The organism is Pseudocolwellia agarivorans (assembly GCF_002000085.1).
Classification (GTDB): Bacteria; Pseudomonadota; Gammaproteobacteria; order Enterobacterales; family Alteromonadaceae; genus Pseudocolwellia; species Pseudocolwellia agarivorans.
The window spans coordinates 115,344-173,014 of sequence record NZ_MUZU01000009.1 but is presented as its reverse complement, the minus strand read 5'-3'; the positions used below and the strand labels follow the sequence as shown (position 1 = coordinate 173,014).

At 35.6% G+C, this 57,671-nt stretch carries 58 protein-coding genes and 1 tRNA gene (1 of these 59 only partly in view); 41 read left to right on the top strand and 18 right to left on the bottom strand.

Annotated features, from left to right (window positions below; all coding sequences use genetic code 11):
• From B0X80_RS14625 to parC, 3 genes are all read left to right on the top strand, one after another.
• Positions 1-160 carry the 3' portion of a tetratricopeptide repeat-containing diguanylate cyclase gene (locus tag B0X80_RS14625; protein ID WP_077341476.1) on the top strand. The gene continues 1,685 nt to the left of window position 1, outside the view, so only the last 160 of its 1,845 coding nucleotides appear in the window; its start codon lies off the left edge, out of view; its stop codon occupies positions 158-160.
• Entirely contained in the window at positions 151-1,338 is a 1,188-nt protein-coding gene (locus B0X80_RS14620; RefSeq protein ID WP_077341474.1) for a GGDEF domain-containing protein, read from the top strand. The genes B0X80_RS14625 and B0X80_RS14620 overlap by 10 nt, the downstream gene beginning before the upstream one ends.
• A gap of 187 nt (positions 1,339-1,525) precedes the next feature.
• Positions 1,526-3,829 carry a DNA topoisomerase IV subunit A gene (gene parC / locus B0X80_RS14615; RefSeq protein ID WP_077341472.1) on the top strand — a complete coding sequence of 768 codons (2,304 nt, stop codon included), beginning with the start codon at positions 1,526-1,528 and terminating at the stop codon, positions 3,827-3,829.
• A gap of 29 nt (positions 3,830-3,858) precedes the next feature.
• Here the strand turns inward: parC and B0X80_RS14610 are convergent, their stop codons facing one another.
• Together B0X80_RS14610 and B0X80_RS14605 are read right to left on the bottom strand one after the other, a co-directional pair.
• Positions 3,859-4,416, bottom strand: a complete 558-nt coding sequence (locus B0X80_RS14610; protein ID WP_077341470.1) for a DUF6942 family protein — start codon at positions 4,414-4,416, stop codon at positions 3,859-3,861.
• 83 nt (positions 4,417-4,499) lie between these two features.
• Entirely contained in the window at positions 4,500-4,670 is a 171-nt protein-coding gene (locus B0X80_RS14605; RefSeq protein WP_077341468.1) for a DUF3545 family protein, read from the bottom strand.
• Positions 4,671-4,940: 270 nt separating this feature from the next.
• On the opposite strand from B0X80_RS14605, the gene yaaA reads away from it, so the two are divergent.
• Positions 4,941-5,717, top strand: coding sequence for a peroxide stress protein YaaA (gene yaaA, locus B0X80_RS14600; protein WP_077341466.1), 777 nt, complete (start codon positions 4,941-4,943; stop codon positions 5,715-5,717).
• Positions 5,718-5,807: 90 nt separating this feature from the next.
• Here the strand turns inward: yaaA and srmB are convergent, their stop codons facing one another.
• Together srmB and fldB are read right to left on the bottom strand one after the other, a co-directional pair.
• Positions 5,808-7,058, bottom strand: a complete 1,251-nt coding sequence (gene srmB, locus B0X80_RS14595; protein WP_077341464.1) for an ATP-dependent RNA helicase SrmB — start codon at positions 7,056-7,058, stop codon at positions 5,808-5,810.
• Positions 7,059-7,117: 59 nt separating this feature from the next.
• Positions 7,118-7,645 (bottom strand): flavodoxin FldB, encoded by a 528-nt coding sequence (gene fldB, locus B0X80_RS14590; protein ID WP_077341462.1) that lies wholly within the window; start codon positions 7,643-7,645, stop codon positions 7,118-7,120.
• Between the two features lie 244 nt (positions 7,646-7,889).
• On the opposite strand from fldB, the gene dsbC reads away from it, so the two are divergent.
• The 4 genes from dsbC to lysS all read left to right on the top strand — a co-directional run bounded on the left by dsbC (position 7,890) and on the right by lysS (position 13,435).
• A complete protein-coding gene (gene dsbC, locus B0X80_RS14585; protein ID WP_077341460.1) occupies positions 7,890-8,663 on the top strand; it encodes a bifunctional protein-disulfide isomerase/oxidoreductase DsbC in 774 nt (257 codons plus the stop codon).
• 215 nt (positions 8,664-8,878) lie between these two features.
• Positions 8,879-10,615, top strand: coding sequence for a single-stranded-DNA-specific exonuclease RecJ (recJ, locus tag B0X80_RS14580; RefSeq protein WP_077341458.1), 1,737 nt, complete (start codon positions 8,879-8,881; stop codon positions 10,613-10,615).
• Between the two features lie 101 nt (positions 10,616-10,716).
• Positions 10,717-11,815 (top strand): peptide chain release factor 2 gene (gene prfB, locus B0X80_RS14575; protein WP_175623953.1). Its coding sequence is split into 2 segments (ribosomal slippage): positions 10,717-10,791 and positions 10,793-11,815, totalling 1,098 coding nucleotides; the frame shifts between segments, so codons are not numbered across the junction.
• Between the two features lie 45 nt (positions 11,816-11,860).
• Positions 11,861-13,435: a lysine--tRNA ligase gene (gene lysS / locus B0X80_RS14570; protein WP_077341456.1), complete on the top strand. Its 1,575-nt coding sequence runs from the start codon at positions 11,861-11,863 to the stop codon at positions 13,433-13,435.
• An 82-nt stretch (positions 13,436-13,517) separates the two neighbouring features.
• Here the strand turns inward: lysS and flgE are convergent, their stop codons facing one another.
• From flgE to B0X80_RS14540, 6 genes are all read right to left on the bottom strand, one after another.
• Positions 13,518-14,888, bottom strand: coding sequence for a flagellar hook protein FlgE (gene flgE / locus B0X80_RS14565; protein ID WP_077341455.1), 1,371 nt, complete (start codon positions 14,886-14,888; stop codon positions 13,518-13,520).
• Positions 14,889-14,915: 27 nt separating this feature from the next.
• Positions 14,916-15,614: a flagellar hook assembly protein FlgD gene (locus B0X80_RS14560; RefSeq protein WP_077341453.1), complete on the bottom strand. Its 699-nt coding sequence runs from the start codon at positions 15,612-15,614 to the stop codon at positions 14,916-14,918.
• A 10-nt stretch (positions 15,615-15,624) separates the two neighbouring features.
• The gene (gene flgC / locus B0X80_RS14555; protein ID WP_077341452.1) at positions 15,625-16,044 is read right to left on the bottom strand and encodes a flagellar basal body rod protein FlgC; all 420 of its coding nucleotides are present in this window, start codon (positions 16,042-16,044) and stop codon (positions 15,625-15,627) included.
• Between the two features lie 2 nt (positions 16,045-16,046).
• Positions 16,047-16,445 (bottom strand): flagellar basal body rod protein FlgB, encoded by a 399-nt coding sequence (gene flgB / locus B0X80_RS14550; protein WP_076419599.1) that lies wholly within the window; start codon positions 16,443-16,445, stop codon positions 16,047-16,049.
• A 112-nt stretch (positions 16,446-16,557) separates the two neighbouring features.
• Positions 16,558-17,388, bottom strand: a complete 831-nt coding sequence (locus B0X80_RS14545; RefSeq protein ID WP_077341450.1) for a CheR family methyltransferase — start codon at positions 17,386-17,388, stop codon at positions 16,558-16,560.
• Between the two features lie 32 nt (positions 17,389-17,420).
• On the bottom strand, positions 17,421-18,350 hold the full coding sequence (locus tag B0X80_RS14540) for a chemotaxis protein (protein ID WP_077341448.1): 930 nt from the start codon (positions 18,348-18,350) through the stop codon (positions 17,421-17,423).
• A 161-nt stretch (positions 18,351-18,511) separates the two neighbouring features.
• Between B0X80_RS14540 and flgA the strand changes: the two genes are divergently transcribed.
• From flgA to flgN, 3 genes are all read left to right on the top strand, one after another.
• Positions 18,512-19,204 (top strand): flagellar basal body P-ring formation chaperone FlgA, encoded by a 693-nt coding sequence (gene flgA, locus B0X80_RS14535; protein WP_077341446.1) that lies wholly within the window; start codon positions 18,512-18,514, stop codon positions 19,202-19,204.
• A 74-nt stretch (positions 19,205-19,278) separates the two neighbouring features.
• The gene (gene flgM, locus B0X80_RS14530; RefSeq protein ID WP_077341444.1) at positions 19,279-19,590 is read left to right on the top strand and encodes a flagellar biosynthesis anti-sigma factor FlgM; all 312 of its coding nucleotides are present in this window, start codon (positions 19,279-19,281) and stop codon (positions 19,588-19,590) included.
• Positions 19,591-19,667: 77 nt separating this feature from the next.
• Complete coding sequence (gene flgN / locus B0X80_RS14525; protein ID WP_175623952.1) at positions 19,668-20,099, top strand: flagellar export chaperone FlgN; 432 nt, start codon at positions 19,668-19,670, stop codon at positions 20,097-20,099.
• A 273-nt stretch (positions 20,100-20,372) separates the two neighbouring features.
• Here flgN and B0X80_RS14520 read toward each other — a convergent pair whose 3' ends face one another.
• Positions 20,373-20,837, bottom strand: a complete 465-nt coding sequence (locus tag B0X80_RS14520) for an LPP20 family lipoprotein (protein WP_077341440.1) — start codon at positions 20,835-20,837, stop codon at positions 20,373-20,375.
• A 12-nt stretch (positions 20,838-20,849) separates the two neighbouring features.
• Complete coding sequence (locus B0X80_RS14515) at positions 20,850-21,494, bottom strand: FlgO family outer membrane protein (protein WP_077341438.1); 645 nt, start codon at positions 21,492-21,494, stop codon at positions 20,850-20,852.
• A gap of 189 nt (positions 21,495-21,683) precedes the next feature.
• On the opposite strand from B0X80_RS14515, the gene B0X80_RS14510 reads away from it, so the two are divergent.
• The 26 genes from B0X80_RS14510 to B0X80_RS14385 all read left to right on the top strand — a co-directional run bounded on the left by B0X80_RS14510 (position 21,684) and on the right by B0X80_RS14385 (position 49,179).
• Complete coding sequence (locus B0X80_RS14510; RefSeq protein WP_077341436.1) at positions 21,684-22,847, top strand: flagella assembly protein FlgT; 1,164 nt, start codon at positions 21,684-21,686, stop codon at positions 22,845-22,847.
• A gap of 47 nt (positions 22,848-22,894) precedes the next feature.
• Positions 22,895-22,971: transfer RNA gene (locus B0X80_RS14505), tRNA-Arg, on the top strand.
• Between the two features lie 170 nt (positions 22,972-23,141).
• Positions 23,142-24,188, top strand: a complete 1,047-nt coding sequence (locus tag B0X80_RS14500; protein WP_077341434.1) for an efflux RND transporter periplasmic adaptor subunit — start codon at positions 23,142-23,144, stop codon at positions 24,186-24,188.
• Entirely contained in the window at positions 24,188-27,343 is a 3,156-nt protein-coding gene (locus B0X80_RS14495) for an efflux RND transporter permease subunit (protein ID WP_077341432.1), read from the top strand. The genes B0X80_RS14500 and B0X80_RS14495 overlap by 1 nt, the downstream gene beginning before the upstream one ends.
• Positions 27,344-27,470: 127 nt before the next feature.
• On the top strand, positions 27,471-28,214 hold the full coding sequence (flgF, locus tag B0X80_RS14490; protein ID WP_076419610.1) for a flagellar basal-body rod protein FlgF: 744 nt from the start codon (positions 27,471-27,473) through the stop codon (positions 28,212-28,214).
• 19 nt (positions 28,215-28,233) lie between these two features.
• A complete protein-coding gene (flgG, locus tag B0X80_RS14485) occupies positions 28,234-29,022 on the top strand; it encodes a flagellar basal-body rod protein FlgG (protein WP_077341430.1) in 789 nt (262 codons plus the stop codon).
• A gap of 54 nt (positions 29,023-29,076) precedes the next feature.
• Entirely contained in the window at positions 29,077-29,760 is a 684-nt protein-coding gene (gene flgH, locus B0X80_RS14480) for a flagellar basal body L-ring protein FlgH (protein ID WP_077341428.1), read from the top strand.
• Positions 29,761-29,821: 61 nt separating this feature from the next.
• A complete protein-coding gene (locus tag B0X80_RS14475) occupies positions 29,822-30,904 on the top strand; it encodes a flagellar basal body P-ring protein FlgI (protein WP_425439716.1) in 1,083 nt (360 codons plus the stop codon).
• An 18-nt stretch (positions 30,905-30,922) separates the two neighbouring features.
• On the top strand, positions 30,923-31,927 hold the full coding sequence (flgJ, locus tag B0X80_RS14470; RefSeq protein WP_077341424.1) for a flagellar assembly peptidoglycan hydrolase FlgJ: 1,005 nt from the start codon (positions 30,923-30,925) through the stop codon (positions 31,925-31,927).
• Between the two features lie 57 nt (positions 31,928-31,984).
• Positions 31,985-33,982 (top strand): flagellar hook-associated protein FlgK, encoded by a 1,998-nt coding sequence (flgK, locus tag B0X80_RS14465; protein ID WP_077341422.1) that lies wholly within the window; start codon positions 31,985-31,987, stop codon positions 33,980-33,982.
• A 9-nt stretch (positions 33,983-33,991) separates the two neighbouring features.
• Positions 33,992-35,197, top strand: coding sequence for a flagellar hook-associated protein FlgL (flgL, locus tag B0X80_RS14460; RefSeq protein ID WP_077341420.1), 1,206 nt, complete (start codon positions 33,992-33,994; stop codon positions 35,195-35,197).
• A gap of 123 nt (positions 35,198-35,320) precedes the next feature.
• Complete coding sequence (locus tag B0X80_RS14455; RefSeq protein WP_077341418.1) at positions 35,321-36,139, top strand: flagellin N-terminal helical domain-containing protein; 819 nt, start codon at positions 35,321-35,323, stop codon at positions 36,137-36,139.
• 244 nt (positions 36,140-36,383) lie between these two features.
• On the top strand, positions 36,384-37,202 hold the full coding sequence (locus B0X80_RS14450) for a flagellin N-terminal helical domain-containing protein (RefSeq protein ID WP_076419618.1): 819 nt from the start codon (positions 36,384-36,386) through the stop codon (positions 37,200-37,202).
• A gap of 244 nt (positions 37,203-37,446) precedes the next feature.
• Positions 37,447-38,268, top strand: coding sequence for a flagellin N-terminal helical domain-containing protein (locus B0X80_RS14445; RefSeq protein ID WP_077341416.1), 822 nt, complete (start codon positions 37,447-37,449; stop codon positions 38,266-38,268).
• Positions 38,269-38,454: 186 nt separating this feature from the next.
• The gene (locus B0X80_RS14440; RefSeq protein WP_077341414.1) at positions 38,455-39,276 is read left to right on the top strand and encodes a flagellin N-terminal helical domain-containing protein; all 822 of its coding nucleotides are present in this window, start codon (positions 38,455-38,457) and stop codon (positions 39,274-39,276) included.
• A gap of 85 nt (positions 39,277-39,361) precedes the next feature.
• Positions 39,362-39,838, top strand: coding sequence for a flagellar protein FlaG (locus B0X80_RS14435; protein ID WP_077341412.1), 477 nt, complete (start codon positions 39,362-39,364; stop codon positions 39,836-39,838).
• A 42-nt stretch (positions 39,839-39,880) separates the two neighbouring features.
• On the top strand, positions 39,881-41,245 hold the full coding sequence (gene fliD, locus B0X80_RS14430; protein WP_077341410.1) for a flagellar filament capping protein FliD: 1,365 nt from the start codon (positions 39,881-39,883) through the stop codon (positions 41,243-41,245).
• Positions 41,246-41,367: 122 nt separating this feature from the next.
• Positions 41,368-41,802, top strand: a complete 435-nt coding sequence (gene fliS, locus B0X80_RS14425; protein WP_077341408.1) for a flagellar export chaperone FliS — start codon at positions 41,368-41,370, stop codon at positions 41,800-41,802.
• A gap of 1 nt (position 41,803) precedes the next feature.
• Positions 41,804-42,145 carry a hypothetical protein gene (locus B0X80_RS14420; protein WP_077341406.1) on the top strand — a complete coding sequence of 114 codons (342 nt, stop codon included), beginning with the start codon at positions 41,804-41,806 and terminating at the stop codon, positions 42,143-42,145.
• 44 nt (positions 42,146-42,189) lie between these two features.
• Positions 42,190-43,176 (top strand): NAD-dependent 4,6-dehydratase LegB, encoded by a 987-nt coding sequence (locus B0X80_RS14415; RefSeq protein ID WP_077341404.1) that lies wholly within the window; start codon positions 42,190-42,192, stop codon positions 43,174-43,176.
• 38 nt (positions 43,177-43,214) lie between these two features.
• Positions 43,215-44,378 (top strand): UDP-N-acetylglucosamine 2-epimerase, encoded by a 1,164-nt coding sequence (gene neuC / locus B0X80_RS14410; protein WP_077341402.1) that lies wholly within the window; start codon positions 43,215-43,217, stop codon positions 44,376-44,378.
• The gene (locus B0X80_RS14405) at positions 44,365-45,279 is read left to right on the top strand and encodes a methionyl-tRNA formyltransferase (protein WP_077341400.1); all 915 of its coding nucleotides are present in this window, start codon (positions 44,365-44,367) and stop codon (positions 45,277-45,279) included. Before neuC ends, B0X80_RS14405 begins: the two co-directional genes overlap by 14 nt.
• The gene (locus B0X80_RS14400) at positions 45,276-45,947 is read left to right on the top strand and encodes a PIG-L deacetylase family protein (protein WP_077341398.1); all 672 of its coding nucleotides are present in this window, start codon (positions 45,276-45,278) and stop codon (positions 45,945-45,947) included. Before B0X80_RS14405 ends, B0X80_RS14400 begins: the two co-directional genes overlap by 4 nt.
• Positions 45,947-47,041 (top strand): N-acetylneuraminate synthase, encoded by a 1,095-nt coding sequence (gene neuB, locus B0X80_RS14395; protein WP_077341396.1) that lies wholly within the window; start codon positions 45,947-45,949, stop codon positions 47,039-47,041. Before B0X80_RS14400 ends, neuB begins: the two co-directional genes overlap by 1 nt.
• 390 nt (positions 47,042-47,431) lie before the next feature.
• Positions 47,432-48,481: a nucleotidyltransferase family protein gene (locus tag B0X80_RS14390; RefSeq protein ID WP_077341394.1), complete on the top strand. Its 1,050-nt coding sequence runs from the start codon at positions 47,432-47,434 to the stop codon at positions 48,479-48,481.
• On the top strand, positions 48,481-49,179 hold the full coding sequence (locus B0X80_RS14385) for an acylneuraminate cytidylyltransferase family protein (protein ID WP_077341392.1): 699 nt from the start codon (positions 48,481-48,483) through the stop codon (positions 49,177-49,179). The genes B0X80_RS14390 and B0X80_RS14385 overlap by 1 nt, the downstream gene beginning before the upstream one ends.
• A gap of 46 nt (positions 49,180-49,225) precedes the next feature.
• Here the strand turns inward: B0X80_RS14385 and B0X80_RS14380 are convergent, their stop codons facing one another.
• Positions 49,226-50,170 carry a hypothetical protein gene (locus tag B0X80_RS14380; protein WP_245825468.1) on the bottom strand — a complete coding sequence of 315 codons (945 nt, stop codon included), beginning with the start codon at positions 50,168-50,170 and terminating at the stop codon, positions 49,226-49,228.
• 193 nt (positions 50,171-50,363) lie between these two features.
• Between B0X80_RS14380 and B0X80_RS14375 the strand changes: the two genes are divergently transcribed.
• The 4 genes from B0X80_RS14375 to B0X80_RS14360 all read left to right on the top strand — a co-directional run bounded on the left by B0X80_RS14375 (position 50,364) and on the right by B0X80_RS14360 (position 54,512).
• Entirely contained in the window at positions 50,364-52,145 is a 1,782-nt protein-coding gene (locus B0X80_RS14375; RefSeq protein WP_077341620.1) for an acyl-CoA dehydrogenase C-terminal domain-containing protein, read from the top strand.
• A gap of 322 nt (positions 52,146-52,467) precedes the next feature.
• A complete protein-coding gene (locus tag B0X80_RS14370) occupies positions 52,468-53,127 on the top strand; it encodes a 1-acylglycerol-3-phosphate O-acyltransferase (RefSeq protein WP_245825467.1) in 660 nt (219 codons plus the stop codon).
• On the top strand, positions 53,127-53,477 hold the full coding sequence (gene rraB, locus B0X80_RS14365) for a ribonuclease E inhibitor RraB (protein WP_076419631.1): 351 nt from the start codon (positions 53,127-53,129) through the stop codon (positions 53,475-53,477). The genes B0X80_RS14370 and rraB overlap by 1 nt, the downstream gene beginning before the upstream one ends.
• 813 nt (positions 53,478-54,290) lie before the next feature.
• Positions 54,291-54,512: a TIGR02922 family protein gene (locus B0X80_RS14360; protein ID WP_077341388.1), complete on the top strand. Its 222-nt coding sequence runs from the start codon at positions 54,291-54,293 to the stop codon at positions 54,510-54,512.
• Between the two features lie 67 nt (positions 54,513-54,579).
• On the opposite strand, the gene ccmE is transcribed toward B0X80_RS14360, so the two are convergent.
• From ccmE to ccmA, 5 genes are read right to left on the bottom strand one after another with little or no spacing between them, the layout of a single operon-like run.
• On the bottom strand, positions 54,580-55,071 hold the full coding sequence (ccmE, locus tag B0X80_RS14355; protein WP_077341386.1) for a cytochrome c maturation protein CcmE: 492 nt from the start codon (positions 55,069-55,071) through the stop codon (positions 54,580-54,582).
• Positions 55,055-55,339, bottom strand: a complete 285-nt coding sequence (gene ccmD / locus B0X80_RS14350) for a heme exporter protein CcmD (RefSeq protein ID WP_077341384.1) — start codon at positions 55,337-55,339, stop codon at positions 55,055-55,057. The genes ccmE and ccmD overlap by 17 nt, the downstream gene beginning before the upstream one ends.
• Entirely contained in the window at positions 55,339-56,085 is a 747-nt protein-coding gene (locus tag B0X80_RS14345; protein WP_077341382.1) for a heme ABC transporter permease, read from the bottom strand. Before B0X80_RS14345 ends, ccmD begins: the two co-directional genes overlap by 1 nt.
• Before the next feature lies 1 nt (position 56,086).
• Entirely contained in the window at positions 56,087-56,791 is a 705-nt protein-coding gene (gene ccmB, locus B0X80_RS14340; RefSeq protein ID WP_077341586.1) for a heme exporter protein CcmB, read from the bottom strand.
• Positions 56,792-56,849: 58 nt separating this feature from the next.
• A complete protein-coding gene (ccmA, locus tag B0X80_RS14335; RefSeq protein ID WP_281253020.1) occupies positions 56,850-57,503 on the bottom strand; it encodes a cytochrome c biogenesis heme-transporting ATPase CcmA in 654 nt (217 codons plus the stop codon).
• Between the last annotated feature and the right edge of the window lie 168 nt (positions 57,504-57,671).

The window sequence follows — 57,671 nt, the reverse complement described above, 5'->3', positions numbered from 1 at the left end:
GAAATCTTGGGAAAAATACGGCTTAAAAGTTATCTCAGTTAGTATTGGTATGAGTAACAATAATTCCTATTTAATTCAATCATATGAATCTTTAGTTAAGCAAGCAGGTGTTTTAAAACAAAAAGCCGTTGTTTCAGGAGGGAACATGGTATGCGTTTAATGAGTGTTGTATTACTCTTTATTTTAGCTTTTTTTTATTCCACAAATGTTTTTGCATATGATGAAAGTAAACCATCGTATACACCTATTGTTTCAATTAATGAAAAAGTTAATCAATTACTTATTCAAAGTGAATCTACCCCATTACATACTGAGCTTATGTTAAAAGAAAGTCATATTGATTTTCTAAAGCTTAACCCCGCAGAACAATATTTATACTTAATGATTCTCGCTAATATCGCAAAAATAAAAAATCAACACAATGAGGTTATTACTTATTTACTGCAAGCTCAGGAGTTAGAGCCAATAATCAATGAAGATCAGTTGAGCCAATTATCTTTTTTGAATTTATACAAAAAATTAGCTCGTAGTTATGCAAAAGTAGGACAATTTAAAAAGGCTTACGATGCTAATCACACTTACATTACTAAATATGATGTATTTATGAAAAGCGAACGAGACAAATATATTTTTGAATTAGAAGATAAATACGAGACTAAAAGAAAAAAAGACATTAACGCCTTACTTAATAATCAAACTGAATTAAAAGCGCTCGAAATTGATGAGTCATTACATAATGAAATTCTTCAACGGCGTAATATTTATATCATTAGCTTTTTGGTGTTTATATTTTTATTGCTTTTATTACGTTTGCTTTCGATGAATAAACGCATCCACGAACTATCTAAAGAAGATATGTTAACAGGAGCTAGAAATAGAAAAACATTATTTCGTTATGGGAAAAGTGCTATTAAACGTTGCATCGAAAACAAAGTTGGTTTGTGTTTATTAGCTGTAAATATTGATGGTTTTAAGGGATTAAACGAAATTCATGGCGACTATATTGGTGATGAGGTTTTAAAGCGTTTTGTGTTATTGGGTACAGAATCAATGAGAACCCGCGATATATTTGCACGCTTGGAAGATGCGACGTTTATTATTGTACTTCCAGAAGCTTCTGAAGGAGAAGCTAAAGCGATTGCCCAACATTTAAAAGAAAAAGTAGCGGCTTTCAATTTTGATTATGTAGGTATACATCAACAACTTGATATTAGTGTGAGTATTGTTGAGTTGAGTGAATCGTTAAATAATTTTGAATTACTCTTAAATACGGCAATGAACGTTTTGTATGAAATGAGGGATGGTGATAGCAACCAAATCAAAATTTATCAGCAATAAGCTTATTATCTTCATAAAATAGCAGTTAATTCACTAAAAATTCAATCAAGTATTTTCCCTCTGGCAATAATCAGATAAGCTATCAGGTAGATGTTTATATCTATTTTTTTTATTCGCAAAAGCAATTATTCAAGTTAACTATTAACTCGCACTAGTGAGCTTTAGAAACTTTTTAGGAAACTTATTCATGTCCGATATGCTCGATTATAGTCTTGACGGTGTAGAACAAAAACCACTAAGAGAATTTACCGAAGAAGCTTATTTAAATTATTCAATGTACGTCATTATGGATCGTGCATTACCGCATATCGGAGATGGTTTAAAACCTGTACAAAGGCGTATTATTTATGCCATGTCTGAATTAGGTTTGTCGGCGCTTGCTAAATATAAAAAATCAGCACGTACTGTAGGTGATGTTTTAGGTAAGTTTCATCCCCATGGCGATTCAGCCTGTTACGAAGCGATGGTATTAATGGCTCAGCCATTTTCTTATCGATACCCACTTGTAGACGGGCAAGGTAACTGGGGTGCTCCCGATGATCCTAAGTCGTTTGCTGCCATGCGTTATACCGAAGCGCGTTTATCTAAATTTAGTGAAGTTTTACTCAGTGAATTAGGGCAAGGCACCGTCAATTGGGTACCGAATTTTGATGGTACAATGAAAGAGCCTAAAACACTCCCTGCGCGATTACCGCATATCATGCTTAATGGTATTACAGGTATTGCCGTTGGTATGGCAACCGATATACCTCCCCATAACGTAAGGGAAATTGCTTCAGCTTGTATTCATTTAATTGATAACCCTAAAGCTGAAACTATTGATTTACTTGATTACGTTCAAGGGCCTGATTATCCAACTGACGCAGAAATCATTACCCCTAAAGCGGATATTGCTAAAATTTATGAAACCGGTCGCGGTAGTATAAAAATGCGTGCAGTTTATGATATTGAGCATGGCGAAATTGTTATCACGTCTCTTCCTCATCAAGCTTCAGGTGGTAAAATACTTGAGCAAATAGCTAATCAAATGCAAGCTAAAAAGCTGCCAATGGTAGTTGATTTACGTGACGAAGCCGACCATGAAAACCCTACACGATTGGTGATTGTTCCACGCTCAAACCGAGTAGATGTAGAACAATTGATGCAACATTTATTTGCAACAACAGACTTAGAAAAAAATTACCGCGTTAACCTAAATATGATCGGGTTAGATAATAGTCCAGCGGTTAAAAATTTAGGCACCATACTTAAAGAGTGGATTGAATATCGTCGTGAAACCATTAGACGAAAATTGCAATTTAGATTAGACAAAGTATTAGCTCGTTTACATATTTTAGATGGTTTACTGGTTGCCTACTTAAATATTGATGAAGTCATTGAGATCATTCGTACTTTTGATGATCCAAAAGCTGAATTAATGTCTCGTTTTGATTTATCAGAACGACAGGCTGAAGCCATTCTTGAAATTAAATTACGTCAGTTAGCTAAGCTTGAAGAAATTAAAATAAGAGCAGAGCAAGACGAACTTAATATTGAACGTGAATATTTAGAAAAAACCTTAAACTCTAAAGCACGTATGAATACGTTAATGAAAAAAGAAATTCTTGAAGCGGCAGAAAAATATGGTGACGAACGTCGCTCTGTTCTTATTGAACGTGAAGAATCTAAAGCATTAACAGAAAAAGACTTAGTACCGAGTGAGCCCGTTACGGTTGTTGTGTCTGAAAAAGGCTGGGCTCGATGCGGTAAAGGTCATGATATTGATCCATTAACCCTTAGTTATAAATCGGGCGACGAATATCTCTGTTCAGCTAAAGGTCGAAGTAATCGTCCTGTGGTATTTATCGACTCGTCAGGCAGAGCTTACGCCACAGAAGCGCATAGTTTACCTACAGCAAGAAGCCAAGGTGAGCCATTAACAGGACGCTTTAATTTATCTACTGGTGATACTTTCGAGCATACTTTAATGGCTGAGGATGACTGTAAATATTTATTAAGTAGTGATGCAGGTTATGGTTTTGTTGGCTCGTTTGAGGATATGGTTAGCCGAAATAAAAATGGTAAGGCGCTATTAAGCTTGCCTGCCTCAGCTAAAGTCATGCTACCTAAAGTCATCAATAATATTGATACAGCGCTTGTACTTGCTATAACAAGTGAAGGACGAATGTTAATTTTCCCTGTAAAAGATTTACCCGTATTAAGTAAAGGTAAGGGAAATAAAGTCATAAACATTCCTTCTGCTCGCGCTAAAGCAAGAGAAGAATATTTAACTATTTTAGATGTTATATTGCCAACAAGTTCAATTACTTTGCATGCAGGTAAGCGTAAATTAACCCTTAAACCTAGCGATGTGGAACATTATAGAGGTGAGCGTGGTCGTCGTGGTAGTAAGCTCCCTAGAGGCTTACAACGTGTGGATCGCATTGAGATAGAAAATCCTATTATTGAAGCAGAGCCAGTCGAGCCCCAAACGCCACAAGAAGGCGAATAAACAGTGTAAGTTTAGAGTCTAGCTGATTTCTAGTTAGCCTCTAACTGTTTAATAAGCTGAACTAATTGGGTTACTTTGATATTTGATAACTGCCTGTAATCGAAATACGGGCAGATAATAATATTTTTAACGGTATTAATCGCAAAACTTTCAGACAACCAATAACAGTGCTTATCTATTCCTAGCTTATTCGCGTAAGTTTTTCCCATTATTATTGTGATCATTTTACTTTTATTAGCGTTAGTGTCTCCAATCTTAATCTCTTCAAAAGTAACACCTGAAAACAATAAACACGTATTACTTTGTTTTTGTAATAAAGACTCATCTCTTAAGTTTTGCCAAGTTACAAAGTTTTGGGGGTTATATTCAAATAACAATTTAGCAAAAACATTAAAAATTTTACGCCAATGGTTTCCTGTTAATTGTCCTATTTGTTGAATATCCCCATTTTGCATAGGATTAACTAAGGTTAAATTTTGGTATTGGGGTAACGGGGGAATATTTTCAATATAAACACGTAAATTAGCATTAATGTTTCCTAAACCAATAACAGGCTCTGATGCGTTTTTAGTTTGTGGGAGAGGCATGATAAACCTTAAATTATCGGCAATAAAAAACTCGGTATAACCGAGTTTTTAGTTAGACTATATTATTTATTTTTATTTAGGAGTTAATAATCGTCAAACATATATTCAAATGAATCGTCGAACGCTTTAAGTTCTTTTTCTAGCTGGTGTTGATCTTTTAATAATTCTATTTCACGCCATTTTCTTTTTTTATTGCTTTTATTGGACTTAGCTTGTGTATCTAACGAGCCCAATGTTTCTTGAAATGTGTTCATGGAATGCCCCTTTGTAATTACAACAGCCCCTTTTTAATATCATATGTAATATCTAATTAAAATATTTTTATTTAAATATATATTTAACCATTTGAATTTTAATTATATTTTATTGAGTTAGCTGAGCGAAAATATCTGTGTAATTCTAATGCTATTATAGAGAAAAAATATTCTGGTCAATTTTAGTTAAAGTTAATAAAAATCACTGATTAGCTATGATATAGTGGCGCATATCGATTATTTTAAACGCTTTAAAACCAAGGTCTTAACATGTTAATTGTTGTTTCTCCTGCAAAAAAATTAGATTTTGAAACGCCATCGCCTACGAGTAAATTTACTCAATCAAATTTATTAGAGCATAGTCAAGAACTTATCAACCGTTGTGTACAGTTAACGCCTGCTGATCTGTCTTCTTTAATGGGCATTAGCGATCAACTTGCAGGTTTAAATGCTGCTCGTTTTGGTGAGTGGTCATTACCTTTTACGACTGATAACGCTAAGCAAGCGGTATTAGCTTTTAGTGGCGACGTATATACAGGCTTACAGGCCTATGATTTTGATGATAAGTCGTTTGATTTTGCACAACAGCATTTAAGGATCTTGTCTGGTTTATATGGTTTGTTAAAACCTTTAGATTTAGTGCAAGCTTATCGGTTAGAAATGGGGACTAAGTTAGACAATGACAGAGGTGCTAACTTGTATCAGTTTTGGGGCGATATTATTACTCATAATCTTAATACTGCACTTGAAGAGCAGGGTGACGATGTACTCATTAACTTAGCGTCTAACGAATACTTTAAGTCAGTTAAGAAGAAGTCATTAAAGGCGACTATTGTTACACCTGCTTTTAAAGATTGGAAAAATGGTCAATATAAAATGATCAGCTTTTATGCGAAAAAGGCGAGAGGTTTAATGGCTAATTACATTATTGAAAATAAAATTAGCCAATTAGATGATTTGAAAAACTTTAATAGCGCGGGTTATGAATATAGCGAAGACTTATCGAAAGGTAATGACTGGGTATTTACTCGTAAAGAAATGGATTAGGTAATACCAAGTTGATTGAAACAAAAAAGCACCATAAAATTATGGTGCTTTTTTGTATAAGTTTTTCGGTAAAGTGTTTTTGTTAAATGACTAAGATTTTTTCGACTTTTTAGCTGATCTTTTCGCTACTTTTTTCGCTTTAGCTTTTTTCTGAGCCGTAGTTCTTTTTACTTTTGGTTTTTTAATCGCTACTTTTGCTTCTTTATGTTTTGGGCGTAACTCGTCAATTACACGACGTTGAAGCCTTTCATCAGCGTATCGTTCAATTTTACCTATAACGGCCATATCATGAGCTTCAACTAAAGATATTGCGGTACCTTTATTGCCAGCTCGGCCTGTGCGTCCAATTCTATGAATATAAATATCGGCTTTTCTTGGCATATCAAAATTAATAACATGCGTTATATCGTCTATATCTAAACCACGAGCAGCAACATCCGTTGCGACTAAAATATTAACTTTGCCAGAACGTAAGCGATCAACTGAGCTGTTACGTTTATCTTGAGGCATTTTTCCTTCAAGCCATGCGCAAGGAAGTTCGTCAGCATATAATTTACCTGATAGGTATTGAACGGTTTCGCGTTTATTAGCAAATACTACAGCACGTTTAACATCTTCTTGTTTAAGAATATTTTCTAAAAGCTGATATTTGTGTTGAGCATTATCAGCAAGATGGATCCATTGATGGATTTTAGCTTTTTCTTTACGTGAAGGGTTAGACTCTAAAAATACAGGTTCAGTTAATACTTCTTTTGCGCAGCGAATAACACCAGCACCTTCTAAAGTTGCAGAAAATAGCATGGTTTGTTTACGCCAACGAGCCTCAGCAATAATGCGATTTATAACATCAGAAAACCCCATATCTAACATGCGATCAGCTTCATCAAGAATTAATATTTCAATGTCACGCGCATCAAACTGTTCGCTTTCAATGTACTCCATTAATCGGCCTGGAGTTGCAACTAATATATCGAGGTTTGTCGTTAGTAATTCTTTATGGCTACCATAATTAACACCACCAGTAATTACGCCTGATTTTATATGGGTAAGTGTTGTTAATAATTCACATTGCTCGTGGGTCTGTAAAGCGAGTTCACGTGTAGGAGAGAGAATTAATACTCTAGGAAATCCTGGATTTTTTCTTGGGTAATCAAGCAAGTGTTGCGCAGCAGGAAGTAAAAATGCAGCTGTTTTACCGGTACCTGTTGGCGCAGAAGCTAAAATGTCTTTGCCTTTCATTGCTTCGGGTATAACAAGCTCTTGAATTGATGTTGGTTTTTTAAAACCTGCATTTTTAATACCGCCTAGAAGTTCAGAATCTAGGTCAAACTGCTCAAACATAGTTACTCTTAAATATTGAATTTAGTTGGCGGCATTATAATGCTAAATGCGCTTAGATCCTAAAGACTATTGAATATTTCTTGTAATTCTTTTTCTAGGTTTTGGCACCACTGAGCGATTCTTTCATCAGATAAGTCATATTGATTATCTTCATCTAAAGACAAACCAACAAACTGGCTTTTGTCTTCAGTCAGGGCTTTTGATTGAGCAAACTCATAACCTTGATTTGGCCAGTAGCCAATAACATAGGCACCTACCGCTTGCACTTGTTCATGTAGCATACCTAATGCGTCTTGAAACCATTCGGTATAACCTATTTGGTCTCCCATGCCATATAAGGCCACAATTTTGTTTTCTAAATTGAGGTCGGCTATATCATCCCATTTTGCTTCCCAGTCTTCTTGTAATTCACCGTAATCCCAAGTTGAAATACCTAAAATAATAATATCAAAGTTAGCTATCTCAGAAAGAGGTGTATCTTTAATATTGTATAATTCAACCGAATAATGATTTAATGTAGATTGAATTTTTTCTGCTGCAATTTCGGTGTAGCAAGTGGTAGAGCCATAAAATAAGCCAATTTTCATTGATAAGCCTTAGTGTCACTTAATCTTGATGATGTCGTCGTTAAATTTTTGTGGGTAGTTTATCAGATATAAAACAAAGTTCGCTATGAGTAAGGTTTCTTTTAAGGCATTGCATTATAATTTTTATTCGTGTGTAATTCGTGTGTAATTCGTGTAATTTTATAGGTTAGAGAGCGGTCTAATAAAAAACGGATGGGTGTCAGCCCTCTTGATATTAACTGGTTCTTATTTTTGGATATAATAAATGAAAATTTTTAAGTCTGTTGTAATGTTAGTTTCCGCACTGTGTGTGAGTAGTTCTGTAATGGCATTAAGTGTTGATAGTCAAGGAGTTGCAACGAATGTTAAAGCATCGTTTGACACTAAAGCGATTACCAATAAGCTGTCTAATACTTTAGGTTTAGAAGCATCACAAATCAATGATTCTCCTATGCCGAGTATTGCTGAAGTGATTACTAAACAAGGTATTTTCTATATAAGTCATGACGGTAATTATATTTTACAAGGTAAATTGTTTGGTATAGGTGGTGAAGTTACTGACCTTACGGAATTAAGCTTAGCTAAAGTAAGGCTTGAAGGTCTTAAACAGTTTGATAATGCCATGATCACTTTCCCTGCTAAAGATGAGAAACATGTTGTTACTGTTTTTACTGATATAACTTGTGGGTATTGTCGTAAGTTGCATGAACAAATAGGTGACTATAATGATCTCGGTATCACGGTTAGGTATTTAGCCTATCCTCGTTCAGGTATTAGAGACCAAATGGGTAATTACTCTCAAGGCTTTAAAGATTTACGTTCAATTTGGTGTAATGAAAAACCAAATGAAGCATTAACTAAAGCGAAAAGTGGTTCTCAAGTGGCACAACGTATTTGTGAAAAACCGATTGAAGAAGAATTTAACTTTGGTCGTCAAATTGGTGTAAGTGGTACTCCTGCTATCGTGTTTGAAAACGGTATGATGATGCCAGGCTATCAACCACCAGAGCGCTTATCTCAAATTTTAGATAGTTTATAAAAGCTACACGTTTTTTATAACTGTTATTTACAATTAAAGAGCTACTCAATAGAGTGGCTCTTTATCGTTATAGTTATACCCGTTATCATTCAAGATGCAGGTTTCAGTGGAAACTAAAAAACAATTTAGCCCCATCGCCCAAGCACTTTGAAATACGTATTTTGATTGGTAATGGGTATATAAATTTTTAATCAATCATTTACAGGCAACACGTGATGCAAAAAAAAATTCTACGTAGGCCAACTCATCCAATAGACAATTTACCCCATTCGCTTCACCCTATTATTAAGCAAATTTATGCTAGCCGAGGAGTAGCAGGGGATAACGAATTATTGCTGAATGTTGCTCAACTAGCTCCTGTAGATTCTTTAAAAGATATAACACTAGCCGCTCAAATACTTCATCAAGCCTTTGTTGATAATTTAAATATTTGTATTATTGGTGATTTTGATGCCGATGGTGCAACAAGCACAGCACTAATGACTGAAGCGTTTAATATGCTGGGTTATGGTAATCATCAATTTATAGTGCCTAATCGTTTTGAATTTGGTTATGGTTTAACGCCTGAGATTGTTGATATGGCGGCTGCGCAGGGCGCACAACTTTTAGTAACGGTTGATAACGGCATAAGTTGCCTAGCCGGTGTTAAACGAGCTAAAGCGTTAGGGCTGCAAGTCGTTATAACCGATCACCACCTACCCGGAAAAGAATTACCGGATGCGGATGCTATTGTTAATCCTAATCAACCAGGGTGTTCATTTGTCAGTAAATCGATTGCTGGTGTAGGCGTTGCTTTTTATTTAATGCTAGCGCTACGTAAACATTTACGAGAGCAGCAATGGTTTGAAACAAAGCAAATTAAAGAACCTAATATTGCACAATTACTCGATTTGGTGGCTTTAGGTACGGTAGCTGATGTTGTGACGCTTGATAACAATAACCGTATTTTGGTGTCTCAAGGTTTAAAACGTATTAGGGCAGGACAAACACGACCGGGCATTCAAGCGCTACTTGAGATTGCAGGTAAAAATCAGCAACGTATTGTCGCGAGTGATTTTGGTTTTGCTTTAGGGCCACGAATAAATGCCGCAGGGCGTTTAGATGACATGTCGTTTGGTATTAATTGCCTATTAGCTAAAGATTTAATGACAGCACGTACTATGGCTGCTGAATTAGACGAACTGAATAAAGCTCGACGTTCAATTGAGCAAGGCATGCAGTTTGAAGCTGAAAAAATAATGGCAGTATTAAATTACGAAGAAGGTAATCTCCCTAACGCTATATCACTTTTTCAAAAAGACTGGCATCAAGGTGTTATTGGCATAGTTGCAGGACGTTTGAAAGAAAAATATCATCGCCCAAGTATTGTATTTGCCGCGGCAGATATTGATAACCCACAAAGTGAAATTAAAGGTTCTGCTCGTTCAATTCCCGGTTTACATATCAGAGACTTGCTTGAACATATCGATTCGCAACATCCTCAATTAATCAAAAAGTTTGGCGGGCATGCTATGGCGGCAGGTCTTTCAATTGATGCTAACGATTTTGAAACATTTCAAGGCTTGTTTAATCAATATGCAGGTCAATGGATTGCTGAAGAAGACTTACAAGGCACCTTGTTGTCTGACGGTGAATTAAATTTACCAGAGCTGACATTAGAATTTGCTGAATTAATTAGAGAGTCTGGTCCGTGGGGGCAGAACTTTGCCGAACCAATATTTGATGATGAATTTTTAATTATTCAGCAACGTATTGTGGGTGAAAAACACCTAAAAGTAGTTTTACAAAAAGATAATAAAGTGTTTGATGGTATTGCCTTTAACGTAGATATAACACAATGGCCCAACCAAAAAGCCAATCAAGTGCATGTGGCTTATAAGTTAGATGTTAATGAATTTAGAGGCAAACAAAGCGTGCAATTTCTTATTGAAGAAATACAAGTTGCTTCTTAAATTGTGGATAAATTGTAACGTTTATTTACCCTTTAATTTACGTTACAATGCGCGACTATTTTCTTTCTTTAAATCAACTTTTTAAAAGTGCTAAATAACTCATGTTAGAAGTGAACCCTGTATTAAATAAAATCAAAGAAATGCGCGAGCGTACAGAACTGTTACGGAGGTATCTTTGACTACGATCTGAAATCAGAAAGGTTAGTTGAAGTTACGCGAGAGTTAGAGTCTCCAGATATTTGGAACGACGCTGAACGGGCACAAGCATTAGGTAAAGAAAGAGCATTTCTGGAAATGGTCGTTGAAACTATTAACGACCTAGATGCAGGTTGTGAAGACATAGAAGGTTTAGTTGAGCTTGCCGTTGAAGAAGATGATGAAGATACCTTTAACGATGCAGAAGCTGAGACTAATGAGCTAGACAAAAAATTAGCAAAATTAGAATTTCGTCGTATGTTTTCTGGCGATAATGACGAGAACGGCTGTTACCTTGATATTCAATCAGGTTCAGGTGGTACAGAAGCTCAAGATTGGGCTGAAATGCTTATGAGAATGTACCTTCGTTGGGGCGAAGCAAAAGGCTTTAAAACTGAACTTATTGAAGTTACTGACGGCGATGTTGCCGGCATTAAAGGTTGTACTATTAAGTATTCAGGTGAATATGCTTTTGGTTGGTTAAGAACTGAAACAGGTGTACATCGCTTAGTGCGTAAATCGCCTTTTGACTCAAGTGGGAGACGTCATACCTCGTTTGCGTCTGCATTTATCTATCCTGAAATAGACGACAATATTGATATAGAGATAAATCCTGCTGATTTACGTATCGATACTTTCCGTGCTTCAGGTGCTGGTGGGCAACACGTAAATAAAACTGACTCAGCCATTCGTATAACGCATGAGCCAACAGGTGCCGTAGTGGCTTGTCAGGCGGATCGTTCACAGCATAAAAACCGCGCAACAGCGATGAAGCTTTTAAAAGCCAAGCTCTACGAGATGGAAATTCAAAAGCAAAACGAAGATAAACAAGTATTAGAAGATGGTAAGTCTGATATTGGATGGGGCAGTCAAATTCGCTCTTATGTATTAGACGATAGTCGTATTAAAGATTTAAGAACTGGCGTTGAAAACCGTAATACACAAGCGGTATTAGACGGTGATTTAGACCGGTTTTTAGAAGCCAGTTTAAAATCAGGCTTATAAAAGCTTTCAACCAATTGAAAAATTAAGATAACTTTGAGAAATAAAATGACAGATAAAGCCGATAACACAGCTCCAGCACAAGATGAAAATAAACTTATTGCTGAGCGTCGCGTAAAACTTGAAAAAATTCGCTCTAATTCTTCTGCGAATGGTTTTCCAAATGATTTTAACCGTGAACATTTAGCTGCCGATATTCAAGCTGAGCATGGTGAAAAAACTAAAGAAGAACTTGAAGCTCTACAAGTCACTTATGCTATTGCTGGTCGTGTTATGGCAAAGCGTGGACCATTCTTAGTAATACAAGACTCGTCAGGTCGCATTCAAGGTTATGCTGAAAAGACGGTACAAAAAGAGATACGTGAAAAATGGGGTTCATTAGATATCGGCGATATCGTTGGTATTAAAGGTATTTTACATAAATCAGGTAAAGGTGATCTTTACGTGAATATGGACGAGTATTCATTACTCACTAAATCATTACGCCCATTACCTGAAAAATTTCACGGTTTGTCTGATCAAGAAACTAAGTATCGTCAACGTTACGTTGATTTAATTATCAATGAAGATACGCGTAATACATTTAAAATTCGTTCAAAAATTGTTTCTGGTATTCGTAATTTCTTAGAGCAACGTGACTTTATGGAAGTTGAAACACCGATGTTACAAATCATACCGGGTGGCGCAACAGCTAAGCCTTTTATGACGCATCATAATACCTTTGATCTTGACATGTATTTACGTATTGCGCCTGAGCTTAACTTAAAGCGTTTAGTGGTAGGTGGATTTGACCGCGTTTTTGAAATTAACCGTAGTTTCCGTAACGAAGGTATTTCAACGCGTCATAACCCTGAATTTACTATGATTGAGTTTTACCAAGCATACGCTAATTATCATGACCTAATGAATACTACTGAAGAAATGCTACGTACTATTGCACAAGATGTATTAGGTACTACCACTATTCGTAATACCGTTAAAAATGCTGAAGGTGAAGTAGTAGAAGAGAAACTTTATGACCTTGGACAGCCGTTTGCTCGTTTGTCTATGGTTGATGCAATTTTACAATATGGTAAAAATCATCGTGGTGCTGAGCAACTTGATGAAGCGGCTTTACGTGACCCAGAAAATAACTTTGACGCAATTAAAGCAATGGCAAAAGCTGTTGGCGTGAAAGAAGGGGATGCCGCTAAAGTTTGGGGCCCAGGTAAATATATCTGTGAAATTTTTGAAGAAGTCGCAGAGCATTTATTAGATCAGCCAACATTTATTACAGAATACCCATGGGAAGTTTCACCATTGGCTCGTCGTAATGACGAAAACCCATTTGTGACTGACCGTTTTGAATTCTTTGTTGGTGGTCGTGAATTAGCGAATGGTTTTTCAGAGCTAAATGATGCAGAAGACCAAGCTGAGCGTTTCCAAAAACAAGTAACAGAAAAAGATGCGGGTGATGATGAAGCAATGCACTACGACGCTGATTATATCAATGCATTAGAATATGGCATGCCTCCAACGGCTGGAGAAGGTATTGGTATTGATCGATTGGTGATGTTATTTACCGACTCACCGACGATTAAAGACGTTATCTTGTTCCCACACATGCGTCCTGAAACTGATTAATTATCTGCTGAGTTAATTAAAACCAATAAAAACGCCGCTTAATAGCGGCGTTTTTATTTCTATGTCATTAACCTTTTTATTACTATCGAATTTGTAATATCGTTTGGTTCAACTGGTTATCTACTTCAAGGGATCTCGAATTCGCTTGGAAGTTTCGTTGAGCTGATATTAAATCAATTAACTCGGTTGTTAAGTTAACGTTTGATTGTTCAAGCGCTGAAGAGTTAATTGTTCCGTAAGTACCAGAGCCTGCTTCGCCTGCTAAGGCTTCACCTGACAAAATACTTTCTTTCCAGTTAGTATTGCCTTGTTGACTTAAGCCTTGGTTATTAGCAAAGCTAACTAAAGCAACACGTGATAATGGTTGAGAAGTACCATTACTATAAGTTGCTTGCACTAAACCGTCAGGGCCAATATCAACACCAGTTAGTCGACCAACCGGTAAGCCATTTTGTTCTAAACGTGTAGCTTCAAAAGCTGAAGAAAATTGCGTTGGTTCATTAGCATTAGGCCCAGCAGTATCTAAATTAAAATCTATAATGATCGTTTGTGCAGGATCAGAACCGTTAGTTAGAATAGAGGCACCTAGAGGAGCCGTTTGGAAACCAGCTGCTGGCTCTTGAGAAATAAAGTCACCACTAGGACTAAAGTTTAATCTGGCGCCATCAAAACCGTTTATACCTATGCCCGTGGCAGTGCCAGAAGGGTCTGTTAAGTTAACGCGTTCCTTACCTATAGCAGCAGTAACAGTCCAAGGGTTTGCCGCTTCAATAGGAGGAACAGCTAAAGGATTTGCAGCTATTGGAGCTTCTTTAATAAAGTAATAAGTCATAATGTGACTATCACCTAAAGAATCAAATACGGTCACTGAGGTTGCATGGTTATATGTTAACGGATCATCTAAATCAAAATTAGCAGGAGAGCCTGTTATGACATTATCTCCAGCGGGTAAGTTCATTCGAATATCTACTTCTGTCGTTTTTTCAGGGGCACCAGAAGCCGTAGGAATACGAATTGGTTCTGATGTACTTAAACTGACTGAAGAAGAGCTACCATCTGAGTTTACAGGGAATCCCAGTAAATGTTGTCCAGCTGAGTTTACAATAAAGTTGTCTGAATTTAACTTAAATTGCCCAGCTCGAGTATAAGAAAATTCTAAGCTATCTAACTCAGGAACGACAGCAAAGAAACCATTACCTGTAATAGCCAAATCTAATGAGTTTTGAGTAAATTGAATACTACCTTGCTGAAATTGTTGAGCAACATCTGAAGTTAATACCCCGTCACCCACTTTTGTATTACCTGCTGCAAGAAGAGAAGCTGCGTAAACATCCACAAATTCTGCGCGTGACTCTTTAAAACCAACGGTATTAACGTTAGCAATGTTATTAGAGGTAACATCAAGATCTTTCTGAGCCGCGTTTAAGCCGCTTAATGCTATATTAAATGACATACATCCACCTTATAAAAATTTGTTGGGTTAGCCTTCAGATACTTCTACAACATCTTTCAATGCCATTGAACTACCACCATTAAGATTTAAAACTATATTTCCACCAGAACCAGCTAGCGTTACGCTATCAACTTTACGATAGGTCATTGATTGAAGTTCTGATGCTTGGCCATCGACTAAACCTGCTACTCTAAATCGATAAGCACCTGTTGGTGCTGGATCACCATCACTATCAAGGCCATTCCAGGTAAAACTTGCTTCACCTTCAGCCATATTACCTACAGGAACTTTTTGAATGATTTCGCCTTTAGTATTTTCTACATAAATATTAACGTTACTGGCATCATCATCTGTTTTAATTTTACCGTTAACGGTATCACCTTCGTTCATACCAAAGGTATTGTCATCAACTAGAACACTTCGCCCAACAAGTGATGATGCTTGTAGTGCCTGATTTGATGACATTGAACTGGCAAATGCCGTAAATTGATCATTGAGTTCAGATACACCATCGGTTGTTGAAAATGCAGTCATCTGAGAAATCATTTCACTATTTTCAGTTGGCTTAGTTGGATCTTGGTGCGCTAGTTCAGCCGTAAGTAATGAAAAAAAGTCTTCCTGAGTCAGCATAGAGGTATTACTACCTTCTTTGGCAACTTTATAGCCTTCTTTTTCAATACGTTGTCTGTCTATGGCTCTTGGATCAGTTTGAGTACTTTCAATCATCTTAATATCCTTAGCGTTGACCTAGCAACAACGTTTTATTCAACATGTTTTTAGCTGACTCAGCTAATTGCACATTGGTTTGATATGAACGCGACGCTGAAATCATATTGGTCATTTCTTCTATTACGTTGACATTAGGCTTATATATATAACCGTCTTGATCAGCCATAGGGTGATCTGGAGAGTATTCAACAGTTAAAGGTTTGTTACTTTCAACTACACCTAATACTTGAACTCCAACAGAATTTTCTTGACCTGCGGCAGCTTTTTGCATCTCTGCGGCAAAAACTGGATGTCTTGCTCTATACGTTTCGTCAATACTGCTACTTACACTATCGGCGTTAGCAATGTTACTTGCCGTAGTGTTTAAGCGAACTGATTGCGCGCTCATGCCCGTGGCACTTATGTTAAAGACATTAAATAGGCTCATTATTATTGCCCTCCAGTTATTGCTTTTCTCAAGCCTTTAATTTTTCCGTTAAGGAATTGTAAGCTGGCTTGATAATGCATTGAGTTATCTAAATACAAGTTTCGTTCCACTTGTACATCAACAGTATTGCCATCACCTGTATCTGGTTGATTTGGAATGCGAAATTCAAGACCATTATTGGTTTCTATTCTAACGTCGAAGTGTTTTTCGTGAGTACGAGTCATACCCGCTTGTTGTTTTTGAGCCGCTTGGGAGAGCATTTTTTGAAAGTCCATCCCTTTAGCTTTATAACCAGGAGTATCTGCGTTAGCAATATTACCCGCAATAACTTCGGCTTGTTTAGAGCGAAGCGCTAAACTTTCAGGGTGTATTCCAAATGCTTTGTCAAAACTAATAGCCATAACATCACCTTTTTTGTAATTAAAATGACATATTCAAGTATTATGCCAAGCAAAAAGTGTCAATATTATGGGGAGGATAGGTGATTAGAAAATATACTTGTTCTACAAGGAGTTATTGCTTTTGATAAACAATACCAGGGTTACAACGTATCATATCAAAATCTTGGCTGAGTCCAGATAACGATTCAGAGGCACCTAAAAACAAATAACTTTTAGGGCTAAGAGTGCCATGTATTTGAGATAAAATTTTCGTTTTTATTTCAGGTGAAAAATAAATAAGTACATTACGACAAAAAACAAGATCAAACCTTCCCATTAAACTATAGCTATTAAGAAGGTTTAGTTGCCTGAAATTTACCATTTTTTTAACAGAATCTTTTACTTTCCACATACCATTATCGCTGGCTTCAAAAAACCTTCTTTTACGTTCATCTGACAGGCCTCGCGATAATGCTAAGCTATCGTAATGCCCGTATTTACAATGATCTAACATGGTTGTTGATATATCGGTTCCGGTTATCTGTATACCCAGAGGAAACGCTTTACTGTTTGATTGTTGAAATTCTTGGATTGCCATAGCAATCGAATAGGGTTCTTGCCCTGAAGAGCTAGCAGCAGACCATATTTTGAGTGATGAATTACGCTCAGAAAGTTCCGGTAATATTTTACTTTTTAGTAGTTCAAAGGGGTATTCATCACGAAACCATAAGGTTTCATTTGTGGTCATAGCATCAATAACTGCAGCCCTAAGCTGTCGCTCTGCTGGGCTTAAGGTTTTTTTTACTAATACAGCTAATGAATCAATATTAAATGTTGTCATTAGTGGAGCTAAACGACTTTTTACTAAGTACTGTTTGTTTTCACCTAAAACAATTCCACATTGTTGTTCCAAAAACATTCTAAATTCGTTATAGCTTTTTTCATCTAGTTGCCTATCTGTCACTTGGTATTTCCTTGCTGTGAATGTTCGGCATATTAATCATGAATCTTTAACCATTTTTTTACAGCGGTTGCTAGTTCATCAGGATGGAATTTAGGAATAAAGTCGTCAGCGCCTACTTTTTCAACCATGGCATTATTAAAAACACCACTTAATGAAGTATGTAAAATAATAGGTAATGCACGCATGTTTTCTGCTGCTTTAACTTCTGCTGTTAATGTATAGCCATCCATTTCAGGCATTTCAATATCTGAAATCATCAGAGCAACTTTTTCAGTAATACTTGTATCACACGTTTCAGCAATCGCTTTTAATTGCTCTAAAGCATCTTGACCATTTTTGGCTAATATAAGGTTCAGACCTAAAGGTTCAAGGGCACGCTTTACTTGATTTCGAGCTACAGTAGAGTCATCAGCAATCATAACTAACTTATCACCTACTTGTTCACCCATAGTAACATCTGCAACGCCTTCACTTAATTCGGTTGAAACAGGGCTTATTTCATTTAGAATTTTTTCTACATCTAAAATAGAGACCATTTCATTATCGATTTCTGTAACTGCAGTTAAGTAGCTTGATTTACCTGCCCCTTCTGGAGGCGGCATAATATCTTTCCAACTTAATGTTGTTATTCTTTCAACACTTGACACTAAGAATCCTTGAACACTACGGTTATATTCTGCAATGATAATAAAAGAGTTTTCAGTTTGAGTAATTGCTGGGCCACCTGTTGCTTTACTCAAATCTATAACGGAAATGGTTTGACCACGGATATGGGCTATGCCTTTAATAAACTTATCTTGTTGAGGCATTGATGTGAGTTTAGGGCATTGAAGTACTTCTCTTACCTTAAACACATTTATCCCAAAACGTTGTCTGCCTACTAGTTTAAATAATAATAATTCAAGTCTATTTTGACCTACTAGTTGAGTGCGTTGGTTAACTGAATCTAAGATACTTGCCATAAAAACCTCATTAAAAATTATGCCTATTTAGTTCGGCATACTTCTTGATAGTAATAATTAATTAAACCCCGTGTCTATTTTTTGACAGTGAGTTTGTATTTTTCGCCTTGTTATAAGCATAGACGAGTATTTTTATTTACTAAAAAAAGAAAACAATATTTATGATGTATACCAAAATATTGAGAACTTTACTCTTTATTATTCCATTAATATCGTTCGAGAATTATGGAAATACAACAGATGAAATTGATCTTGTTGATTTTGTAAAATCGGTTGTAAAAAATAATATTGATACACCTACTGATGGTAAAGTAGAAATTAGTGTGCCTACAATAGATCCTAGAATTAATATAAAACCATGCATATCAACACTTAAAGCGAATATACCTGAAAATCATAACGGTAGAAACATCAATGTTAAAGTTTATTGTGAAGATAGTACACCATGGCAGCTTTTTATTCCTGTTCGTATTAGTCAAGAAATTCCAGTATTAGTGACAAATAATGTTTTAGCTAAAGGAAGTGTAGTCGATGCTAGCAACACTGCCATTGAATTTATTAATGTTAATAATATTCGAGGAGAAAGTGTTGATAGTGTGGAGCTTGTTGCGGGTGGACGTTTAAAACGTAGATTATCTAAAGGGGCGGTCGTATCACCTCGTAATATTTGTTTGGTATGCAAAGGTGAAGCTGTGGTTATTATGGCTAAATCGGATGGTTTTATGATCAAAACCAGAGGAGTTGCTTTGTCTGATGGGAGTCAGGGAGAGCAAGTTGAAATTAGAAATAGTAAGTCAGGTCGCATAATCAATGCTAGAGTAGAGGCTGTTAATAAAGTTGTGATTAATTTATAATTTCTTCTAAAGAAAATTTATACTAGGCCGATAGCAAGGTTGAGATTATAACATATTGTTATTAGGAATTTATTATGGCCTTAAATATCAATAACTTGAATAATTCAAGTCAGGTTAAGCAAAAAGTAGAGCAACAAACACAAGTTAAGCAACAAGTTGCTCAGCAGTCAAATATTGAGCAAAATAAGTCTGTTCGTCAAGACTCTGTATCATTAACTCCTCAAGCTAAACAAATGGGGGAGTTACAGAAGAAAGTCGCAGATGCTCCAGTGGTTGACCAAAAGAAAATAGATCAACTTAAAAAAGCGATTACTTCAGGCGAATATAAAATAGATCCTGAAAAACTTGCAGCAAATATCGCAAACTTTGAATTTAATATTGATTAACGATTGAGTATTTATCCTTTAGGTACAATGCAATCTTCTATAGATCAATATGAATGAATTATTATAGGGATGAAATTGTGTCTGATACGGCAAATATTTTAGCAATACTCAATCAACAGAATACTCAACTATGTGAGTTAGAGCATTTATTAAAAGATGAATATGAAGTTTTACAACATCATAATCCATCTAAATTAACTGATGTGAATAAGCTTAAAAATGAACTCCTTATTAAAATAGATGAAACAGATAAATTACTCGCAAGTAATACACAATTCATAGAAGATAAAAAAAATGGGCTGTATGCTGACGAGCTTCACGCCATAGAAAATATCTTATTGAGCTGTAAAGATTTAAATCAAGTTAATGGTGCCGTCGTGCAAAAATCCCAAATTTCCATCGAGCGTATGCGAAACACTCTATTAGAGAATAATACAAAATCAACACTGACTTATGATAGTAAGGGTAAAACGAGTGGTGGTTTAAATCGTTTGGGGATAAAAGCTTAATTGAATAATTGTCTATTACCTATTTAGAGCCCCAAAAAAAACTGCAATTAAGCAGTTTTTTGTTTGTAAAATCTAGGGTGGCTTCCGAGTATGAGTTCTGCTCAGGTTAAAAGCGCTTTAATTAGGCTTTATGTTCTAAACAAAATCTAAGTATCTGCATCGAGGCAGGTAAAGTAAGCGTTTGTACTGACATAGTCATTTTATGCATATCAATCACCATACCTACAAACAAACCCTCTCGTTATTGCAAATATATACCAGCATCAACAGCCACTAATAATATTGAACGTTTTTAATTTTTTTACCGTTTGTAGAAGCAATATATAATTCATAAACATCTTTAAAATCTAGACTGAGTTCTGTGGTGTAACTATCACCAACCGGGTAGCTTTTAACTACTTTAGCGCCGCGAATAATCCCCTTAATTGATGCATCTAATTGTTGATTGTTAATCAGTAAATTAGACATACTTGTTTTGCCATCAATTTGTTGGCCGTAAACCTGCTCAGCTAATTCCGCATAAGCGGCAAGTTTAGAGGCATTTATTGCCATTAGCATTTGTTGTGTTTTATGTGTAGATTTTTGTAAGCTAATTGGGGCTTGTCCAATCGCATGTAGCACCGGAAAACTCTCAGGCTTAGGTGTTTCCCATTGCACATGTTTGTCATAAACCATCGAACATCCGTTTAAACAGAATAGTATCGCGCTAAGAAATAACGTTACGTAAGATTTATTCATTATCATCTACCATTATTGTTGAATTTCAACAGCTCTATTATCTTTCTCTAGCATTGCACTGTCGCGAATAATGAGTCCGTCTTTGATATTAACTACTTCATTATTATTTAATGTTTCACCTAACACCCAAGCAGGAATGAATGATTGTGCGCTAGCAACAACAACCCTAGACTGCATACCTATCATACGAGCATTTACCATGACACCGCCGTCTTTTTCCATCATAGTGCCCGTAACTACATAGTCAATAATCTGGCGTTCAGGTAGTTCTTTCCAGTCACGAGTAAATGCGTAATCACCATCTTTTGTTACACGAATATGTCCTGTGGTTTTAAAATCAATCACCACCATTCCATGTCTTTGAAGTTCATGTATAAAGTTTTCAGATAATTGATTTCCCAACCAATTTGTTGACTCTAAATCTTTTAAGTCGACAAACGAGGCGACAGCTATTGGCGTTTTAGGGTTAACAAAAGAGCTACTTTCTAGCATTTGATAAGCCAAGCCTTTTACCACATCGTTAATAGCGTGTTTAGGTAAATCGAAACTGTTAATTTCGCTTTGATCTACATGAGTCGATCTATAAAAATTTTCATCTTTAGTGCTTGTACACGACAACAAAGTCGGTAACAGTAATGGAATAAGCCACTTTTTCATTGAGCATCCCTCAGTTGTTCATTACTTCTGTTTAAAACTAAAGCATAATTCAAGCCAATATATAACTATTGAAGATACAAATCTCCAATAATGAGTTAAATAAAGCCAAGCGTAAATTATTTTGTAGGCATAAAATGTGCATAGTTAACTTAAACTATAGAACAACTTACTAATACATTGGAATTTCATATGAAAAAATTGTTAATACTGTTAAGTTTTGCGTTAACTAGCTTTTCGGCTTTTACACAATGGTATGAAACCCAAGGACAAGCTTATATTGCGGATGGAAATCACGAAAGTGCTCGCACAACTGCAATGGAAAATGCCCTTAAACGCGCCTTGCTTGTTGCTGGAGCTTCTGTTTCTAGTGTTCAGCAGGTGATTAACGGCGTACTAACTCAAGATCAAATTAGTGTTCGTGCTTCTGGTACTGTTAATTCATTCGAATTAATAGAAGAAACGTATAAAGGTGATTTACTGACCGTAAAAATTAGAGCTGATATTTTTCCTCAAGAAAAACAATGTTTTTCAGCTGATTACCGTAAATCTGTATTATTAACGCGAGGTAATATTTTAAATCGTGAACAAGCGAATGTTGGAAAAATTTATGCTTTAGATACTGAAGTTATACGTAAACTGTCAGCTAAAATAAATAAAGAAGGTTATTATTTAGATAGTAAGTTAGCTATCAAAAGTAAGTCAGGTTTTTCTCGTTATAATGAAAGCATGCAGTATGAAAAAATTAAAAATCTCGCTATGTCGTTATCCGATCATACAGACACACAGTTTATTATGTTTATCGAATTTCCTGATTTGTCTCTTACCCAACGTACAAACAGCGAGTTAAAGTTTTGGCAAAAAGATCATTTGGATCGTCACTTTAAAATAAACTTATATATCTATAATGGCAGTAATGGTGAACTAGTACTCGATAAACAATATCAAAATACAGCACCATGGACTTTTGATAAACGAGAAAAGATAGATGTAACCAGTAATACTTTTTGGTTAAGTGAATATGGAAATAGTATTGATCATACCCTGGATATGATGATCTCAGACATTGATGAAAATATGATGTGCCAGCCAACTCGAGGAAAAATAGTAAAAGTAGAAGGTGATACCGTCTTATTTAATTTAGGTGAAAATCAAGGAGTAAAGGTAGGTGATGAGTTTTCATTGCTTCATGCAAATAACTTTATCAGCGACTCTGGTAAAAACTATTCAGGTTTTAACGTCAGTCCTTATAAAGTGAAAGTTATTAGCACCTCTAAAGAAAGCGCCAGAGCTGTAACACAAGACAATAACTTATTAGGTAATATTCAAATAAATGATATTGCGGTAAGATATTAAAACTAATAATATTTATTAGTTCGTCTTGTTCCACAATACTCCTATTGGACCCCATAGCTCAGCTGGATAGAGCAATCCCCTCCTAAGGGATAGGTCGCAGGTTCGACTCCTGCTGGGGTCGCCATAGTTAAATGAAAATATTAAGATTATTTTTTAATACACGCTAATTTTTTATCTTTTATCTCTTACATTTTTTATACATATTGATACGGGTATTTGATTGACCCATAGCTTATGCCGTGTAAGATTATGTTATAAAAATACCTTTAATAAAAATAGAGTATAGGGAATCTCATGAAGCTTGTTTCTACACTATTACTGCTGATTTTTTTTATTAGCATTCGCATTAGTTACGCCTCAACTTTAGTTTCTGCTGAAGAAGCAACTTCTCTACTTATGTATCCAACACGTAGTTCACCAGCGCGTGTTATTGCACTTAATCAAAGTTTAATTCCCGCTCAAACCTCAGGTGTTGTAACTAAACTTATGGTTAACGTAGGTGATAAAGTGGTTAAAGGGGAAATATTAGCGACTTTAGATTGTGATATAAATTTATTAACTCACAAAGCCCAATCCGCAAAATACGAACAGCTCTACTCATTGCTACTATTTAATAAGCGCGAATTGGTTAGAGGGCGAAGCCTTTTAAAGCAAAAAAATATTGGTGAAGCGGAACTCGATCGTTTAAACAATGCCGTTGAAAACAGCAGGGCGCTTATACAAACGCAAAAGGCTACAGTAGATAGTGCTTTATTAAATGTTGAACGTTGCAATATAAAAGCGCCATATGATGGTGTTGTTACTATGCGTATAGCTAACTTAGGCGAAATGATTGATTTTGGTAAACCTGTCGTTGAATTAATTGAAGATAATCGTTTAGAAGTTTCTGCAAAAATAGCCACAAGCGACGAGCCAAGTTTTTATCAAGCGAAAGTTTATTCACTCGATATTGCCGACCATTCTTATAATGTTACGTTACGTTCTTCATTACCTGTTATTGAACATAATACCCGGAGCCGTGAAGCTCGATTTTTATTTATTGATAAACAAGCAATAGCAGGAAGCACAGGGCGATTACGTTGGAAAAGCCCAATCCCTTATTTACCTGCCCACTTATTACAAAGGCGAGAAGGGCATAATGGCTATTTTGTTATAGACAACAATAAAGCTAAATTTGTTGTTGTTGAAACGGCTGAAGAAGGTAGACCTATTCCTTATTACTTGCCTGATAGTACTCAAATTATTACTGACGGGCGTCATGGCTTAAATGATGGCGATAATATAGAAAAAGCAGTCGCTAATAAAACGTCTAAAAATGGTTTAGGTGGAGATCAGTCTTAATGTGGTTACGTAGCCTAATTCAAAATCATGTGCTGACTAACTTGGTTTTTGTGCTTATATTTTTTATGGGTCTTGTTGTTTATCAACAATTACCCAGAGAACAAGACCCTTCTATTAATTTTAATTGGGTACAAATAACCACTTTTTTACCTGGTGCATCTGCTCGAGATGTCGAACAAAAAATTACTGATATTATTGAAGAGTCTGTTGAAAAAGTTCAAGACATCAAATTTGTATCAAGCACCAGTCGTGAAGCAATTTCAAGCATTTTAGTTCGCTTTCATGACATGGATGAACGTAAGTTTGATAAACGAGTAGCTGATTTACGACGTGAAATAAATAACGTAGAAGATCAAATGCCTGAAGAGGCTGAACGACCTACTATATTTGAAGTTACCTCCGCCAACGCTTTTCCTACGGCAACCGTTGTCGTTTCTGCTTTAGCTGATGATGAAAACTTAAGGCGACAAGCTCGTGCTTTAGAAAAAGATTTAGCCCGTATTTCAGGCGTTGACCGCGTGCAAGATACAGGCTTGCGAGAACCTGAAATTCAGGTACGTTTTGATAGCGATAAAATTCAACAATTAGGTATTTCACCGGTAACCGTTGCAAACTCAATTAGAACATTTTTTACTGATATTTCAGCGGGTACTGCACGTATTGCTAAGGATCAATGGTTAGTTAGAATTCAAGGAACAACAACTGATCCTGAAGTTTTAGCGCAACTTCCTATATTAACATCTAACGGCGTAGCAACAGAGTTACGGCTAAAAGACATTGCTCAAGTTGTTCGGGCACGAGCTAAAGCAGATCGCATTGTAAGTTTTCAAGGTCGTCCTGCGGTTTTATTTGCTGTTATGAAACAAGATAGTGCAAATACTTTGGCCTTGGTTGAACGTGTAGATCAATTTATAAAAGACAGAAACCTTGTGAGTAAAGAGCTAGGTGTTACATTTACATTGGTAGATGATCAAACGCTTATCACTAAAAATGCCCTTAACATTATGCAAACCAATGCCGTGTATGGTTTATTGTTTGTATTAATTGTTACGTGGTTTTTTTTAGGAAGTCGCGTCAGTATATTAGTAACTATAGGTATTCCGTTTACGCTCGCGGGTACTTTTATTGTTCTTCAGGCGTTAGATCAAACCCTTAACACTTCAGTACTTTTAGCTATTGTTATTGCATTAGGCATGTTGGTTGATGATGCCGTTGTGGTGGTAGAATCTATTTATTACAAATTACGTCAAGGCGTAAAAGGAATAGATGCTGCTTGGGGAGGGTTACAAGAAGTTATTAAACCTGTTACGGCTTCAGTGTTAACGACTATGGCTGCTTTTCTACCGTTAATGCTCTTACCCGGTATTTTAGGTAAGTTTATGATGGTTATTCCTCTGGTTGTAACTGTCGCATTAGCTTTTAGCTTAGTAGAAGCTTACTGGATGTTACCTGGGCATATTATTGCTGCCAAAGTTAATTTTGATAAGCCCAGTAAAATGGACTACTTTCGTCAAAAAATCTTGCGTCGACTTAAAGTTAAATATGGTTTTGGATTAATCAAAGTGATGCGTAATCCTAAAAAAACTTTATCAGGCATGTTACTGCTTTTAGCTATGGCCGTGGCTGCAGTAGCCGCTGGCTTTGTTAGAACCGACTTTTTTGCCGCAGATACTATTCGTTTATTTTATATTAACGTAGAAATGCCCCCAACCAGTTCATTGCAAGACACGATGAAAAAAGTGCGAGACGTTGAGGTTTTAGTAAAGCAAGAGCTTACAGAAGATGAAACACGTTCAGTTGTCAGTTACGCCGGTCAAATGTTCACAGAAACAGCCCCTTTATTTGGTGATCAATTAGGGCAGATTTTAGTTTCTTTAAAACCGAAGCAAGGTGATATGCGAAGTGTTGAAACGCTCATTGAAGATACACGTAAAGCTTTGTCAGGTGTTGTGGGACCTACCAATGTTTCTTTTTTAAAGTTAGCGGGGGGTCCTCCCACGAGTAAACCTGTTAGTGTGAAAGTCAGAGGTGATAATTATCAAGAATTGCGTTTAGCAACCGATGCACTCACTCGTTTTATTAAAAGCGATAAACGTTATAAAGATATAACAGATGATGACTCTAAAGGACGCTTTGGTTTACAACTTACTTTAAATAACGATGCTATTAATCGTTTTGGTGTATCACCCAGCGATGTTCAACGCTCAATTAAAATGTTGATTGATGGTGAAATTGTGAGTTATATCCAAAGAGATGGCGACAGAATAGCCTTACGTGTTAAGTCGGTAGCAGCTGAAATTAATCAGTTTGAAAACATAGATGCTTTGTTGCAGTTAACAGTGCCTACTCCATCGGGCACTAATATTGAATTAAGAGATTTAGTGCATATTGAAACAGTTCAAGTAAAAGGTAATTTAAGACATTACAACTTCAAACGTGCCATAACATTAGAATCGGATATTGATAAAAGTGTCATCGATACAGTAAAGGCGAATGACTTAATTAAAGACCATTGGGCTACCATCGCAACTGATTTTCCTAACACCTCTTTAGACTTTTCGGGAGAGCTCGATGATATTCAAGAAAGTATTGACTCGATGGGAGTACTGTTTCTCTTTGGTATTGGTTTAATGTATTTAATATTAAGTACGCAGTTTCAAAGTTACTTTCAACCATTGATGATCTTATTAACAGTACCATTAGCATTTGTTGGTGTTATTCTTGGCTTACTCGTTTCTAGAGATCCACTAAGCTTATTTACTATGTACGGTATTGTTGCGTTAGCAGGGATCGCGGTTAACTCATCTATTGTGTTAATTTCAACCGCCAATGAAAACCGTAAAAAAGGAATGACATTAACACACTCTACCTTTTATGCTGCTAGACGACGTATGTTACCTATATTAATTACAACACTTACAACGGTTGCTGGATTATTTTCATTAGCATCAGGTTTAGGTGGGCACTCACTTATTTGGTCGCCTGTTGCAACATCCATTGTTTGGGGATTATTATTTTCATCAAGCTTAACTATGTTTGTTATTCCTGCTTTATATCAGCTGGTAATGGGTCCATGGTTTAATAAATTAAAACATTTTATTCGTTTAAATCTTATTTTATTATTCAATAAGATATCATCAAACCAAGCTGATTAACTTGATTACAAAACAGTAGGTTTACAGCCGTAGACCTACTTCCCATTAAATTCTTTTACCCGCTTTTACTTTTTTATGGCACCTATATTGCATTTCTAATCTTAGATTAATTTGATAGAGATTCGTTATGGATAAAATGCTTTATATCGCTATGAGTGGAGCGAAGCAAAATATGCAGGCCTTAGCGGTTAATGCTAATAACCTGGCGAATGCAAAAACCACGGGGTTTAGAGCTGATTTGGCACAAGCTAGATCAATGCAGGCTTTTGGAGAAGGACTACCTACGCGGGTATTTTCTATGACTGAAGTGGCTAGCCAAAACTTTGACAGTGGGGCTTTGTCATCTACAGGCAGATCGCTTGATATTGCCATTGAAGGTCCCGGCTGGATAGCGGTTCAATCTAAAGATGGATCAGAAGCATACACCAGAGATGGGCATTTACGCTTAACTGAAACCGGTGCATTAGAAACCACAGATGGCGAATTAGTTATTGGTGATGCAGGACCCATTTTTTTACCTTTGCCTGTAAATAACATTCAAATAAGTCGTGACGGAACCATAATGGTTCAGCCTGAAGGCGCTCCTGTAACTACGCAGGAAGAGGTCGGTCGCATTAAATTTGTTAACCCCAATGTGCGCGCACTTGAAAAAGGTAACGATGGCTTATTTAGAAGAAAAGATAACAACATTGAAGACGCTGATGTCAACGTTAAAGTCATGAGTGGCATGCTTGAATCAAGCAATGTAAACCCTGTAGGGGAAATGACAGAAATGATCGCATTACAAAGACAGTTTGAAATGCAATTGAAATTAATGAAAACCGCTGAAGAAGTAGACTCAAGTGCAGCTGCTTTACTACGTGCTTTTTAAATGAATTTTGAGGTGATATATGAACGCAGCATTATGGATCAGTAAAACCGGCTTAGACGCACAAAACAAAGAAATTGCCGTTATATCTAATAACTTAGCTAACGCAAGTACGGTTGGCTTTAAAAAGAGTCGAGCCGTTTTTGAAGATTTGTTGTACCAAACAATTAATCAACCTGGTGGTAAATCAGCACAAGATACAGAAATGCCGTCAGGATTAATGTTAGGTGCGGGTACTAAAGTGGTAGCAACCCAAAAAATACATACGCAAGGAGATATGTTAACAACCGATAATTCATTAGATTTGATGATTCAGGGCGAAGGTTTCTTTGAAATACTGATGCCTGATGGCAGTTCGGGATACACACGTAACGGGCAGTTTACAATGGATGATGAAGGTAATGTTGTTACGCCAGGTGCTGGCTATTTAATGCAACCGCAAATTACTATTCCACCTGATGCTTTATCTATTACCGTATCTCAAGACGGTGAAGTTTCAGTAAAACTGCAAGGGCAAGCTGAACCAGCGGTTATTGGTCAAATTAATACCGTCAATTTCATTAACCCAACAGGGTTAGAGCCTATTGGACAAAATTTATATTCAGAAACGGCTGTTAGTGGTGCTCCTCAACAAGGTGTTCCTGGATTAGAAGGTTACGGCATGATTGTTCAAGGCGCTTTAGAGACGTCAAATGTAAATACGACTGAAGAGTTAGTTAACTTAATTGAAAGCCAGCGTGTTTATGAAATGAATTCGAAAGTTATTTCAGCTGTTGATCAAATGCTGAGTTACATCAATCAACAATTATAAGTTGTTGATCTATTTAAAACGATTTCTGTTTATACAAAAAAGAGGAGAGGAGTCATGAAATATTTAATATTACTAAGTGTTTTACTTATTCAATTGTCAGGTTGTGCAAGTATTGAAAACGCCAAAATATTACCCAATGATCCTGACTTTGCTCCAATAATGCCTGAAATGGAAGAAGAACCTATCGTACCAACAGGGTCATTATTTAAAGAAAACTATGTAAATAATATTTATTCAGATTCTAAAGCACATCGTGTAGGCGATATTATTTCAGTGGTGTTAAGCGAAAATACACAAGCACAGAAAAATGCAAAAACAGAGCTTAAAAAAGACAATAGTTCACTATTAGGATCTGTTATTGGATTAGGTGGTTCACCCATCACCTTTAAAGGTGATTCGTTAGAGTTAGGTTTTAATCAAAATTCAGCGTTTAAAGGTGACTCTAAGTCAGATCAAAGTAATAGTCTAACGGGCAATATTTCGGTTCATGTCTTACGTGTTTTACCTAACGGTAACCTCATGATACGTGGTGAAAAATGGATGTCTTTAAACAATGGTGACGAATACGTGCGATTGACCGGCATTATTCGCGCTCAAGATATCAGTTCTGGCAACACCATTATGTCAAGTAAAGTGGCGAATGCTCGTATTCAATATGCAGGTACAGGAGCTTTTGCTGACGCACAAGAACAAGGCTGGTTGTCTAAATTTTTCGGTAGCTCATGGTGGCCTTTATAAAGCTTAGCTTTATAAAATCATCAATAAATAAGGTATTACTATGAAGCAGTTAATTAAGCAGTTGTGTAAATTCAGTCTTGTTTTTGTGTGTTTATTTACTCATTCAGTAAATGCTCAACGTATAAAAGATTTAGCTGATGTAGCAGGTGTAAGGTCTAATCAACTTTTAGGTTATGGATTAGTTGTGGGTTTACCAGGAACAGGTGAACAAAGTCCATTTACTGAACAAAGTTTTAAAACCATGTTAAGTAATTTCGGTATCACTATGCCGGCAAACTTAAAGCCTAAAATTAAAAACGTTGCCGCTGTTGCCGTTCATGCAGAGCTTGAAGCATTTGCTAAACCTGGCCAAAAAATAGATGTAACGGTTTCTTCTATGGGATCAGCACAGAGTTTACGAGGCGGTACTTTATTGCAAACTATTTTAATGGGAGTAGATGGTAATGCCTATGCTGTTGCTCAAGGAAGTTTAGTCGTTGGTGGCTTAGGCGCTGAAGGCTTAGATGGGTCAAAAATTGTTGTTAATACTCCTACCGTTGGTCGTATTGCTAACGGAGCCATGGTTGAACGAGAGGTTATTTCTCCTTTTTCTACGGGTGACCATATAACGTTTAATTTACACCATTCTGATTTTACAACAGCTAAACGTTTATCTGACACAATTAATGATTTGATTGCTGGTTCTGCCAGAGCGATTGATGCAACTTCAGTTACGGTAACTGCACCGCGAGATATAGCGGATCGTGTAAGCTTTTTATCTACTCTTGAAAACCTAGAGTTTGAGCCTGATAGATCATCAGCAAAAATTATTGTTAACTCAAGAACCGGCACAATTGTTATCGGCTCAGATGTTCGTTTATTACCTGCTGCAATCACTCACGGCGGTATCACAGTTACGATTAATGAAGTACAAGATGTTTCACAACCTAATGCTTTTGCTGAAGGTGATACAGCAGTAACAACGCAATCGACAGTCAATGTGAATGAAAGTGATAACCGTATGTTTGTATTCCAACCGGGAGTGACTTTAAATACTTTAGTACGCGCTATTAACGAAGTGGGTGCTGGGCCCGGTGATGTTATGGCGATTCTTGAAGCTTTAGATCAAGCCGGCGCTCTACGTGGGGAGTTGGTTGTTATTTAATTAACAATCAATAATGCTATGACTAGACTTACAGATGCGCAAAATTTTCTTGATGTAAACGGCTTAAACTCTGTTAGGCAACAGTCTAAGTCTACAGACAAAACAGAAAAAGAAGCGGCATTACAAAGTGCGGCTAAGCAGTTTGAAGCCATATTTATGCAAATGCTGTTAAAGAGTATGCGTAGCGCTCAAGAAGTTTTAGAGTCTGATAGCCCATTCAATTCAGAAAGTACAAAATTCTATCGAGACATGCATGATCAACAAATGTCGTTAGAATTATCAAACAATGGATCCTTAGGACTATCTGAATTAATTGTTAGGCAGCTAGGAGGAGATAGTGAAAACTTCACTCCCCATACCGTATTAAGAGGTAATGGTAATTTAGACTCTCGTGGAAAAAATGTTTTTGATTTGCACAACACAAGAGAACCGCTATCGAAAACGATCGAGTTGGATCGTCAAACAAATGACAACAACACAGCCAATATTCCTAAGTATCTTTCTAAAGATGGCGCTAAAAATATCAATGAAAATACGCAATTACTTCCAGAATTTAAAAACCCTCAAGACTTTGTTACCGCCATAACTGATTCAGCTAAACAAGTAGAAGCTAGGCTGAAAATTCCTTTTGAAGTAGTAATTGCTCAAGCGGCTTTAGAAACCGGTTGGGGACAAAAAATCATTAAAACGAATCAAGGCGAAAGTTCAAATAACTTGTTTAATATCAAGGCTGATTCTCGCTGGCAAGGTGATAAAACGTCAACTGAAACGTTAGAGTTTCAACAAGGTGCAATGGTAAAAAAACGAGAACCGTTTCGTGTATATTCATCTATTGCAGAAAGCGTAAATGACTATGTTAATTTCTTATCTACCAACGAACGATATCAACCTGCTTTAGAACACTCTTCCAATGTGGAACAATTTCTGCATAAGTTACAGAGTGCTGGTTACGCCACCGATCCTAATTACGCAAATAAAATATTAGGAACATTAAAAACAGTTACCGGCCTTATTGGTAAGTAATTCACCTTAATTACTTCTTCTATTTATTATCGTTAATGCAATCGTTGTGAGGCAATCATGTCTGTGAATTTATACAATACAGGGGTTAGTGGTTTACTAGCTGCTCAGCAGCAACTTGCTACTACGGGTAATAATATTGCCAACGTAAATACTGAGGGGTATAACCGCCAACGCGCTGAGCAAAATGCTGCAACAGGGCTATATAATGGAGGTAATTATATTGGTGGTGGTACTTATATAGAAAATGTAAGACGTGTATATGATCAGTTCTCTTATAAAGAACAATTACTTAGCCAAACAAGCTTAAGTAATGCTGACGGCTTACATGTTGATTTAAGTCAGCTTAACGAAATTATGACCTTTTCTGGTGGTGCAATAAATTCCTCTCTCGATAAATTTTATCAAACCATAAATAGTATTGCAGATAACCCAAGTGATTTAGGCTTAAGAAGTATGGCTATCACGCAAGCACAGGTATTAAGCAGCGATTTTAAATCCCTAAATGCTAATTTTGATCAAATTGAAAAATCAACTAATGGTGAAATAGGGCAAATAGCCAGTCATATCTCTCAAATATCCGTAGAAATAAGTAAAATTAATGAGCAGGTATTACATGCCCAAAATCCAAGAACAGGCCAGCCAAATGATCTTTTAGATACTCGTGACCGTTTAGTCAACGAACTAAGTAAATATACGAGTGTTAATACTGTTGTTGATGATAATGGTGTTATGAGTGTAATGATTGGTAATGGCGCTACTTTAGTGGCCGGAATAACGCCTTTATCAGTAGGTGTACAAGCGGGAGACCCCGATCCTAATAAAACCACATTAACCATTGTCGGCTCTAATAGTACAGTAAACTTAAATGGTGCTGTAGTAGGTGGTTCTCTTGCCGCAAAATATGAATTTAGAGATCAACATTTAGCGCAAGTCAGAAGTGAAATAAACCGTCTTGCAATGGTTATTTCTGAAACACTAAATGAAGCCCAACACGATGGTTTAGATTTAAATGAGCAAGAAGGTTTAGATTTTTTTACTGATATTAACAGTAACATTTTAGAGCGTTCACGTGTGTTAGCTCCCTCAAAAAATACAGGGAATTTAGAGGCACGCGTTAATATTTCTGATGTATCTAAAGTACCTACAAGTGAGTTTGAAGTTAAATATGATGGCGTAAATTTCATCATGAAAAATTTAACGGATAATTCAACCGTTAATTTAGGTGCTGCTGGCGCTTCACATAGCGCGTCGATTGCAGCATACGGTTTTGAGTTTATCGAAGATTCTGGAACGCCAAATGCAGGCGATACTTTTATTATTAGGCCTACCGAAAATAGCGCTTCATTAATGGAAGTGAAATTAACCGATGGTGCTGGAATCTCAGCAAGTACACCAATTGAAGTGACTGCTTCTGATAATAATGTCGGTGGTGGTTCTGTTTCTATTGTTCAAATGCATGATCCTCTAGCTGCGCAAACATATGCGAGTACAACAAATACCTCTCTGACTGTTGATGTTTATGATAACGGGGGGGCACTTGAATACAGAGTATATGACTCTGCAATTTTTCCAATATCAAATATTGCTTCAGGTTCTTATGCGCCTGGCGGCAGTGTACTCGTGGATTTACCTCCGTCACCAGCAACGGCTGTATTTCAATTAGAAATAAAAGGTAATCCAACAGGCTCAAGTGCTTTAGCGCGAGAAGAGTTTTCAATTGCTGACTCATTTGGTGTCGGTAATGGTAATAATGCAACCTTAATGGGGTTAACCCAAGAAAAAGGCATCATTAATGGAGAACAAGAAACCTTTAGTCAGAGTCTTGGTGTATCAACTTCTACTGTTGGTTCAAAAGCCAAATCAGCTGAATTAGTAGAGACTACTGCGCAAGCTTTATTTACTAAAGCGTATAACCGTAATCAATCTACTTCAGGTGTTAATTTAGATGAAGAAGCCGCTAATTTGTTGAAGTTTCAGCAAGCTTATCAAGCTTCTTCTCAAATCATTTCTATTGCAAATACTATTTTTGACACATTGCTTCAGGCTGTGAGATAGGAGTCAATTATGAGAGTTTCAACTGCCCAATTTTATCTTCAAAATAGCCAAAAAATTGGTGGCTTACAATCTCAAGTTAACCAACAATCAGATTATTTATCAACGGGTAAACGTATTATTACAGCGAAAGATGATGCTGTAGCGTTCGGTACTTTGGCTGGTTATAAAGATGAGCTGATGAATATTGAAAAATATCAGCGCAATATAACTCAAGCTAAAAACAGAAATAGTTTACAAGACACTTCGTTTGATAATGCTCAAACCCTAATGCAAGAATTAAAACGTATTTTTATTCAAGCGAACAACGGTACGTTAGATGATGATGACTTAAAATCTTTAGCTGAGCTAGCAAGTAATAGCCAGTCTCAAATGTTAGATATAGCCAATACAAAAGACGAAACGGGTGGTTATATTTTTGCCGGTTATCAAATAGACAAGCAACCCTTTGCACTACAACCCGATAATTCAGTTAATTATCTAGGGGATAATGGTGTTAGACAACTTCAAATTGCAAAAAATGTAATGGTTGATACCAATCAACCCGGTGATGAAGCATTTGAAAAAGTTGCTAATGCGATTGGTGACTTTAAACCTAATTATATCGCAAATACTTCTGGGGTTTCAGTGAACAGTGCATTAATTAACGACTCTGCTGTTTATGATTCTGTAGCTCATCCACCAGGTTATCGTTTTGTTTTTACTGCGCCATCTGATTTAACGGTTACTGACGCCAATACTAATGTTGTGTATCCAACTGCGCCATATACACCAGGGCAAATTGTTGCCTTTAATGGAGTTGAAGTGCAGTTAGACGGCAATCCTTTGCCCGGTGACGAACTTGTTTTAGAAGCGACTCAGAATATTAGTATTTTTGACACAATAAAATCTGCTGTTGATTGGATGAATGTAGGAACTGGCACAGCTAATGTTACCCAACATCAGGTTGATTATAACGAAATTTTAACTCAATTAGATCGTAGCCTTAATCATATGACTACACGTCAGACTGATGCGGGGATTAGAGTTCAACTTATTGAAACGCAAAGTGAAAATCATAAAGATAAAGAGTTAACTATATCAAAAAGTCAGTCCAATATTGAAGATTTAGACTTTGCTAAAGCAATAGCAAACTTTGAACAATCAAAAGTTGCTTTACAAGCTGCACAGCAAACGTTTGTACAAGTTAAAAATCTAAATTTATTTAATTATATTTAATTTTTTAAAACGTTGGCATTAAAAGTGTATTAAACAGTTAGCGTCAAAATTTATATTATAGTGGTTCCAAGTAAATGTTGTTATCAGCAAATAGAACCACCACCTACTTAGGAGATGATAGCAATGGCATTAGTCGTAAATAGTAATATCGCGTCTTTAAACTCGCAACGAAGTTTAGGTACTGCAACAAACGAATTATCAACTAACTTTGAGCGTTTATCTTCAGGTAAACGAATCAATAGTGCAAAAGATGATGCGGCAGGTTTACAAATTTCAGCTCGTTTAACCGCACAAATAAATGGTTTAAATCAAGCCACTCGAAACGCAAATGATGGTATTTCTTTAGCTCAAACAGCTGAGGGGGCATTAGATGAATTTACTAATGCTTTACAGCGAATGCGTACTTTGTCTATTCAATCAGCTAACGGTTCAAATACCAATGCAGATAGAACAGCATTGGACGCTGAGTTCCAAGAATTAGCAACAGAAATTACGCGTATTTCAGATCAAGCGAGTTTTGGTGGTGAAAATCTACTCGACGGTACTTACACTGGTAAAGATTTTCAAATTGGTGCTAATGGTGGACAAACTATACGTTTATCTATATCGCAAGATTTTGCAGCATCTGTTATTTTAAGTACACCAACAATATCATCTGCAGCTCAAGCTTCTACAGCGATTGGTAAAATTGATACTGCGTTACAAACGGTAAACAGTGTGCGTGCAGAGCTTGGTGCTAAACAAAACCGTTTTAGTTCTGTTATTCGAAGTAACGATAATACAGCGCAAAACTTATCAGCATCTCGTTCTCGTGTAATGGATACGGATTATGCTGCAGAGAGTGCTTCATTAGCTAAGAGTACGGTATTGCAACAAGCGGCGAGTTCTATGTTAGCTCAGGCGAACCAACAACCACAAATAGCTTTGTCTCTACTGCAATAAAGAAAAACATATTTTTTATGCTTAAAGCCCTCATTTATGAGGGCTTTTTTTTAACTAAAATATTTTAAAATCAATAGTTAACGTTCTTGTTTTAGATTTTAAAAATAAAAGCTAAAAAAGTTTAAAGTTATTTTAAAAGTAACCGATACAGGTTTTAAGAAGCATTAAGTGTCAATGATTAACTACTGATACTTACTTCATAAATCAAATAATTTTACGAATATGTTACTTAGGAGATATTATCATGGCATTAGTTGTTAATAGTAATGTTCAATCTTTGAATTCACAGCGTCAACTTTTGAATTCAACCAATAGTTTAGCTGATAATTTTGAGCGTTTATCTTCAGGTAAACGTATTAACAGTGCGAAAGATGATGCGGCAGGTTTACAAATATCAAGTCGTTTAACGGCACAAATTAATGGTTTAAATCAAGCATCACGTAACGCCAACGATGGTATATCTTTAGCGCAAACTGCTGAAGGTGCTTTAGATGAGTATACGAATACATTACAACGTATGCGTACTTTATCTGTACAGTCTGCCAATGGTTCAAATAGTGTAGCCGATAGGAAAGCACTGGATGCCGAGTTTAGCGAATTAGAGTTAGAACTGACACGTATATCAGATCAAACTTCTTTTGCTGGTGAGAATCTATTAGATGGTACTTTCACTGGTAAAGATTTTCAGATAGGTGCAGATGGCGGACAAAAAATTACAGTATCTGTTGGGCAAGACTTTAATGCTTCAGCAATGCTTAGTGGTGCTGCAACCATAACTTCTGCTGCTGGAGCTTCAACGGCAATAGCACAAGTTGACGCCGCCTTAGTAAAAGTTAACACCGTACGAGCGGATTTAGGTGCAAAACAAAATCGTTTTTCTTCTGTTATAAGAAGTAATGATAATACAGCACAGAACTTATCGGCTTCACGTTCTCGAGTATTAGATACCGATTACGCTGCAGAAAGTGCTGCACTAGCGAAAAGCTCAGTGTTACAACAAGCGTCAAGTTCAATGTTAGCGCAGGCGAATCAGCAACCTCAAATCGCATTGTCATTATTGTAGCCACTTATTGATTATAATGACCTTTAAACCCTCTTTAAGAGGGTTTTTTATTTTAATAAAAATAAAATTTCTTTAAAAATCAATAAAAAATATAGTTTTCAAAGAAAATATTAAAAAAGATTAAAGTTATTTAAAAAGTAACCGATACAGTTTTTAAGATGCAGCGAGTATCAATACTGATTCATTAAATACTAGCTTCGTTAATCGAATTCATTGAAGGGTAATTTACCCAGGAGATATTATCATGGCATTAGTAGTTAATAGTAACGTTCAGTCATTAAACTCACAGCGTCAGCTGCAAAACTCAACCAATAGTTTGGCTGATAATTTTGAACGTTTATCTTCAGGTAAACGTATTAATAGCGCAAAAGATGATGCAGCAGGATTACAAATATCAAGTCGTTTAACTGCGCAGATTAATGGTTTAAATCAAGCATCACGTAATGCTAACGATGGTATTTCATTAGCGCAAACCGCTGAAGGAGCGTTAGATGAATATACTAATACGCTGCAACGTATGCGTACATTGTCGGTACAATCAGCTAACGGTTCAAACAGTAATGCAGATAGAACAGCACTAGATTCTGAATTTAGTGAATTAGAGCTTGAACTTACACGTATTTCATCACAAACATCTTTTGCTGGTGAGAATTTATTAGATTCATCGTTTACCAGTAAAGCATTCCAAATTGGTGCTGATGGTGGTCAAACGATTACGATTTCTATTTCACAGAACTTTACTGCCGCCTCTATACTACAGGATGCTACAGCAACTATTTCTTCAGCGACAGGTGCATCAACAGCAATTGGGAATATAGATGATGCTTTAGTAAGAGTTAACACCGTACGTGCAGATTTAGGTGCTAAGCAAAACCGTTTTGCTTCAGTTATTCGTAGTAATGACAATACGGCACAAAACTTATCAGCGTCACGTTCTCGAGTATTAGATACTGATTATGCCGCAGAAAGTGCTGCATTAGCGAAGAGTTCTGTATTACAACAAGCATCAAGCTCAATGTTAGCGCAGGCTAATCAGCAGCCGCAAATCGCATTATCATTGTTGTAATCGTTACTACCAAGAAACTCATTACATATAATTAATGAGTTTCGAATAATATTTATGTGTGTTATTGATGATATTTACTAAAGTTTATTTATTTCTTGTCGATAACATGAATATAAGAAGTGAAATCTAGAATATTACACTTCAAATAAATTTAATTAGGGCTTTAGTAGTCCGGAGGCGAATAATATGGCTTTAGTAGTTAATAGTAATGTTCAATCATTGAACTCACAGCGTCAACTTCAAAACTCAACTAATAGTTTAGCTGATAACTTTGAACGCTTATCTTCAGGTAAACGTATCAACAGTGCGAAAGATGATGCGGCAGGTTTACAGATATCAAGTCGTTTAACAGCACAGATTAATGGCTTAAATCAAGCCTCACGTAACGCTAACGATGGCATATCTCTAGCGCAAACCGCTGAAGGCGCGTTAGATGAGTATACAAATACATTACAACGTATGCGTACATTAGCAGTACAATCAGCTAACGGTTCAAATAGTACAGCAGATAGAACTGCACTTGATGCTGAGTTTGGCGAATTAGAATTAGAGCTTACACGTATATCAGATCAAACTTCATTTGCTGGTGAGAATCTATTAAATGGCACTTTCACTGGTAAAGATTTTCAGATTGGTGCTGACGGTGGGCAAACTATTACAGTATCAATTGGTCAAAACTTTGATGCAGCAACTATTTTATCAACAGGTGCAGCAACTATTGCTACAGATGTTGGTGCTACGTCTGCAATCGGATTAGTTGATAATGCTTTAGTAAAAGTGAATACTGTTCGAGCTGATTTAGGTGCAAAACAAAATCGTTTTTCTTCTGTTATTCGTAGTAACGATAATACAGCGCAAAACTTATCAGCATCACGCTCACGTGTATTAGATACTGATTACGCAGCAGAAAGTGCAGCATTAGCGAAGAGTTCAGTGTTACAACAAGCGTCAAGTTCAATGTTAGCGCAGGCTAATCAACAGCCGCAAATAGCATTGTCATTGTTGTAGAATTTACTTGGAAAACAGCAACAGTATAATGACACTCCTACCTGAGTGTCATTTTCGTTTATAAAACTTGAAATTGGAGGTGCCCATGTCTATTAATATTGCTAACAGCAACCCTATAAATATGGCAGATGATCTTAATCAATTGAATAAAAATACTAAGTCCCCCCCTGATTTAGCGATTGAAAAAGAGAAGGCATTTGAAGATCCAGCGGCACAAGAAACGATAATTAAACTGAATAAAGTTGCTGAATTACAAAGAGTAAAAGAATCAGAAGAACAATCACTTGAAGATAAGTCGAGTGAAAGCTTAGCTGATGAAGCCAACATGGTTTCTGATGCAATGAAAACTATTTCTGAGTTTATTAATATGCCTATTAGAACAGTTAATTTTACTCAAGATGATGGTTCTGAAAAAACAGTGATTAAAATTTTCGATTCAGAAAATAACGAACTCATAAAACAATTTCCATCGGAAGAAATTCTTTCTATTGCTCAAAAAATTGTAGAGCTTAGAGAAGATGTAAGTAAAAAAACTGGTATACTTCTTGATGAGAGTATTTAAAACATTTAGATGATGGGTGTTTAATATATAGGAGACAGCATAATGAATATTACACAAGCAGGAATAGGTTCAGGCTTAGATCTTGAATCAATTATTGAGGCTTTCGTAACCGCAGAATCTGTCCCTCAAGAAATACGATTACAAGAAAAAGAAGATAGGTATAAAACTGAGCTATCAGGGCTCGGTAGTCTCAAGTCGGCTTTATCTACCTTTCAATCTGCTGCCAATAAATTAAAAGATGTTGATAATTTTAATCAACAAACTGTTACGGCATCAGGTGATAGCTTTTCCGCTATAACTAATGGCTTTGCTACATCAGGTTCTTTTGATGTTGAAGTAATACAACTGGCAAAGTCCACAAAAATTCAAACAACTAATTTTGCTGACTCATCTACAACTGTTGGTGCAGGTACGTTAACCTTTAATTCTGCTAATGGTGATACTTTCGATGTTACCATAGATGCAGCTGACGATTTATCCACCATTCGTGATAAAATTAATCAAGGAACAGGTAATTTTGGTGTCAACGTAACTCTTGTTAATAGCGATAATGGTACATTCCTAACTTATAGTGCAGCAAACACGGGAACAGATAACGCGTTAACGGTTACTTCTGGTGATGCAGCACTTTCAGGCTTATCTACAACGGCAAGCGAAATCGTTACCGCTGATAATGCTATTATTGAAATTGATGGTAACGTAGTTACAAATTCAACTAATGAATTTAAAAATAATATTGAAGATGTGACTATCGTAGCAACTAAAGTGAGTGATCCTGGGGTTACTTCAAAGTTAGATATTACTCAAGATACTAGTGTTGCCAATACATTAATTACTGACTTTGTTGCAGGTTATAATGCCTTAGTTGATAATATGATAGGGTTAGGTGCTCCAGTACAAGGCCGCTTAGCCTTCGATGCTGATTTACGTTCTATGAAGGGGCAACTATCTGATATTGTTATTAACTCAGTATCAAGTTTAGCGGGTAGTTCTATTCAATCACTAAATGACATAGGCGTGTCACTTAATAAAGATGGTCGATTAGAAATATCAACGACTGCTACAGGGTCATTAAAAAGCGGATCTGAAAAGTTATCAGACGCTATTTCAAATGATATTAATGGGGTTGGCGAGCTTTTTGCTAGTACAGATGGTATCGTCAGTCAATTGACAGACTTAATTGACAATTATAATGGCGGTGATGGTACATTAACTAAAAGACAATCAACGTTAAACGCTAATTTAACTGTAATTAAAGATGAATATACGGCATTAGAGACCAGGCTTCGTAATTATGAAGATACTTTACGTAAGCGGTTTTCTTTTCTCGATTCAACCGTTGCACAATTTAATGCAACAGGCGACTTCCTGAAAAATGCCTTAGCGTTGCCACAGTCAGATAGTTAGTTTTATTTTATACCAATTTTACTCATTAGTTTTTACTTTATAGTCAGTAAAAGTTAATCATAAATTAGTAAGATTTGTATTAGTTATCTATAGTAGTTGTATAGGTAAAAGAGGTAATCAAAATGAGACAAAATCTCCAAGCATATAAAAAAGTTAATATTGATAGTAATATTTTAGCATCTGATCCTCACAAAATTATTGTGATGATGTTTGACGGTGTATTACAGAGTATGTCGCAGGCAAAAGGTGCGATTGAACGAAAAGATTTTGCTTTAAAGTCTACATCTATGACCAAAAGTATTAATATACTAAATGCGTTACGTAATTCATTAGATTTCACGTCAGAGCCAGTAATATCTCAACGATTTGATGATTTATATGCCTATTGTATTGATCAACTTCACGGTATTAGCGTTAATTTAAATGCTGAAGGTATTGATGAAGTCATTAGCTTATTAAAACCATTAAGAGATGCATGGTTTGAGATGCCTGAAGAATCTAAAAAAGAAGGTTTATCATTACTTGAAGAACGTAATAAATTAACACAAGGTGCATAATGTGTTTTTTGTTGAGCCATCTGAAAAAATTATCGCGTTAACTGAACAAGTAGAGCAGTTAATTGATAACAAGAATGAAGAAAACTGTTCAACACTCTTATCTCAACGACATAATTTGCTTGTTGAATTACATGAGAATGTAATACAAGAAGCAAATAAAAATAGTATGGTAGACTCTGATATGATGAATAAATATCATCATTTTTTAAGAGCCATTCAACAGCGAGATAATATTTATCTCACACGCCTCGATACCGCTAAAAAAGAAGTTATCAAAGAACTTAGTCTCCAAGTTGTTGGCACTAAAGCCGTATCTGCCTATAAAAATGTTATTATAGATTAATATAAATTTAAACATTATTTCTACCGATTTAGGTGATTATATCTATGAATAATAAAACAGTATTAGTTACCGGGGCTGATGGTTTTATCGGTTCTCATTTAACCGAGTTGCTTGTCCAGCAAGGTTATAAAGTAAAAGCACTTGTTCAATATAATTCTTTTAATTCATGGGGATGGTTAGACGGGATTTCTTGTATTGACCAAATAGAAGTGATTGCCGGAGATGTGAGAGATCCTAGCTTTTGCCAATCTATAACTAAAAATGTAGATATTGTTTTTCATCTAGCGGCTTTAATTGCTATTCCTTATTCTTATGTTGCCCCTCAAAGCTATGTTGAAACTAACGTTACAGGTACCTTAAATATATGCCAAGCCTGTAAAGATAATAATGTTGAACGGGTTATCCATACATCGACTAGCGAAGTTTATGGTACAGCGCAATATGTACCAATCGATGAAAAGCATCCATTACAAGCTCAATCACCCTATAGTGCTTCTAAAATTGGTGCGGATGCTATGGCAATGAGTTATTTTAACGCTTTTGATTTACCTTTGACTATTGCTCGACCATTTAATACTTATGGACCGAGGCAATCAGCACGTGCTGTTATTCCAACTATCATTACTCAAATCGCAAATAATGTTAAATCCATTAAGCTAGGTGATGTTTCACCCACCCGAGATTTTAACTATGTTGAAGATACCTGTCGTGGTTTTTTGGCTTTAGCTCAATCAGATAATACGATCGGTAAAATCTTAAATATAGGTTCTAATTTTGAAATTAGTGTGGGCGATACGTTAAATTTAATTAAAAAAATAATGAAGAGTGATGTCACTTTTATTCTTGATGATCAAAGGCTAAGACCTGATAAATCTGAAGTATTTAGGCTGTGGTGTGATAATCGTGAAATGATTAAGCTTACAGGTTTTAGACCGTCATACAATATTGAACAAGGTTTAGAAGCAACAATTGAGTGGTTTTCAAATCCAGATAATTTGAAAAAATATAAGCATAATATTTATAACGTGTAGTCAGTATTAATCATTAATTATTAAAAGGCTTTATACGAGTGAGTAATAAAAAAATAGCAGTATTTACCGGAACGCGCGCTGAATATGGTTTACTCTATTGGATCCTTAAAGGGATATCAGCCTCAAAATATGCTGATCTACAGTTGCTAGTGGGTGGTATGCATCTTTCTTCTGAGTTTGGTTACACGGTTAATCAAATTGAAAAAGATGGTTTTGATATAACAGATAAACTTGAGTTCTTACTCTCTTCAGATAGTCCTGTAGGGATTTCAAAGTCTTTAGGTTTGGCTATAATGAGTGCAGCGGAAGCTTTTGAGCGAAATAAACCTGATGTTGTTGTTATTTTAGGGGACAGATTTGAAGCTTTGGCCATTGCCCAAGCGGCAATGATTGCCGCTATTCCTATTGCCCATATTCATGGGGGAGAGTTAACGGAAGCCCTGATTGATGATTCTGTTCGTCATGCCATTACAAAAATGTCTTATTTACATTTTACTGCAACTGAAACTTATCGTAAAAGAGTCATTCAATTAGGTGAGCAACCCCTGAATGTATTTAATGTTGGGGCTCCAGGAATAGATAACATTAACAAGCTGCCATTAATGGAGTTGAATGAATTAGCTAATTCGTTACAAATTCAATTAAGTCATCCATTCTTTTTAGTTACATATCATCCCGTCACTTTATTGGCAGATAAAGCCGATGAAGAATTAAAATCTTTATTAAACGCTTTAGATAAATTCCCTCAATATCAAGTAATTTTTACTTACCCTAATGCTGATACCTACGGGCGTAATTTAATTGAAATATTAAAAACATATCAGCAAAAAAATCCTAAACGGACATTCTTACTTGAATCCATGGGACAATTACGTTACTTATCAGCGATGAAACTTGCCAGTTTAGTTTTAGGTAATTCTTCAAGCGGAATTATTGAGGCGCCTTCATGTAAGGTGGCAACAGTAAATATTGGTGATAGACAAAAAGGGAGACTTTCTGCTGATAGTGTAATTGATTGTATCGCTGATGAAAGCTCTATTTATCAAGCTATTCAATACACATTATCTGAAAAAATTCAAAATAAATTAGCTCATGTAGTTAATCCATATGGCAATGGGCAAGCGTCAGAAAAAATAGTAAAAAAGCTCATTGAATGTGAATTAATGAAACCTACTCAAAAAGTTTTTTATGATGTTAGTTAACTCAACATTAAATATTGCATTTATAGGTTGCGTCACGTTTAGTGAAAAAGCACTATTATCTATTATCTCAATGAATCATGAGCGAATTAATATTTGTGGTGTTGTTACGAAAAGTATTTCTAGTGTTAATGATGACCATTGTGATCTCACTTTAATTGCTCAGAAAAATCATATTCCTTGTTTTGATTACACGGGTAATTCAGATGATATGGTGTCTTTTTTAACAGCTATTAAACCAGATGTTATTTATTGTTTTGGTTGGAGCCATATACTATCTAGTCAAGTTTTAGCAATTGCTCCGCAAGGAGTTGTTGGTTTTCACCCTTCAAAATTACCAGAGAATAGAGGTCGACATCCTATCATTTGGGCATTGGTTTTAGGTCTTACTGAAACTGCATCTAGTTTTTTTCAAATGGATGCAGGGGTTGATTCGGGGCCTATTATCAGTCAAAAAACAGTTAATATAGAGTCTACTGATACGGCGTTAACTCTTTATAATAAAATTATTGATATAGCTTTAAAGCAAATACCTGAATTTACCTTAAACTATATAAATAATACTGTAATCCCTATTCCTCAAAATAAGGAATATGCTACTTACTGGAGAAAGCGAAACCAATCTGATGGAATTATTGATTGGAGAATGTCAGCATCAAGCATCTATAACTTAGTTCGGGCGTTAACTATACCTTATTGTGGAGCTGAATTTTGTTATAGAGGTAATCATTATAAAGTCTGGAATTGTGAGATTTATCAAGAAAAATGTTCAGCTGCACTAGTGCCTGGAACAATTATGAATATAACAAATGATGATCTTTTAATTAAGTGCGGAGATAATTCAGCTATATTTTTGAAAAAAATTAAGGAGATCTCTCATTTTTATATTGGTGATAAATTATGAGTAAAAGCATTTTAGTTGTTGCGCCACACCCTGATGATGAGTCGTTAGGTTGTGGAGGAACGTTATTAAAGCACATAAATAACGGAGATGAGGTACATTGGCTTATCATTACATCAATGTCATTAGCATGTGGTTATTCTCAACAGCAAATAAATAAAAGGCGTGATGAAATTAAAATAGTTTCCCAATTATTTAATTTTTCTTCAGTTACAGTTTTAGACTTCCCACCTGCAAGCTTAGATTCTGTGGATACTGCTGACTTGGTTGGTGCTATTTCAAAAAACATAAAAGCAACACTTCCTCACACCGTTTATCTTCCCTATCGATACGATGTGCACAGTGATCATAAAGTCGTGTTTGATGCTGCAATGTCGAGTACTAAATCTTTTAGAGCAGCGAGTGTAAAACGATTGTTATGTTATGAAACCTTGTCAGAAACCGATTTTAATTTAGACCCTAATCACGCTCAGTTTTCTCCTAATGTTTGGGTTGATATTAATGATTTTTTAGAGCAAAAAATCAATATTTTAAAAACATATCAATCAGAATTATCGGAGTTTCCTTTCCCTCGAAGTTTAGATGCTGTTGAAGCTTTAGCTAAGGTAAGAGGGGTCCAATGTAATAGTAAAGCCGCAGAAGCTTTTATGTTATTGAAAGAGATTATTTAATGGAAACAAGTAAGGTTTTAATTATTGCGGAAGCAGGTGTCAATCATAATGGTGATGAACACCGTGCTTTTGAACTTGTTGATCAAGCTATAGCCGCAGGTGCTGACTGCGTTAAATTTCAAACATTTAAAGCCCATAACTTAGTAACAAAAAATGCTAGCTTAGCCGATTATCAAAAAGAAAATGGTGTTCAAGAAGATTCTCAGTTTTCTATGTTGAAAAAGTTAGAATTAGATTTTGATACTCATGTTAAATTGGTTGAGTATTGCCAGCAAAAAAACATTACTTTTCTTTCAACAGCATTTGATTTTGAAAGCTTAGATTTCTTAATCAATGTTTTAAAATTACCTATGTTAAAAATACCTTCTGGCGAAGTGACTAATGCTCCTTTTGTCTTAGCACATGCTCATAGTGGAAAGCCGCTTATTATTTCGACCGGTATGTGCAGTTTAGGTGAAGTTCGTAAAGCATTAGGTGTTGTAGCATTTGGGCTTTGTAATGTTGAAAATAACACATTATATAATACGCCGAGCGAGGAAGCTTTTGAGCAAGCTTTTAGTTCAGAGCAAGGCCAACGATTATTAAATCAACAGGTTACCTTATTGCATTGCACTACTGATTATCCTGCCGCCCCTCAAGATATTAATTTGCATGCTATGAATACACTTAAAGACTCGTTTTTGGTTAAGGTGGGCTATTCTGATCATAGCGAAGGAATTGTGGTGCCAATTGCGGCAGTAGCTAATGGGGCATGTGTTATTGAAAAACATTTCACTACGGATAAAAGTTTACCGGGGCCTGATCATAAAGCATCGTTAGATCCTGTTGAATTAAAAGCAATGGTAGGCGCTATTCGATTAGTAGAGCAAGCCATGGGGACAGGAATTAAAGAAGCCAGTGTTTCTGAGTTAAAAAATAAACTGGTTGTAAGAAAGAGCTTAGTCGCAGGAAAAAATATTAAAAAAGGGGATAAATTAACACCTGAAAATATTCATATTAAACGTCCGGGGTCTGGTAAATCACCTTATGAATATTGGAATTTACTTAATACGCTTGCTACAAAAGATTATGAAATAGGCGATTTATTAACCTGAGTCGTTTTTTATAAACTTTCCTTTTAATCCCTTTCACTCTAGGTATAAAAAATGCTTAATAAATAGAATAAAAGTATACCGTGTTTTATTTTCAGCGCTATACTTAAAATATTTATTAAAATCAGTGAAATAAGCAGTTATATCAATCACAATAACCATTGATCATTTATATTTGTTTAAATGACCAACTACATCGTATTTATTTTAATAATTAGAACACTCCTTATTAAAATAAATGCTTCGCCTACAGGAAGTAGGTGTTTAGGTTTAGTCTGGAACGATGAACCTGTGTATTTGACTATTTATTCTTCGTATAAAAGAGTCAATTATTCATGTGTTTGGTATTAATTATTATGCTGTATTCATAACAAGCATTGATAAAGAGGTTATATGACTCAACTTTGGAAAAATATCTTAGTCCCACCTTCTACAACGATGGAAGAAACCATTAAAGTTATAGATCTTGGTGCATTAAAATTAGCGCTAGTTGTTGATTCAGATGAAACTTTGTTAGGTGTTGTAACTGATGGGGATATCAGACGGGCATTAATTCGACATCAAAGTATGGATACAGCCATTATCGATGTTATGAATAAAAGTCCTTTAGTTGCAGACGTAAACACAACAAAAGCACGTTTGTTATCGCTAATGAAAAAAAACTCTCTAATCGCTATTCCTTTAATTAAAAATAATAAATTAGTTGGTTTAGAAACCTTAGAAAAAATTGTTTATAAACCGACTTATGAAAACCCTATATTTTTAATGGCGGGAGGTTTTGGTACCCGATTACGTCCATTAACTAATGATTGCCCAAAACCATTATTAAAGCTGGGCGGCAAGCCGATTCTCGAAACGATTATAGAAAATTTTATAAACTCAGGTTTCCATAATTTTTATATCTCTACTCATTTTCTATCTGAAAAAATAAAACAACACTTTGGTGATGGTTCTGATTGGGGAGTCAATATTGAATATGTTTATGAGGAATCTCCCTTAGGTACAGCAGGAGCTTTAGGACTATTGCCTGATAGTATGCCTAAATTACCAGTTATTATGATGAATGGTGACTTACTTACTAAAGTTGATTTTGAACATTTACTTTCATATCACTTAGGTCAAAAGTCTTTGGCAACTATGTGCGTAACTGAATATGAGTATCAAGTACCTTATGGGGTCGTAGAGTCTGTAGGAAACCAAGTGGTAAGTATGGTAGAAAAACCACTTCAACGACATTTTATCAATGCGGGTATCTACGTTATTAACCCTGAATTAATTGCGCAAGTTGAAAAAAATCAAATTATTGACATGCCTACACTAATAGAGCAAAAAATAGCAGAGAACCATAAGGTTTCTATTTTTCCTATTCATGAATATTGGTTAGATATTGGAAAAATGAATGATTTTAATCAAGCACAAATAGATGTTAGAGATAAATTTTAATGATTCTAAATAAACGTTTATTTGCTTTTATTGGCGCTAGAAGTGGTTCAAAAGGTTTAGTTGATAAAAACATTAAAATGTTTCATGGTAAACCCTTAATCGCATGGACGGTTGAGGCAGCGTTAAACTCTCAATATATTGATAAAGTTTTCGTCTCCACTGATAGTGAAAAATACGCTGGAATTGCTCAGCAATATGGCGCAGAAGTTATTGATAGGCCTGAATATTTATCAAATGATGATTCCTCTTTAGCTGAAGCTTTACAGCATGCTTATGAACAAATAAAAGCATTACATGGAGAGTTTAATATAGCACTGAATCTACAAGCGACTTCACCATTAAGAACATGTAAGCATATTGACGAAGCCATTGAGCTTTATACGTCTCGTGATAACGAAGAGTTACGTCTTTTTTCGTGTTATCAACTGGAACCCAAATATGCATGGATCATGAAATGCAATGAGCAAGGTTACGCTCACTTTGTTGATAACAATGAACAAATAAAAACGAATCATGCTCGACAAAAAAATAACTCTATATACATGCCTAATGGGGCTATATATATATTACCTACCAATGATTTATCTAAGTTTTATAATGACACGTCAATCCCGTATGTTATGAATCAAGCAGAATCTATAGATATTGATACTATTCAAGATTTTGAGTTAGCAGAACAACTGTATTTATACCCGTAACCACTCAAGATGCTTAAATAGCCTCTTGAGTGGTTACAGATACGCGTTAATGAAATTTCTCAGCAGTATATTGCCCTTGTATTATTGCTAATTCAGATGTTTGATTTAGTGTACCTAAAGGTAATAGGGCCGGCCCTGTTGGTTCAGCTAAAAGGTATGTTGTTCCATCTAACGTTATAGTTATTTCATCTGTTTTTGCTAATACATCTATACCAATAAGCGCATGATTATCTATAAAAATTAACACCATTTTGATTCTTGGCATAAGTGCTCTTAATATAGCGGCAGTCAAGGTAACTTTACTGTCGCAATCTCCCTGATTTTCCCATAGTAACTTTAAAGGAGGGTTAAAACCTGAGCCGGAAGATTCAACTCTTGAATTTAGTGTTGAATAAGGAATACTTTGCACAAAAGCTAAAACATGATCCGTTACTTTACGAATATTTTGTATTGAAACCGTTTCTAAAATTAATGGTTTCATTGGTTTTAAGTCATCAGCTGATAACGAGGCAAAGGTTACATGATCTGGCTTTATTGCTTGTATATGATCATAAGTGGTAAACGTATGATACCAATTCGTTTGTAGATATGTTTCAGTAAACTCATCATGCAAAGTTAATATCTTTTCTTCAGCATCATTGACTAATGCTAAATCGCTTCCTTTAACGGTAATACTTGCCGATTTTTTGTCATAATCTATTTGAATGTTTTCAATAGGGTTTTTATTTAAATATCTCATGATTTTATTACTAATATGCCGTGCAACTAATTTAGGCTTATAAGTACGAAAATTTCTAAATTTATTAAACAGTACAGACTTACTTAAAGAGAATGAGATAGATTGCGCTTTTTTCTGATGATCTTCCCATTGATAATTAAATTGGTAAAAATCACCTTTTTCGACTTTACTGAAATGAAGTTGCTTTGCTGCAGCGTTATAAGTAACACAACATAATAATATTAATATAAACAGTTGCTTGGGGTTACTCATCGTACGTGTTTACTCATAACGCTATTTATCATTAATTTAAGCACTTGTTTTGATGCTAAGCAAGTTGTTATATCACGCTAAGTGTATTTTGCTTTTCGTAAATATTTGGCGTAAGATTAAAACAAGTGTTTTAATTGATTGTTTTAATGTTGCGGTTGATTATAAAAATAACGTTTTATTTTCGGAGAAGATTGTGGCTGATTACCAAGTACCTTTAAAAGATATGAATTTTTTGTTGTTTGATGTATTTAAGTCAGAAGTGTTATGGCAAAACTTACCTAAGTTGGCGGAACATGTAGATCGTGAAACGACTGAAGCAATATTACAAGAGTGCGCGAAAATAGCAGAACAAGAAATAGCACCTCTTTCTCGCTTAGGAGATGAAACGGGGGTTAATTTTAATAATGGTACAGTAACAACCGTTCCTGGTTATAAAGAAGCTTTTGCAACATACGTAGCCGGAGGATGGAGTGCTTTAGGTGGCGATATCAACTATGGCGGTATGGGCATGCCTAAAGTGGTTACTGCTTTTCACGAAGAAATGCTGTGCTCAGCGGATATATCTTTTTCATTATATCCAGGACTTACTGCCGGCGCAGGTTTATCATTGGCAAAGCATGGTAGCGAAGAGCTTAAAGAACGATATTTAACACGTATGTATGCAGGTGATTGGACTGCAACAATGTGTTTAACCGAGTCTCACTCCGGTACAGATTTAGGTTTAATTAGAACTAAAGCTATCCCACAAGAAAATGGGTCTTACAAAATTACAGGTAATAAAATATTCATTACCGCAGGTGAACATGATTTAGCGGAGAATATCATTCATCTTGTATTAGCTAAGTTGCCTGATGCACCGGCAGGACCTAAAGGGATTTCTCTTTTCTTAGTACCTAAATTTAAAGTTAATGAAGATGAAACATTAGGTGAAGCAAATAATGCAACTTGTGGTTCAATTGAACATAAAATGGGTATTCATGCATCAGCTACTTGCGTTATGAATTTTGATGAAGCCGAAGGTTACCTGATTGGCGAAATCAATAAAGGCTTAAACTGTATGTTTACCATGATGAATTTTGAACGCATTGGTGTTGGTATTCAAGGTATAGGCGCAGCAACTAAGTCATATCAAAATGCACTTGAATACGCAAAAGAACGTTTACAAGGTCGCTCATTAACCGGTGTTAAAAATCCTGATGGTGTAGCTGATTCTATTATGGTACATGGTGACGTACGTAGAATGTTATTAAACATGAAAGCGTTAACAGAAGGCTCAAGAGCTTTATCAACTTATATTTCAATGCAATTAGATATATCAACTTATGGCGAGGGAGAACAGCAGAAAAAAGGTGAAGCGTTAGCAGCGTTAATGACACCACTAGCTAAAGCTTTTTTCACTGACATGGGATTTGATAGTACCGTTGCAGGTCAGCAAGTCTTTGGAGGTCATGGTTTTATTCGTGAATGGGGACAAGAACAACTAGTTCGTGATACCCGTATTGCTCAAATATATGAAGGAACAAATGGTGTGCAAGCCATGGATTTACTTGCTCGTAAAGTTGCGGGTAGTAAAGGCGAATTAATGAAACTATTCATTCAAGAAGTTAGGGATTATATAAGCGACACTAACAGCGAAAGTATGAAGCAATTTATTGTACCGCTTTCAACATCAATTGATGAATTAGAAGAACTTACTCATTATGTGTTAAGCGCTGCGCATAAGAATTCTGAGGAACTAGGCACTGCGGCAAATGATTACTTACATGTGTTTGGTTATACAGCTATGGCTTTTATTTGGGCCAAAATGGCAGAAGAATCTTTGAATAAAGAAAGTTCTGGCGATCACTTTTATCTAAGTAAAATTAAAACAGCACAATATTATTTTGCAAAACTACTACCTCGAAGATCGTCACTTATTGAGTCAATTAAAGCGGGAAGTAATACTTTGTTTAATATAGAAGATGAACTTTTTTAAAAACTAATTTTTTGGCTATAATCTCAATGCTCATAAGTTATTCTTATGGGCATTTTTTATATAACCTACACTCGAGTAACGGGTTTTATAATGTTTTAAATTACCTCTTAACATTGCTATGTTTTCAACGGAAGAGTGTAAGTTAATGTTGTTAATGCTCTAGCGAAAATAGTGTTATTAACTAATTCACTATTTAGATTAGTTAAGGGTTATACTAGCGCCCATAAATTTTATGTGAGATATAACTTTGCTAGCGTTTTTTCGAATAATCTTAGTAACTATTGCTTTGGTTCTTATATGTATTGTTTCCTGTGTTTTTTGTTTGTTTAGACCTTTTCATAAAAATAATGCACATTTAACTTGTCGTTACTTAGCCAAAGTTACGACATTATTAGGTGTAGAGGTTGAGGTTAGGATCCCAGAGTCAGTTAAGCATATTGATTCAGTTGTTTATATTTGTAACCATCAAAACACATGGGATATGTTTACACTCGCTAAAGCTGTTCGGCCAAATACCGTGAGTGTTGGTAAAAAAAGCCTAATATGGATGCCTTTTTTTGGGCAAATGTATTGGCTAACAGGTAATATTTTAATCGATCGTAAAAATAGTAATAAGGCAAAAAACACGATTGCACAAACGGCAAGTAAAATTAATGCTGATGGTCTTTCTGTTTGGTTGTTTCCTGAAGGTACTCGTAGTTATGGTAAAGGTATTTTACCTTTTAAAACAGGGGCCTTTAGAACAGCACAGCAAGCAAGTGTACCTATTGTTCCTATTTGCGCAAGTAGCTCGGCTGATATCAAATTGAATCGCTGGAATAACGGAAAAATGATTATTCAATTTTTAGATCCTATTCACATAAATACAGAAAATAGTGAAAGTATTAAATCAGTAACTCAAAAAGCTCAGTTAATGATCACTGAGAAATTTAATGAACTGAACGAAGAAGTACAACATAGTTATAGAAACGAGACTAAATAATGATTGAAGATGAATTACAACAATGGTTAACCCACACTGAAAACTTAATTGCAGATCTTATTGCTGATGAAACAAATGAAGAAGTAGATCATACTATTGAACATCATTTTTCTAGTGCAAATTTTGAGTTATTAGAAGCCGCCGCCGTAACCGCATTTAAGAAAGGGTACGATGTAGAAGAACCTGAAGAAGCTGAAACGGATAGTGGTGAAAAGGTCTTTGCCTTTGATATTATTACAGAACAACCTCTTGAAGTAGACATTATTTCAGATGAGACAAAAATTATGTTCCAATTAGCGAAACAGTGCAAAGTGGATTATGACGGCTGGGGTACGTATTTCGAAGAGTAAATTATCAAGAAATAACCCGATAAATTAGATTACCAAGGTAACAGGTCTTGTGTTTTTTCTTTTAATTTTGATTATTGTAATTGTAAGTTTTTTTGGTTTTTCGGCTTTAGATTACAATTAATTTATTGAAATTATAGAATAATAAATAATTTTTTTTGAGCGTTAAGTCTTGATTTAACCTATTTTATTACTCGAGGAGTTAATTGTTTAGCTCCTTTTTTATGTCAATTATTTTATAGCTCTCCTCTTTATAGCTCAATTTACATCATGTCTTAGCTATTGATGCAAAACTTGCACTAACATAAGAAAAACTCCCAGTTACAGCATATGTTAAAATAATATTATTAAGTAAGCTGAGTTCGGCTTAATAAATGTTCTTCTAGCAGCTACTTTTACTAACTTCTGCGTTAAATTCACTTGCAATAGGCCAGCTATTGACGCGTAAATTTTCCTTGAATTAAGTAAAACTATCAAGCTAGAAGCGAACCGAGTTTTTAGTGATTATTTTTCAAAGAGTTGACAATATCTTAAACCGAACTCAGGTTAAGTATTTCAAGCTATTAAAAATACCTTTAAATAAGGTCTGTTTATCCATCGTAATATTTTGTTTTGTTATTTTTTTATATTGTATGCAATTTATTGCTAGTAATTTTTATTAAAATAGTTAACTATAAGTTCGAATTTTTAACTGCATAGTATCCAAAACTATAGACTTGTCTATAATTAAAATAACCTAAAAGGATGTTCGCCTAGATATTTATTAGTTGTATAGCTGAAAAGTAATTCATTCAGCTAAGTAGATTAGGAACAATAATGACACATCCATCTCAACGAAAAGTTACTGTAATATATTATACTGAGGGATCACTTGAGCTAAAACACGACGTTAAAACCTTTGAAGAAAATATGAATGGTAGAGTGGTTATCCCAAATGATTTTAAAGAGGATAAATCTATTATTGCCGTATGTGATGGTGAAATAGAGATTTTAAATAAAGTAGGTGAACGTATTTTGTCAGTAAAATACACCGCCTAATCTTTAAAAATATGAAAGGTAATTGTGATGGTAAATATATAACCATAACAATTACCTTTTTTAGTGGTTAATAACCTTTAGATTCAGTGTGAGGTTTAGTTGAGTCAGCTTCTAATTCTTTGGGCATGTAATTTTCATCATGTTTAGCTAACACCTCTGTGGCTTCAATGACATAACTATCAGTATTCAATACACCATTTGCGACAATACCTTGTCCTTCTCTGAATAGATCAGGCAATATCCCATCATATTTTACCGTAACCATAGGTTCATTTTCATCAAAAGTAATAGGCATTTTCATGTCTGCTAATTTAAATGCTATTTTTAAACTGTTCTCATCTCTTTTTACGCTACCGGGTACGACTAAACCACCAATTCTTAAACGTTGTCCATTAATTGCTTTTATACCAGAACCTTCTTTACCATTATAAATTTCTGAAGGTTTGTAAAATAGATCAATGTTTTGACTTAATGCATATAACACGAGTCCTGAAACAACGCCTAAACCTATTAGGATAGAGGCGACAATAGTTAAACGTTTTTTACGGCGTGGGTTCATTTTCTTCCTCGGATACAGCTAAAGGGGATAAAGGGGCTTGCTTATCTTTTTGATTTTTTTCTTGTGCAGCTTGTTGTAATTTAGCCGCTTCTTTGCGCTTTGTTTCTCTTAAATAGCGCTGAGCAATATGCTTAACGGTTTGGTTATGTTTCTGTTTACTAAACACAATAAGTAATAAAATAGCTAACGCGGCAACACCATATGAAAGCCAAACATAAAAGCCGTAACCGCCCATATCCAAAAAGGCGCTAATACTTTCAAACTGCATTATTTACCTCCTTCAGCGAGTACTAATTCTTTTACCCAAGGGCGCATACTGTTTCTTGATAAAATTTCACTTCTAAAGCGAATGCATGTAATGACTACAATGAGAAAAATAAAGCCCATATAACAAAATATAAATGGCCATAACATATCTATGGTCATCGAAGGTTTGCCCATTTTACTTACTGTTGCACCTTGGTGTAATGTATTCCACCACTCGACAGAGTACTTTATGATTGGAATATTAATAACACCTACTAAGGTTAATATTCCTGCGGCTTTACCTGCTAATCCTTTATCCTCAAAAGCGTTATGAAGTGCTATTACGCCTAAAAACAAAAATAATAAAATGAGTTGAGAGGTTAGTCTAGCATCCCAAATCCACCAAGTACCCCACATAGGTTTACCCCATGCAGCACCAGTAACTAAAGATACAAAGGTAAATACAGCACCTATAGGGGCTAAAGCGGCGGCAGAGGCATCAGCAAGTTTTAACTGCCAAACAATACTGCATAATGCTGCAATGGCCATCCCAACATATATTCCCATGGATAATGTGGCGGTGGGGACATGGATATAGAAGATTCTAAAACTATCACCTTGCTGATAATCTGCAGGTGAAAAAAGCAAAGCCCAAATTAAACCAATAGTAAGCAAGGCAATTGTTAAATAGCTAAACCACGGAATTAACCTACCTGTTAGATGGTAAGTTGTTTCTGGATTTGCGTAAGGATGAAGCCATTTCCACATGTTAATTTGTACTCACTTTTAAAGCTGATGATACGGCAAATGGTGCCAAGGTAAGGGTACTAAAAAATAGCGCGGCAATTATAGCAAGTTGCCCTGTAAAAGGTAAGTTCATCGATGCACTATCAATTGCGCTTGTCGCAAAAATCAACACAGGAATATACAAAGGGAGGATTAATAAACTCAACAATACGCCGCCTTTTTTAATGCCTACCGTTAGCGCAACGCCTATCGCGCCAATTAAACTTAATATGGGAGTGCCTAATAAAAGAGTTAACATTAAAGCGCCATAGCTATGTTCGTTTAGATGTAAAAGTACGGCCAATAAAGGAGCAATAAAAATAAGGGGTAAGCCAGTTAATAACCAATGAGCGGTGATTTTAGCTAACACTAAAACAAAAATAGGATGCGGGCTTAGCAACATTTGCTCTAACGACCCATCATTGTAATCAGATTTGAATAATCGATCTAATGATAAAAGAGTTGATAACAATGCCGCAACCCAAATAATACCAGGAGCTATACGCGATAATGTATTTATTTCAGGACCAATTCCAAGAGGGAAAAGCGTAATAACAATAACAAAAAACAAGATAGGATTTAAAATGTCGTCTTTATGTCTAAACGCTATCGTGAGATCTCGTTTTAATACCAGCATAAATGCTGAACGATAAGATAAGCTGTTTAAATACTGAATGTTATTTACCATCGGTTGTGCCATTAATTGGGCCATTGCTTAGTTCTGTGTATTATAAAAAAAACAACATTTAGAAAAAACGATATTCTAGCGTGAGTTTTTTTATTCGTTCTTTAGGTAATGCTAAATCTTGGTGTGTTGTTAAAATGATGCAACCACCTCGATCAACATGAGTCAAAAATAGAGATTCCAATGCTTTTACACCCACTTTATCTATAGCGGTAAAAGGTTCATCTAAAATCCATATAGGTGCTTTCGTTTGCCATAATTGAGCTAGTGCAATACGCCTATGTTGCCCTGCACTTAAGTGCGAAGCTAAAGAATCTTCAAAGCCTAGTAAATTAACATCTTTCAACGTGTTTTCTGCCAAGCTAGGGTTTAAACCCTGTAATGCCAGATTAAACGCTAGATTCTCTTGAGCCGTCATCTCGCCTTTTACGCCGGGAAGGTGACCTAGATAAAGTAAGTTTTGATGATAATCTTCACGAACTTTCTGAATATTTTTTTCATTAAAACAAACGCTACCATCATAGGGGACAGATAATCCCGATAATATACGTAATAAGCTGGTTTTTCCTGCACCGTTAGGGCCTTCAACTTGAATAATATCACCTGAATAAGCGTTTATATTTAACGCTTCAAATAAAATACGATCCTCTCTTATACATGTCAGCATTTTGGCTGATAGTAAAGGCGTTGAAGTGGTTTCATTAGTTGTGTGCAAGAAAAAATCCAAATAAAAAGCGTTATACGAAGTGAGTATAACCTAATGTTTATACTTTAAAATTGATATAGAACAACTTCGATTTATGCGCATTATCATACTATAACCACATGTAATTCAACAGTTCGAAATAATATTGAATATTCGCACTAACTTTAATGATTAATA

Coding starts and splice junctions, on each gene's coding strand:
- B0X80_RS14620 (WP_077341474.1), top strand. CDS start 151: ATGCGTTTAATGAGTGTTGTATTACTCTTTATTTTAGCTTTTTTTTAT.
- parC (WP_077341472.1), top strand. CDS start 1,526: ATGTCCGATATGCTCGATTATAGTCTTGACGGTGTAGAACAAAAACCA.
- B0X80_RS14610 (WP_077341470.1), bottom strand. CDS start 4,416: ATGCCTCTCCCACAAACTAAAAACGCATCAGAGCCTGTTATTGGTTTA.
- B0X80_RS14605 (WP_077341468.1), bottom strand. CDS start 4,670: ATGAACACATTTCAAGAAACATTGGGCTCGTTAGATACACAAGCTAAG.
- yaaA (WP_077341466.1), top strand. CDS start 4,941: ATGTTAATTGTTGTTTCTCCTGCAAAAAAATTAGATTTTGAAACGCCA.
- srmB (WP_077341464.1), bottom strand. CDS start 7,058: ATGTTTGAGCAGTTTGACCTAGATTCTGAACTTCTAGGCGGTATTAAA.
- fldB (WP_077341462.1), bottom strand. CDS start 7,645: ATGAAAATTGGCTTATTTTATGGCTCTACCACTTGCTACACCGAAATT.
- dsbC (WP_077341460.1), top strand. CDS start 7,890: ATGAAAATTTTTAAGTCTGTTGTAATGTTAGTTTCCGCACTGTGTGTG.
- recJ (WP_077341458.1), top strand. CDS start 8,879: ATGCAAAAAAAAATTCTACGTAGGCCAACTCATCCAATAGACAATTTA.
- lysS (WP_077341456.1), top strand. CDS start 11,861: ATGACAGATAAAGCCGATAACACAGCTCCAGCACAAGATGAAAATAAA.
- flgE (WP_077341455.1), bottom strand. CDS start 14,888: ATGTCATTTAATATAGCATTAAGCGGCTTAAACGCGGCTCAGAAAGAT.
- B0X80_RS14560 (WP_077341453.1), bottom strand. CDS start 15,614: ATGATTGAAAGTACTCAAACTGATCCAAGAGCCATAGACAGACAACGT.
- flgC (WP_077341452.1), bottom strand. CDS start 16,044: ATGAGCCTATTTAATGTCTTTAACATAAGTGCCACGGGCATGAGCGCG.
- flgB (WP_076419599.1), bottom strand. CDS start 16,445: ATGGCTATTAGTTTTGACAAAGCATTTGGAATACACCCTGAAAGTTTA.
- B0X80_RS14540 (WP_077341448.1), bottom strand. CDS start 18,350: ATGGCAAGTATCTTAGATTCAGTTAACCAACGCACTCAACTAGTAGGT.
- flgA (WP_077341446.1), top strand. CDS start 18,512: ATGATGTATACCAAAATATTGAGAACTTTACTCTTTATTATTCCATTA.
- flgM (WP_077341444.1), top strand. CDS start 19,279: ATGGCCTTAAATATCAATAACTTGAATAATTCAAGTCAGGTTAAGCAA.
- B0X80_RS14520 (WP_077341440.1), bottom strand. CDS start 20,837: ATGAATAAATCTTACGTAACGTTATTTCTTAGCGCGATACTATTCTGT.
- B0X80_RS14515 (WP_077341438.1), bottom strand. CDS start 21,494: ATGAAAAAGTGGCTTATTCCATTACTGTTACCGACTTTGTTGTCGTGT.
- B0X80_RS14510 (WP_077341436.1), top strand. CDS start 21,684: ATGAAAAAATTGTTAATACTGTTAAGTTTTGCGTTAACTAGCTTTTCG.
- B0X80_RS14500 (WP_077341434.1), top strand. CDS start 23,142: ATGAAGCTTGTTTCTACACTATTACTGCTGATTTTTTTTATTAGCATT.
- B0X80_RS14495 (WP_077341432.1), top strand. CDS start 24,188: ATGTGGTTACGTAGCCTAATTCAAAATCATGTGCTGACTAACTTGGTT.
- flgF (WP_076419610.1), top strand. CDS start 27,471: ATGGATAAAATGCTTTATATCGCTATGAGTGGAGCGAAGCAAAATATG.
- flgG (WP_077341430.1), top strand. CDS start 28,234: ATGAACGCAGCATTATGGATCAGTAAAACCGGCTTAGACGCACAAAAC.
- flgH (WP_077341428.1), top strand. CDS start 29,077: ATGAAATATTTAATATTACTAAGTGTTTTACTTATTCAATTGTCAGGT.
- flgJ (WP_077341424.1), top strand. CDS start 30,923: ATGACTAGACTTACAGATGCGCAAAATTTTCTTGATGTAAACGGCTTA.
- flgK (WP_077341422.1), top strand. CDS start 31,985: ATGTCTGTGAATTTATACAATACAGGGGTTAGTGGTTTACTAGCTGCT.
- flgL (WP_077341420.1), top strand. CDS start 33,992: ATGAGAGTTTCAACTGCCCAATTTTATCTTCAAAATAGCCAAAAAATT.
- B0X80_RS14455 (WP_077341418.1), top strand. CDS start 35,321: ATGGCATTAGTCGTAAATAGTAATATCGCGTCTTTAAACTCGCAACGA.
- B0X80_RS14450 (WP_076419618.1), top strand. CDS start 36,384: ATGGCATTAGTTGTTAATAGTAATGTTCAATCTTTGAATTCACAGCGT.
- B0X80_RS14445 (WP_077341416.1), top strand. CDS start 37,447: ATGGCATTAGTAGTTAATAGTAACGTTCAGTCATTAAACTCACAGCGT.
- B0X80_RS14440 (WP_077341414.1), top strand. CDS start 38,455: ATGGCTTTAGTAGTTAATAGTAATGTTCAATCATTGAACTCACAGCGT.
- B0X80_RS14435 (WP_077341412.1), top strand. CDS start 39,362: ATGTCTATTAATATTGCTAACAGCAACCCTATAAATATGGCAGATGAT.
- fliD (WP_077341410.1), top strand. CDS start 39,881: ATGAATATTACACAAGCAGGAATAGGTTCAGGCTTAGATCTTGAATCA.
- fliS (WP_077341408.1), top strand. CDS start 41,368: ATGAGACAAAATCTCCAAGCATATAAAAAAGTTAATATTGATAGTAAT.
- B0X80_RS14415 (WP_077341404.1), top strand. CDS start 42,190: ATGAATAATAAAACAGTATTAGTTACCGGGGCTGATGGTTTTATCGGT.
- B0X80_RS14405 (WP_077341400.1), top strand. CDS start 44,365: ATGATGTTAGTTAACTCAACATTAAATATTGCATTTATAGGTTGCGTC.
- B0X80_RS14400 (WP_077341398.1), top strand. CDS start 45,276: ATGAGTAAAAGCATTTTAGTTGTTGCGCCACACCCTGATGATGAGTCG.
- neuB (WP_077341396.1), top strand. CDS start 45,947: ATGGAAACAAGTAAGGTTTTAATTATTGCGGAAGCAGGTGTCAATCAT.
- B0X80_RS14390 (WP_077341394.1), top strand. CDS start 47,432: ATGACTCAACTTTGGAAAAATATCTTAGTCCCACCTTCTACAACGATG.
- B0X80_RS14385 (WP_077341392.1), top strand. CDS start 48,481: ATGATTCTAAATAAACGTTTATTTGCTTTTATTGGCGCTAGAAGTGGT.
- B0X80_RS14380 (WP_245825468.1), bottom strand. CDS start 50,170: ATGAGTAACCCCAAGCAACTGTTTATATTAATATTATTATGTTGTGTT.
- rraB (WP_076419631.1), top strand. CDS start 53,127: ATGATTGAAGATGAATTACAACAATGGTTAACCCACACTGAAAACTTA.
- B0X80_RS14360 (WP_077341388.1), top strand. CDS start 54,291: ATGACACATCCATCTCAACGAAAAGTTACTGTAATATATTATACTGAG.
- ccmE (WP_077341386.1), bottom strand. CDS start 55,071: ATGAACCCACGCCGTAAAAAACGTTTAACTATTGTCGCCTCTATCCTA.
- ccmD (WP_077341384.1), bottom strand. CDS start 55,339: ATGCAGTTTGAAAGTATTAGCGCCTTTTTGGATATGGGCGGTTACGGC.
- B0X80_RS14345 (WP_077341382.1), bottom strand. CDS start 56,085: ATGTGGAAATGGCTTCATCCTTACGCAAATCCAGAAACAACTTACCAT.
- ccmB (WP_077341586.1), bottom strand. CDS start 56,791: ATGGTAAATAACATTCAGTATTTAAACAGCTTATCTTATCGTTCAGCA.